This window comes from Azospirillum sp. INR13 (genome assembly GCF_015390205.1).
Lineage (GTDB): Bacteria > Pseudomonadota > Alphaproteobacteria > Azospirillales > Azospirillaceae > Azospirillum.
In genome coordinates this window covers 116,569-172,896 of the sequence record NZ_VUOI01000006.1, presented here as the reverse complement: position 1 = coordinate 172,896, position 56,328 = coordinate 116,569, and the positions used below count along the sequence as shown (strand labels likewise).

Sequence of the window (56,328 nt, the reverse complement as noted above, 5' to 3'; positions counted from 1 at the left end):
GCAATGAAGCGCCCGCCTCTGGCGAAGCGGGTTCGCCGCTCGACTGGGCTGTCGCAGGAAGCGTTTGCCGAACGCTTCGGCATTCCGCTGCGCACCCTTCAGGAATGGGAACAGGGCCGCCGGGAACCGGATGCCGCCGTGGAGTCCTACCTGCGCGTGATCGAGAAGGAACCTGATCTGGTCGCCCATGCCCTTGCGGCCGAATGATCGTAGGCGTGACCCGGAGTGGTTGCCGTCGCAGTGGTGCGGCGAATCGCGGGTTGGAGGGCGAACAAGCGTCGAAACCAAACCCATCGAGCGTAAGAAAAGTTCCGAATACGGGTTAGTTGCAAGGAATTGGTAATCATTTTGGGCAAACAGTCCTAAAGCCCCGGTGGATGTCTGCCGTCGGGTCGCCGACGGAGGTTGCCCCATGCCCGCCACCGCTTCCACGCTGATGCCCGTTTTCCTGGCCTACGAAGCACTGGGCCACAGCGATGCCGACCACGTCGAGGCGCTGCGCGGGAACCTGGAGGAGGTCCTTGCCAATTCCGAGATCCGGACGGCCCAAGACCTGTACGCAAAAGCGCGCTACCTCCAGCATACCGCCCGGATCGATCCCGGCCTGATTTCCATGGAGGCGGTGGATACCCTGGTGGTGGGCATCGCCATGCTGTTCGCCGGCGCGTTGCCCCCGATTCAGGCTGTGGCCTGACACGGAGACGCATCATGGCCATCGCCTTCGCCCGTTGCGACGCCTGCCGGCGCCTCGACCTCGAAACCCTGGTGACCTGGGCGCTGCGCGACCAGCAGGCCGACCGCGTCCAGTCCGGACTGTTCGACATCGAGGCCGCGGCGAACGATCATGGATGGGAACCGCAAGGGGTGAGCGGCGACGGCGTGGCCGAGCTGCTGCGCCGTCATGAGACCGGCGACCGGGTGGACGGCAGTGGGCCGGTGCGCGGCATCGCTGTGAAGGTCCATCCGGATGCCGAGGCAGTGGCCAACGCAGTGGGATGGCTGGAGCCATGGCAGCGGCGTCTCGTCCGCTTCCATGGCCGGTCCGGCACGCGGCCGGACTGGCTGCCGCTGGTGCCGCCCATGGTGGCGGTGAAGCGGCCGAGCGAAGCGCGCGGCCGCTACCGGCATGTCACGGCCGAGCGGTGGGAGTTCGTGCCGACCCGGTCCGAGTTGGCCAAGCGCTACCTGCTGCGTGGCCAGTCGCTGTTCGACGCCCGCGGGCAGCGCCGGATCGTCCAGGAAGAGCGGGGCTTTCACTTCCGCACCTTCGGCGATGGGCGCCGGCAGGTGCAGGTGAAATGGTGCCCGCTGGAGCCCGCCCACAGCGACGCCGAGATCGTCGAGGCCAACACCGATTATGCCGGCTGGCATGCCGGCATGACGGCGCTGCTGGAGCGGATCGGTGGCTGGGGCCTGCGCGATCATGTGCTGACCGGCTTCACCGCGCCGGCTGCGCCATGGGAATATAATCCTTGACGAAAGGTCAATTCCTTGACAGGGTGAGCGGGACGAATTGCGTGTGAACGAAGGCCCGCCCGGCAGCTGCCGCGGCGGGCCTTCTGCTGTCCGGGGGCTGGCCATGCGGACCGAATGGGACGGCGTGCTGTGCCTTCAGCTCGGCCCGGTGGATCGTCACTTCGCCGTGCGCATCACCTACCAGGGCGGACCCTTCCGCGCCGACATCGAGGCGATCGAGATCCAGACCTCACAGGGCTGGCTCCGGGCGCCCTGCCGATCGGCAGGCCACCGGGCAGGACCGGCAGGCGACCGGTGCAGATCGGCAGGCGGTGGCACAGGATAAGACGGCGGTCCATCAGGATCGGTTGGCAGCCGATGCGGACGCCCAGGCAACCGCGGCTGATCGGCAGGCGGTTGCCACCGACCGGGATGCCGTCCACCAGGATCGTCTTGCTGCCGACGCAGCCGCCCAGGCAACCGCGCAGGACCGACAGGCCACCGCAGCCGACCGGCAGCAGACCGGGCTGGACCGGCAGGCTGCCCAGCAGGCAGCGGCCAACGCCCAGACCTGGGATCCGACGAACTACAGCCGCCGGTTCTCCCTTCCGATTCTGAACGTGGCGGATTGGGTCAAGCTGGGAACCTGGACTGCCCAGGTGGCAGATCGTCTGCTCATCGAGATGACGGGGGGGTATGCCTACTCGATTGACCAGCCGACCAGCACAGGCGGCGTGACCTTCATCACGGCCACCATGCTGGCGGACACAAACGCCGCATTTCCGAACGTTGCCGGGCAGTACTCCTACCTGGGCAATTCTGCCTGCAATGCCGTGAAGTTCGTTCAGAGCGGCAGCAATCGCTTCGTCTACGACGTGTTCGTCTCGCGCCCTGCTTACACCAACATGACCTACCGGGTGATGTGCGCAGGGACCTGGACCTCGGTAAATGCCCCTTCACAGCCGTACCCCGGAACGGCGGCCGGCAGTGCCACCATCGCCGATGGCAATCCGCTTGGCACCATCCTGACCGGCAGTTGGACTTCAACCAACGCCGTAGGAAACACACTCGCAATGCGGGACTCCGGCGGATCGTTGGCGGCTCTTGCCTACACCGCTGTGGGGGCTGGGCCTTCCTATTACTGGTGGGAAACTGACGCCGCCCTGAATAACCATCAATGGTACGCCAACGTCGATGGCGGCGTGCTGTCCTTCGGCGTTCTCAATGACACAGGGACCGCTGGCGCCAACTGGCTACAGGTTGTTCGCTCTGGCGTTACTGTCGCTTCGATCCAGTTCAGCGCCGCCGTCCAGCAGAACGTCGTAACTCTGGCAAATGTCAGTGGAGCTTTCACCCCGAACTGCCAGCTTGGCAACGAGTTCGATTGCGGCACGCTGGGTGCGGCGGCCACCATCGCCAGCCCGACGAATGTGCCGGCTGTGGGTAGGGTTCAGCCCCTGTCCATCAAGTGGACCCAGGACGGTGCCGGCGGGCGGACCATGAGCTTTGGCGTCAACTGCATCAATGTCGGCGGCACCAGTGCAAACACAGCGCCCGGCAAGGTGAACTTCGCTGTCGGGAAGGTTTACCCAGACGGTAAGTTCTATTATTCCATCGTCAAAGGAGCGTGACCATGCTTGGCATCGATGACCTGATGATGTGCAGCGGCGCCGATTTGTACCGATATTACCGCCTGTCGTTTCCACTTCAAACGACCATGGACGGTATCTATATCACTGAAATTGAATACATAGGGAACGGGATATCTTACCCACAGACTGCGGCACCTGCATCAAGCATCACGGCAAAAAATGAGTTGTTCAGTAGTAAGAACGTGGCTTTTGATAAGAGTACTAGTTCAGGTCAATGGCACGATGGCACACCGTCTTGGATCACTATTGACTTTGGCGCCACCACCCCCGTTGAGGCTACGGCGGTAGCTATTACAATCGGCCCGATGGGAGGTGATCCAAATATGTTTTCCGTAGAGTGCAGTCACGATAACGCGACATGGGTAACCAGACTTGCAAGGTCTGGCGTTACGTGGACTTCTTCCAATCAACGCCAAGTATTTAATTTTACGGCATAGCCCTGGACGAAGGAGAATGTGATGCAGTTCCCTGTTGCTGTAGTGTCCGAAGGGGCGGTAATCGCGGTTTATGCTGCTGCTGCGCCTTTTGTGTATGGGGAGGCTGAGGATGCGGTCAACCATCCGGCCGACGCTTGGTCACTCTGGTCCGCCGATGATTGGGCCGCCATGTGCCCTGGCTGGTCTCTGCTGCCGGTGGTTGACGATCCGCCGTTGGAGCCCGGCAAGCGCGCCGAGTGGCGGCCGGTGGAGGATTGGACGGTCGGCAGCGACGCCGTAACGGTGGTTTACCGCTTGGTTGACCTCTCGTCTGCCGAACTTGCCAACGAAGCGGGGGCCGCCCGCTTTGCCAAGGTGCGTGCCATCGATGCGGAGCGGGATCGGCGGCTGGGGCTTGGCGCCCTGCATGCAGGTAAGCGCTTTTCAACGTCCGACGCCAGCCGCACGGACCTGGGAGGCATGGCGACCACGGCCGGGCTGGTGCTGTCGGGCGCGCTGCCTGCATGGCCGGACAGCTATGCCCAAGGCTGGATCGCCATCGACAACACCCGCCTGCCGCTGCCGACCCCGGCCGATGGGATCGCCCTGGCCGCCGCGGTGGCGCTCTCCTATTCCGCCACGGTTCAGCATGCCCGTGACCTGAAGGATGCAGCTCTGACCGCCGCCGATCCAGCCGCCGTGGACGAGTTGGCCGGCTGGCCCGAATAGTCCGCGACAACACTCCAACCCTGACCGATCCGGCGCCTGCGAGGCGCCTTTTTCATGTCCGGAGGACTCGATGGTCTCCACCCTCTGGCCGGTGCTCACCGGCTGGCTGGCGGTGCATTGGCGCGAGCTGGCACTGTCTGCCCTCTTCCTCGCCTGTGCCTTCCGGGAACGCGGGCAAGACCACGAGACGCTGGGCACCACCGGGGCCCGGGCGCTGTTCTGGGCGCTGCCGGTGACGGCCGACGTCTATCTGCTGCTGGCCGGCCTTACCCTGGACCGCGCCGCGGCCACCACCGCAGCGCAATGCGGCGCGCTTGCCTTCGTCGGAATGGCCTGGCTGCCGCACTCGGCCGGGCAGAACCTGACGGAGACGCCGGCGGACTACCCGGCCAGCTGGACCGCCCGCATCAGCCTCCCGAACAAGCTGGGCTATCTGGCAGCCGTTGGCATTGCCCGGCTGTACCTGATTGCCCTGCCGCTGGCGCAGGATCATCCGGCGGCCATGTGGCTGCCGCTGGGCGGCCTGTCCATGGTGCTGGCCTATCTCGCCGGCACCCAGCTGCCGGCGCTGCCCTGGCGCCTCACCAGGCCGACCGAGTGGGGCGAGTTCCTGACCGGCGCCGGCGCCGGCGTCGCGATCGGCGCGGTCCTGGTGGCCGGGCAAGTCGATTTTCTCACCCTCATGTGAGGCGCCGAAACTTAACACGCCACCCGCTGCTGACCTCCACCAAGCCGCCCGGCATGCGCCCGGCGGCCTTTTTCATGCGCGAAGGAGTTTCCGCCATGCGTGCTATCCCGCAAGCCGCCGTCGACCTGGTGAAGGAGGCCGAAGGCCTGCGCCTCACCGCCTATCCGGACCCCGCCACCGGCGGCGCTCCCTGGACGATCGGTTACGGCCACACCGGCCCGAACGTCCAGCCCGGAATGCGCATTACCAAGGCGCAGGCCGAGCAGCTGCTGCAGGCCGACCTCGACACCGCGGCGGCGGTGGTCGATCGCGCCGTCACCGTCGAGCTGACCGACGCCCAGCGCGGGGCACTGGTGTCCTTCGTCTTCAATGTCGGCGCCGGCCGGAAGGGGCAAGGGCAAGGACGCCGGCAAGGACGGGTTCGTCACCCTGAAGAGCGGCCAGCCCTCCACCATGCTGCGAAAGCTGAACGTTGGTGACGCCGCCGGCGCGGCGGTCGAGTTCGCCAAATGGACGCGGGGCGCCGGCAAGGTGATGCCCGGCTTGGTGAAGCGCCGGGCGGCCGAAACGGCGCTATTTCTGTCGGACGAGGCCCACCCGGTCAGTCGGGTGGCCGAGCTGGTGCCGGCGATGAAGCCGATGGCCAAGTCGGTCAGCGCCGTCAGCGGCGGCGGTGCGTTGGGTCTCGCCGGCGTCGCCGTCCTTCTGGACCAGGCGCGCGACGTATCCACCGCCATGAAGGAGCTGCTGCAGGCGCTGCCGTCGGGGGCGATGGCTGGGCGGTCGCCTCCCTGCTGGGGGCGGCGGTGGCCGTGATGCTCTACCGGCGCTGGGATGACCAGCGCAAGGCGGCCTGATGCTGGCCTTCCTCGCCACGGGCTGGGGCCGAGCGGCAGCCGGCCTGATCCTCGCCGGCGCGGTGCTGGCGGGGATCACCACCTTCGGCGCGCTTCAGCGCCGGGCAGGGCGGCAGGATGCCGTCCTCGAGGCGACGACGCAAACACTCCGGAACGCAGAGGTGCGACATGGGATTGAGGATGATCTGCGCCGGCATTCTGCTGGCGCTGCTGAGCGGCTGCGCGACCAATGGAGCCGGGACTGAGGGGGGCTGCGCCGCCTTCCGCCCGATCTACACCAGCCGGGCCGACGCGCTCACGGATGGAACTGCGAGCAGCTGCTGGCGCATAATTTGACAGGGGCTCGGCTGTGCGGGTGGATGCCGGCCCGCTGATGCGGGGAGCCAAAATGTTCACGTGTGAACATTTTGGCTGTCGCAATAGTAGGAGACTAGCATCGGTTTGGACGAAGCACTGGTCTGCATTTCAGAAATTACAAGCTGTGCTGTCATTCAATGATCTGCCATCCCGTCAAATCGCTGGACGCAAGCTGATAGACCGTGCGCTTGATCCTCCAGTTGTTCGCGTCCTTCTCTGATTTCCCGATCTGGTCCCGCTGGCGACTGACGCCTTGCGGTGATGGACTTCGACGAAGTGATCGCGGATACCAGATACGACCGCGAGCCCAATCATCGCTTCTGCCGCGAGACATTGGGCGTCCACTCCCTCATCCCGGCGAAGAGGCGGCGCTCCATCAAGGGCATCGCAACCATCCCATACCGACAAGAGATGCACTGCCTGCTCAATGACTCGGGGGATGCCGCCAGCAAGCGCGCTTACGACAGCGCCGGAAGGTCGAAACCGTCAAAAATATGATTATCGACGTGGAAGCGGTGGAAGTTTCCGACTCGGGCGGGACATGATGCACGAAAATTTGCTGAGCACGGCCAGTCTAGTGGGGCTGATCGTCATTGCCGCCGAGGTCTGGTAGTGATCACCCATCTGCCCGCCTCATCCAGCACCAAGCGGGCTATGCGCGTTGCTCCCGTCGAGTCGATCGGCCTGCTACCATTAGCCATGTGGCTGGGTTTTTTCTCCCCACGGTACTCAAAAGCATAGCAGCCGTTCGGCCTCTACCTGAGCGAGAATTGCCAAACTACTCTCGCTTTCAAACTACTAGTTTTAGGGTGGGGAATAATGGCAAGATCTGACGAATTGGAGGAGAACGATGACAAAAGCACCGCAGGCGACGGAACACAAAACGGGGAAAAGAGATACACAGACATGCCTGTCACGTTGGCAACAACTTCAGAGACAAGCAAATCGCGCGAGAACGATGCCACGCCATTTCTAGATAGCAATGAGCGTCGTCAAAATCAGAAATCAGAGAGATCTGGAGACGATAATCAGAACTTCGGGGCAAAGTTGTGGTCTAATGTAAAGGGAATTGGCAAAGCGGCTGCCTTGGTTATAGGGCTTTTGATTACAACAATTTATATAACGGGATCTCTAAATAGAGAAAGTTCTCTGGAAAAGAAGCAGAGGGATACCATTGATTTTAAATCTGCAGGTCCAGCAGTCATGGTCACTCCACTTGACGAAAAGCCTGAGAAGACATTACCTCCCCCTGAACCTCAGACGGCCATCCGCCTTCCAACGAAGGACGGCAAAGAGCAAGTAATCTTTGTTCCTAAAAGGCTGGCGGAGCAGTTTACTATAGAAGCCATTACCGAGATCGAGAAAAATCGGCAAGCCCTTCTGGCAGAAGCAGACAAGCGAATTGGCGAAAGTATAATGCCGACATTTGATCGGATGTCGCAGAGAGCAAGAATGTTTGTTGATTGGTATTATTCATCTGAAGGAGAGTTTTCTTTCGATGCTGCACTATTGTCTTCTGCTCAAGAAAATTTGATGAGCGCCACACGGAGCCTCTCATTGAGAGCCCGTCCGAGAAGAAGTTGAATCGGATGAATCAGTTGTGATTCAAAGGAGCCTCCAAGACGGAGGTGAGGATGTGGAGGCCGGAGAAGCGGGAGCGCCATAATCGTAGCATGCTGCGTTACCCGAGCGACCTGAGCGATGAGGAATGGCGGATCGTCGAGCCGCTGATCCCGCCGGCACGACGCGGTGGCCGGCACCGCAGCGTCGACGTCCGGGCGGTGCTGAACGGTGTGCTGTACGTCTTGGAGACGGGTTGCCAGTGGCGCCACCTTCCCAAGGACCTGCCGCCGCGCAGCACGGTACACGGCTATCTGCACCTGTGGGCCTGGGATGGCACGCTGGAGCGCATCCATCATGACCTCTACCAACAGGTCCGCGAACGGGAAGGCCGCGAGGCCAGCCCGACCGCCGCCGTCGTGGACAGCCAGAGCGTCCGCACGGCGGAAAAAGGGGGCCTGCGGCGGACCCGGTCGGCTATGACGCGGGCAAGAAGATCAAAGGCGTCAAGTACCACATCCTCGTCGATACGCTAGGCCTGCTCCTGAACGTCGCCGTCCACCCTGCCGACATCCAGGACCGCGACGGCACAGCCCTGGTCCTCGACAAGGCAACCCGCGCGCTGTTCCCCTTCATCCAGGTGATCTTCGCCGATGGCGGCTACCAAGGAGAGGTCGCGGCCACCAAGGTGAAGGAGGCCGGTAACTGGCAGTTGGAGATCGTCAAACGCTCCGATCAGGCCAAAGGCTTTGTCGTGCTCCCAAAGCGATGGCTGGTTGAGCGAACGCTGTCATGGCTCACCCGCTGCCGACGCCTCGTCCGACATTACGAGCAGTACCTCCGCACCTCCGTTGCTTTCATACGCATCGCTATGATCCGCCTGATGCTCCGGAGGCTTGCTCGGAAATAATCTTTCAGGACAGACTCTGAGAGATGCAATATCTGCGGATATGGAGGTCTACACCCAGCAACAATTTGCAAAAATAGTACTAAGACCGCAGATGACTGAGGAAGAAATCGCGCTTTCCATCGATGAAACGGCGCAAGCTCTCAACAATATGCACAAGCTTATGCTTGCACAACTTCAATCTCGCTTCCAAGAAATAATAATTAAGAGTCGCGAAGTAAATCCATCGAATTTTGCCGATGTTAGTATCAACTGGGAGAGCCTTTCCCAACGGTTTAATGGAACAGGGTTCAATAACAGCGTTGTTTTCGATGGAGCGCAGATGGCGAAAGGTGCAATTGCGGGCTTCACGATTGGAAAAATAACCAGTGTTGTTGTTGGAAATCTGACGAAGTCCCTTGGAATAACCATGACGTCACGGCTTTCAAGAGCACTACCATACATCGGAATGCTAATACCCGTCGTCATTGAGGCATACAACGCGTATGATAAAGAGGAAGAAAAGAAAGCTCTTCTTTCTGATTTGAATGGAGTCATAGAGTCAATAAGACGTGATATCCATAAAAATGTAGTGAAAAGCGTCTACCAGCCCATGATCGACAAGCTAATCAGCCAGGAAATGGTCTTGAAAGAGGCCATGAGCGGGAGCTAGCCTCGCAGCAAATTTGCACCTTGCCCAATCACTTGGACGCGCTTTCGTAATCAGTTGTCGGCCGGATCGGCACGTGTGGAACTCCGTGTGGAAGTCGGAGGTGAATCCGGTACCTTTTCGTCCTCCGTTCTTTCCTCGTGATCCAGAATTTTCAATAACTTAGCCGGCAAGCCCCTTCCTGGCGGACGGAGGCTATACATGCGAAACGGGCGGTCGCTGCAGTGCGACCGCCCATCAAAGAAAATGACGCGCCTCTTCTTTACTTAACCCATTGACAATACTGGTTTTCTGCAGATTGTTTCAGCTTGTCATAGCCGCGCCGGCCATGGCGTGGTCCTGCACCGGACGGCGGAAATAGCCGCTTCGGTCGGGATCGGCCCAAGGCGGGCATGCGTGTGGAGAGGGTGGGTGCCGGCCGGTCCCGCACCACCCTGCCGATGCGCCAAACGCTCCGTGAAGGCTGCGGACAGTCCGTTCACCCCGGCGACCGCCGGTGCAACGGAACGATGCATACGCTGATACTATCCTTTTGGACAGCTGCGGTATCCCTCAGGATCCGCCCGCGGGCGCGGCAAAGCCCCTACAGTATTAGGGTCGATCCGGGAGGGCGCCCCATGATGCAGGACGATGCCGTGACGGCCGGTTCTCTGGCCATCTGCACCACGCTCCTGCTGCTGATGCTGTCCGCTTCCGGCAGGCAAGACAAGCAATCAAGAACCTGCCGGGTGCGGGCCGGGCGGCGGCACGTCGTGCCGCAGTCGACGCCGCGCTACGGCGGTCCCCAATGGGAAGGAACTCCACCATGGTCTCTCGCATGGCTCGGATCGTTCATATGGGAAAACTGGGCGGCTATGCGGCGCTCCTGGAAGGCGCGCTGCTGGAATTGGACGGCCGCCTTCTCTGGCCGTCAGCGGGGGCGTTGAGCGAAGCTATGCGGCGCGCCGGCATTCAGCCGTCGGACCTGATCCTCGACACCCGCTCGCCCGCCGGGATCACGCCCGCGGCAACGGTCAACGGATCGGCGCCTGTGCGGCCCCGGTCCGGCGGTCTGCCGCTGGCGGCGTGACGCTCGTCAGGTGGACGACCACGCTGCCGAAATCGCTGTCCGTCTCCAGCCGCACCGGCAGGGGCGGATAGCCGGCGGCCACCGGGGCCAGCCACAGATCCACCGGCGGCCGGTCCGCCGGGCTGCTCCGCTGCCAGAAGCGGCCGGTGGGGCCGGACCTGCCGTATCCCGCCACTGGTTTGTAGCTGACCCGGCATTGCCGGGCGACGCCGGCGAAGACCGAATAGCGAGACGGATCGACGATCCTCCGCCCAACCTCGGTGAACATCATGTCATAGCGGCGGCGCCCGTCGAAGACCGGCAGCGACCGGTCGCAGCGTTCGCTCGCTCCCACCGCGAAGAGCAGGTCCAGCACGGCGGACAGCGGGTCCAGCGTGCCGCGCTGCAGGGCGGGCGGCACCGGCTCGCGGTCGTCGGTCTCCGGCGGGGGAGTGACGGTGGCGGACACGTCGCCCTGCGGCCCGTAGGTCAGGGTGACGTTGCGCGGCTCCCCCCGGAACCGGCTGGACTGCCGGTGGCTGGCCGGCCTCAGGTCGTCGCCCTGGCGGCGGCCGTCGCTCTCCGATTCCGTTTTCCAGGTGAACAGGCGGCCGACGGTGCCGCCCGTCACCGCCGACACCGCGATCCGGTAGCGGTCGCCCGTCACGTCCAGCGTCGCATCCACGTCCAGCGCGGTGACGCCGCCGACGAACACGCGGTAGGTCGCCTTCAGCGGCTCCGCCATGACCGCCGGTGCTGCGAGCGGCAACAGGGGGAGCGACAGGCCGGCGGCCAGCAGGACCGTTCCGAAACGGTTGGGGAGGCGGAGAGGGCTGGGATGGGGCACGGTCCGGGGCTCCTGCTGGCGGCGAGATCTTTTTTTAAGATGGTGATGAATCTGGTGCTTGACACCCGGCAGGGAAGGCCGTAGAAACCCGCCCACCGCAGCGGCGGGGCCGACGAAAGACGGTCGCGACGCTCCCGGGAAAGCCAGCCGGAACGGCCGGACGGAACGGGGCAAAGAGTTTCAGGGTTCGGGCGCGTAGCTCAGCGGGAGAGCATTCGCTTCACACGCGAAGGGTCACAGGTTCAATCCCTGTCGCGCCCACCATCGAAAAGGCTTCGGACGAGAGTCCGGAGCCTTTTTTCTTTTCCCGGCTATCCTGCCAGGGGCCAAGCCGCTGTCGGCCCCGGGACGCAGCGGAACCACACCAGAACGTAAATTATATATTGCTTATATAGTCGGCGAATCCGCGGTCGATTGACGCAGATCAGCCCCGTTTGCGTTGCAATACGGTAGGTTGGGTCATTCCCTGTCACCCGCTTCGGAAAGCTTCACCTCATGGACGATACCCGCATCGCTCTGCTCTCTCTCGGCCTGCTCGTCGTGGTCCTCGCCATCATCATCGGTTCGGTGATTTTCGTCCCGTCCTTCACCGCCCTGCTCGCCACGCTGCTGGCCTGGGCGAACTTGGCCTATCTGGTCGGCATCACCATCAAGCGCTGATTTTCCACGGTCGACGCGGCGGGGAAGGAAATGCCTTCGCCGCCACGTCGGCAACAGTCTGTCTTACGGAAAGCTTTTCTGGACAGGAACGGTCCGACGCGTTATCCAGCGCGCGAATTCGACGCGCAAGGACCGCCGCCATGACGTTGACCGCCGCCCAGACCTCCAGTGACCTGCCGATCCTGAGGACGGTCGAGGATCTGCGAGCACAGGTCGCGACCTGGCGCGGGGAGGGGCAGACCGTCGCCCTCGTGCCGACGATGGGGGCGCTGCATGACGGGCATCTGGGCCTGGTGCGGCGCGGGCGGGAATTGGCCGACCGGGTGGTCGCCAGCGTCTTCGTCAACCCGACCCAGTTCGCCCCGCATGAGGATTTCGACCGTTACCCGCGTGACGAGGCCGGCGATTCCGCCAAGCTCGCGTCGGCGGGCTGTCACGCGCTCTATGCCCCGTCGGTGCGCGCCATGTATCCGGAAGGCTTCGCCACCGCCATTTCCGTCGGCGGCCCGGCGGAGGGGTTGTGCGGTGCCTTCCGGCCGCAGATGTTCGGCGGTGTCGCCCTGGTGGTGACCAAGCTGTTCCTGCAGGCCCTGCCCGACGTCGCGGTGTTCGGCGAGAAGGACTATCAGCAGCTGATGGTGATCCGCCGCTTCACCCGCGATCTCGACATCCCCGTCCGCGTCGAAGGGCTGCCGACTGTGCGCGAGGTCGACGGGCTCGCCATGTCCTCCCGCAACGCCTATCTCGGCGCCGACGAGCGCGCCCGCGCTCCGGAGCTGCACCGTGCGCTGACCGCGGCGGCCGAGGCACTGGCCCGCGGGGCCGAGGCCGACGGTGCCCTGACCGGCATCCGCGGCCGGATCGCCGAGGCCGGATTCGGCACCATCGACTATGTCGAACTCCGCGACGCCGAAACGCTGGAGCCGGTGACCGCCGTCACCCGTCCCGCCCGGCTCCTCGCCGCCGCTTGGATGGGCAAGGCCCGCCTGATCGACAATGTCCCGGTTATCCCGGCCGGCTGAGCGGACGGATTGTCCGTCAGGCCGATCGATCGGTATTTGACCTGCCTTTGGTGCAGGCCTAGCATCATCGGCGATGGGACTTTTGACCCTCGTGATTGGGGGCGGAAAGGCGATCTTGCGGCTCGTCCGTCGCAACCGGCATGGGGAAACGGTGTCCCTGATGCCGCTGGTTCTGACCGGCCTGCTGCTGGCGCTGGCGGCGCTCGGCACCACGGGTGCCGTGGTTGCCAGCAAGAACCGTGCGCCTGCGCCGCAGGCACAGCCGGGGGCCGACAAGAAATACGCTGCCCTGCCGATGATGACCTTCGGATTGGGCGGTGGCGGCGCGCGGATGGTCGACGTCAAGGTCCTGCTGGAGATCGATCCCTCGGTGGACGGCAAGGTCGCCGACCCCTACGTCCCCCGCATCTCCGACCAACTGTCCGACCGCATGCGCCAGATCGACCCGCAACAGTTGACGGGGGCAGATGGCGCGATGCTGATGAAAAGCACAATCGCGGGCGTGCTCGACCGCGAACTGCGTGGCGTGCGGGTGAAGGATATCCTGCTGGACCGGATGGTGGTGCGGTAGGCTACGGCATCCGCACATCGCGGCTTCCGGTACTAAAACGGGGTCGAGCAAATTTTGGGCGTCATTCCCGCGAAGGCGGGAATCCAGCCGTTTCAGCCGCTTGATTGCGGAGTCTCCTGGATCCCCGCCTTTGCGGGGATGACGCAAAGTGCATCCACTTCCCCGGCTTTACCGAGCCATCGGGAGCCAAGGAACCCGCAGGTGCGACAGGAACGGGCGGGGTAGGCGCGGCGAGAGCGCCCACCCCACTCCGATCATTCGCCCCCTATCACTCGGCCGCGACGGCGGCGCGGCGCTGGGCGTCGCGCGACTGGCGGCCTTCCTTCAGCTTTTCGGCCAGCAGGAAGGCCAGTTCCAGCGACTGGCTGGCGTTCAGGCGCGGGTCGCAGGCGGTGTGGTAGCGGAGCGCCAGATTGTGGTCGGTGATCGCCTGGGCGCCGCCGGTGCACTCCGTCACGTCCTGCCCGGTCAGCTCGAAATGCACGCCGCCGGCATGGGTGCCTTCGGCCTGATGCACCTCGAAGAAACCGCGCGCCTCGGCCAGCACCCGCTCGACCGGACGGGTCTTGTAGCCGGTGGTCGACTTCACCGTGTTGCCGTGCATCGGGTCGCAGGACCACACCACCGTGCGGCCTTCACGCTGGACCTTGCGCAGCAGCGGCGGGAACTTCTCCGCCACCTTGTCGGAGCCCATGCGCACGATCAGCGTCAGGCGCCCGGCCTCGTTGGTCGGGTTCAGGATGTCGATCAGGCGGATCAGCTCGTCCGGGTCGGTGGTCGGGCCGCATTTCAGGCCGATCGGGTTCTTCACCCCGCGCAGGAACTCGACATGGGCGCCATCGGGCTGGCGGGTACGGTCGCCGATCCACAGCATGTGGGCCGACACGTCGTACCAGTCGCCGGTGGTGCTGTCGATGCGGGTCAGCGCCTGCTCGAACGGCAGCAGCAGAGCCTCATGGCTGGTGAAGAAGTCGGTCTCGCGCAGCTGCGGCGTCGTCTCCGCGGTGATGCCGCAGGCGGCCATGAAGGCCAGCGTCTCGTCCAGGCGGTTGGCCAGCTCCTGGAAATGCTCGCCGGCCGGCGACTTCTCGACGAAGCTCAGCGTCCACTGATGGACCTTGTGCAGGTCGGCGTAACCGCCCTGGGCGAAGGCGCGCAGCAGGTTCAGCGTCGCGGCGGCCTGGGTGTAGGCCTGCATCATGCGTTCCGGATCGGGAACGCGGGCGTCGCTGGTGAAGTCGAAGCCGTTGATGATGTCGCCGCGGTAGGACGGCAGCTCGACCCCGTCGATGGCCTCCATGTCGGCCGAACGCGGCTTGGCGAACTGGCCGGCCATGCGGCCGACCTTGATGACCGGGATCGAGGCGCCGAAGGTCAGCACCACGGCCATCTGCAGCAGGACGCGGAAGGTGTCGCGGATGTTGTTGGGGTGGAATTCGGCGAAGCTCTCGGCGCAGTCGCCGCCCTGCAGCAGGAAGGCCTGGCCGGCGGCGGCCTCGGCCAGCTTGGCCTTCAGCCGGCGGGCTTCGCCGGCGAAGACAAGCGGCGGATAGGAGGACAGGCGCTGTTCGACCGCCTCGACCTTGGACTGGTCGGGATAAGTCGGCAACTGCTTCGCCGGTTTCGTCTTCCAACTGGCGGGTGTCCAACGCTCGACCATGACGCGCCTGCTCTTCCTTGACGATTGCGGAACGGGGGCCGGGCGGGCGGCGAACGACCGGCGGCGAATCCCGTTGGGGGGTACTCTATAGCGCGACTCGCGGTAACTTTTCCACAGTTTCGGCCCGCCTGCCGGCAATGCTGTGCCGCGGCTCCCCATGCTCCGCCACCGGGAGTGATTTCAGATGAAAGGAAGTTCGCGTCGGCGCCGCTGGCGGCGGGGCCTTGCGCCCTTTATACATCGGGGCAGCCGACCACCCCCCGACCAATGCCCCGATCATTGCCCGAGAGGAGCCTTTTTGGTGAAAGCGACATCCTGGCGGGCAAGTCGCCTGTCCTCCTGGGGGCAGGCCCTGGCGGTCTACCGCGACCCGCGCGTGCTGGCGATCCTGTTCCTGGGCTTCGCCGAAGGGCTGCCGTTGGCGCTGACCGGGGCCACGCTGAATGTCTGGCTGACCGAGGAAGGCGTCAGCCGGACCAACATCGGCCTGTTCGCGCTGGTCACCATGCCCTATGCGCTGAAGTTCCTGTGGGCGCCGCTGATCGACCGCATGAGGCTGCCGGTGGTGACGCGGCTGTTCGGCCGGCGGCGCGGCTGGGCGCTGACGGCGCAGGCGGCGCTGATCGCGGCATTGCTGGGGCTGGGCACCACCGATCCCGGACAGGATCTGTGGTGGACCGCGCTGTGCGCGGTGCTGGTCGCCTTCTGCTCCGCCAGCCAGGACATCGTCGTCGATGCCTACCGCGTCGAGGTTCTGGAGGAGCATCAGCAGGCGGCCGGTGCCGCGGTGCTCGTGCTGGGCTATCGCTTCGGCCTGATGGCGGCGGGGGCGGGCGCCCTCTTCATCGCGGAGGCCTATGGCTGGCGAACCGCCTACGAAGCGATGGCGGCGCTGGTGCTGGTGGGGATGGCGACCATCCTGCTGTGCCGCGAACCGAAGGAACCGCCGCCCAACGCCCGTCAAAAGCTGATCGCCGAGTGGCTGGCGCGCCGGCCGCATCTGTCGGGCCGCAGCGCGGTGATGCTCGCCTGGCTCTATGGCGCGGTGGTGGCGCCGTTCCTGCAGTTCATGGAGCGCCGGGCCTGGGTGCTGATCCTGGCCTTCATCGCCAGCTACAAGCTGGGGGAGGTGCTGGCCGGCCAGATGTCGTCGACCTTCTACATCAGCCTGGGATTCACGAAGTCGGAGATCGCCACGGTCAGCAAGCTGTTCGGCCTGTGGGCGACCATCGCCGGGGGGCTGATGGGCGGGCTTCTGGTCGGCAAGGTCGGGGTGCTGCGCGGCCTGCTGATCGGCGGCATCCTGCAGATGGTGTCGAACCTGGGCTATGTCCTGCTGGCCTGGACCGGACACGACGTATCGATTCTGGCGGTGACGGTGGTGATCGACAATATCTGCGGCGGCATCGCCACCGCGGCCTTCGTCGCCTACTTGTCGGGGCTGTGCAACGTCGCCTACACCGCAACCCAGTATGCGCTGCTGTCGAGCTTCTACAAGCTGGGCGGCGACCTGTTCGGCGCCTCGTCCGGCTGGCTGGCGGAGCGTATGGACTGGATCAGCTTCTTCCTGTTGTCGATGGCGGGCGCCATTCCGGCGCTGTGCCTGCTGGTCTGGCTGATGGGGCTGCACCGCCGGAGCAGCAGGAGAGCGCCGTCCCCGCGCAGTGACGGGGACGGCATCGCCGGAGCGGCCGGGAGAGTAGGCGGTCAGCCCCCGGTGGTGGTCTTGGTCTTGCCGGCGCCCGGCCCGGCGCCCAGGTCGGCGCCGGTCATCGGATCGGCGTCGGGCTTGGACATGGTGCGGGCGGCCACCGCGTTGACCGCGGCCATCTCCGACGCGGCCAGCTTGACCGTCGGGTTGCCGTCGCCACCGTTGACCGGGGCGTCGCCCATCTTGACGTCCACGAACTCCCACTGGGCGCCCTGGTTCCAGGGGCCGCGCATGTCGCCTTCGCCCTGGCTCATGTTGTAGTACTTGTCGGTGTATTCCGGCTTGCCCGGCAGCTTGCCCGGCGGGAAGTTGTTGTCGATGGCGTAGAGCGCCTTCTCGAAGCTCTTCTGGTGGGCGATCTCGCGGGTCATCAGGAAGCCCAGCGCATCCTTCACGCCCGGATCGTTGGTGACGTTGATCAGGCGCTCGTAAATGATCTTGGCGCGCGATTCAGCCGCGATGTTGGAGCGCAGGTCGGCCATCGGGTCGCCGATGCTATCGATGTAGCCGCCGGTCCACAGCTGCCCGGCGGAGTTCACCAGAGCCGGGCCACCGCCATACAGAAGCGACAGGGTGTGGCTGCCGTTGCCCTGGGTGATGTTGGCGTAGAGGTCGGCGGTCTCTTCCGCACCCTCGGCCAGCTTGCCCTTGGCGCCCTTGGTCAGCATGGCGACGATGGAGCCGATCACCTCGAGGTGGCTCAGTTCCTCGGTCGCGATGTCGATCAGCATGTCCTTGCGGCCCGGATCCTCGTCGGCCAGACCCTGGGTGAAGTAGCGCATGGCCGCGGCGAGTTCACCCTGCGGGCCGCCGAACTGCTCCAGCATCAGGCTGGCGAGCACCGGGTTGGGCTCCGACACGCGCACCGTGTACATGAGCTTTTTGTTGTGCATGAACATGCGAGGGACTCCTCCTGAGTCTGATGGCCCGCCTGGCGGGGGCCGAGGATCGGAGAAATCCGGACCGGCCCATCGCCGGGGATGCAGGGGGACCAGCAGGACGTGCCGTTCCGGATCGCTCACCTGTCCTCAACCCACGATCTTTAGAAGTGTTCCAGGAAAAATGCCCTGTCTTGGCGTGCTATAACTCCCGGTGCATGGAAGAAGACGCGATTCCACGAAAAAGGCGGCGCGAAGGGGTGGTGTCCCTCGCGCCGCCCGTTCCGGCAGTCCCGCTTTTCAGGCGGTCAGATTTTCTTTTCCGGCTCCGCCTTCTCGCGCATCAGCACGAATTCCTCCGAGGTGGAGGGGTGGAGCGCGATGGTGCGGTCGAAGTCGCGCTTGGTGGCGCCGCAGTTCAACGCGATGGCCAGCGGCTGCATCATCTCCGGCGCGTCCATGCCCATCATGTGGCAACCCAGCACGCGCTGGCTCTCGCCATCGACCACCAGCTTCATCAGCACCCGCTCGTCCCGGCCGGACAGGGTATGCTTCATCGGGCGGAAACCGGCCTTGTAGATGTCGACCTGCGGGTATCGGGCGCGGGCCTGCATCTCCGTCAGCCCGACGGTGCCGAGCGGTGGCAGCGAGAACACCGCGGTCGGTACGTTGTCGTAGCCGATGTGCATGGGGTTGTCGTTGAACAGCGTCTCGGCCAGGGCGCGGCCTTCGGCGATGGCGATGGGGGTCAGCGCCATGCGGTCGGTGACGTCGCCAATGGCGTAGATGTTGTCCACGCCGGTGCGTGACCATTCGTCGACCGGGATCGCGCCGGCCTCGTTCAGGGTGATGCCGACCTCTTCCAGGCCGAGATTCTTGGTGTTCGGGCGCCGGCCGGTGGCGGCCATCACGAGGCCCGCCGAATGCTCGCGGCCCATATGGTCGGTCAGGGTATAGCCGCCCGCACCCTTTTCCAGCTTCACCGGCTTGCAGCGCGAGATGATGCTGATGCCGCGCTTGCGCATCTCCTGCGCCAGAGCCACGCGAATGTCGTCGTCGAACCCGTTCAGCAAATCGTCGCCGCGGATCATCAGCGTCACTTCGGAGCCCAGCCCGCGGAAGATGCTGGCGAATTCCACGGCGATGTAGCCGCCGCCGATGATCAGCACGGAATGGGGGAGCTTTTCGAGATGAAGCGCCTCGTTTGAGGTTGCGGCATGCTCGATCCCCTCGATCGGCGGCAGCGACGGCCAGCCGCCGGTGGCGACCAGGATGTTGCGGGCGGTGTAGCGCTTGCCGTCGACCTCCACCGTATGGCGGTCGACGATCCGGCCGAATCCCTCATACAGGGTCACGCCGGAGTTCTTCAGCATGGTGATGTAGATGCCGTTCAGCCGGTCGATCTCGCGGTCCTTGCGCGCGATCAGCGTTTCCCAGTCGAAGGACGGCGTGTGGGAGTTCCAGCCATAGCCGCAGGAATCCTCGAAGCCGTCGCGGAACTGGGCGGCGTAGACCAGCAGCTTCTTCGGGACGCAGCCGCGGATCACGCAGGTGCCGCCGACGCGGCTGCCCTCGCAGATCGCGACCTTCGCGCCGTAGGACGCGGCGCGCCGGCTTGCGGCGACGCCCCCGGACCCCGCCCCGATGGTGAAGAGGTCGAAATCGAACTCGGCCACGGCCGTCTCCTTCCGCAACTTGACCCTTGAACGCCACGAACGGAGCCCGCGAACGGTCACGAGGCTGCCGGATGTGGTCCGGCAGGATATGGGGAGGCAAGGGGCGTTGGGAAGCGCGCCGTCAGCGCAGCAGCATATCCTGGATCAGCACTTGTCGAAGCTTCAACGGCCGCATGGTCTTGTTGGCGACGTGGCGCAGTGCGTCCTTGACATAGGCCGGCCCGTCGGCCCCCCGCAGTTCGGCCGGATCGACCTCCAGCAGGCGCCGGCTGATGGCGTCGGCGATGCGCGGCAGGTGGGGGGTCACCGTTTCCAACGGCGTCGCCGGGTCGAACTCCAACACTGCGCGCAGCCGCAATTCCTGCAGGCGGCGGCCGTCGTTCAGGGTCAGGGTCAGGGTGGGCAAGGCGGCGTAGACCGCGGGGGCTGGTGCCATGCCGATTCGGGGAGCGGCGAAGGCGCCCTGTGCGGGGACCGGGCGGAGCAGCAGGGCGCCGCCGACCCCGGCGCCGGCGAAGGCGAGCATCAGCCCGATCAGCGCCAGAACGATCCGGTTCCCCGTCCCTTCGAAGGAGGGCAGGGCGGGCGGAGCCGATTCGGCGGTCGCGGTCATCTTCGCCATTCCGTTCAGCCGCCCTGTTGCGATCGAAGCCTGTGCGACGACTTTAAAAGCGCGGAAGTGGTAGGTCAAATAACGGTATTTGATCTGGTTTTTCTCTGAATGCGACAGGTGAAGCAGGACAACGGCTGCAGCATCTGCGCGGCGACATCACCGGCATTTGATCTGTTCACCGTAGATGTCGGCACCGGAAATCTCATCGGAAAATGCAATGCTGCCATCCGTTCCGGGTTGGCAGGATGGGAAGCCTCTTCCCCCGCCCGCCCGGGGCGTATAATGCTGGGATTCCAACACAACCGGCCGGCTGCCCTGTCCGGCGGCCGGGCGATCCAGAACGAAGCATCGCAAAGCCATGCGCGGACACAGGCGCGGACAGGGGCGGAAGGCGAGGGTTACCGGTATGAGCAGCACCGACAACCGATCAGTTGGCGGCCGGGCAGCGGGAAGCGGAATGGCCGGCAAAGGGCCGACCGCCCTCAACCCGTCCTCCGCCCAGGTTCCCGACTGGACGGACACCTATTTCCGCCGCACCAGGGAAGCGGTGGGCAAATTCGGCGACAAGACCGTCACCTACGCCATCTTCATGCGGCGCCCGGTGGTCTGCGCCCCGCGTCTGGCGGTGGACTGGCTGGAGGCGGTGGCGCGCGAGCGCAACACCAGTTTCCAGATCGAGCTGAACTACCCCGAGGGCAAATGGGTCGGCGCCGGCGAGCCGATCATGTACGTCACCGGCTCCTTCTATCATCTGGTCGATTGCGAGACGATCATCCTGCAGAAGCTGGGACCCGCCAGCGTCGCCGCCTACAACGCCTTCACCATGTGCGCCGACCTGCCGAAGGTCGCCTTCCTCGCCATGGACGCCCGCCACTGCGCCGGGACGGAGATGGCGGAGATGATGGCCTATGCCGCCTCCGTCGGGTCGGACCGGGCCAAGCGCAAGGTCGGGGCCAAGGGCTTCATCGGCAACGCCACCGACGCCACCGCCCCCTATTTCGGGCAGGAGAAGGGCATGGGCACCATGCCGCATGCCCTGATCGGCTATGCCGGTTCGACCGTGCGCGCGGCGGAGATGTTCCACGAGACCTTCCCCGACCTGTCCCTGACCGTGCTGGTCGATTATTTCGGCCGCGAGATCACCGACGGGCTGGAGGTCTGCCGCCGCTTTCCGCAGCTGGCCGCCCAGGGCAAGCTGGCGCTGCGGCTCGACACCTCCGGCGGGCGTTTCGTCGAGGGGCTGGATCCCCCCGGCTCCTATGCCGTGCTGGAGCGCCATGCGCCGCACGCCATCCGCGGCTATCGCGACGAGACCCAGCTGCGCTACCTGATCGGCACCGGCGTGTCTGCCGCGGCGATCCATTACGTGCGCGAAAGGCTGGACGAGGCCGGCTTCCCGGCGGTGAAGATCGTCGCCAGCAGCGGATTCGGCCCGGCCAAGTGCCGCCTGATGGCGGAGGCCAATGCGCCGGTGGACGTGATCGGCACCGGCAGCTACCTGCCCGAACGCTGGACCGAGACCTATGCGACCGCCGACATCATCGAGTATGACGGCGAACGCCGGGTAAAGGTCGGCCGCGAGTTCCTGTTCCGGCGGTAGGTCACGGCCGCGACGTGTGCGCCCGCATGCCGCCACGCCCCCCGGTTTCCGCTGCCCGGAGCCCGCCTAAAGGGCTCTTGCCCGGCTATGCCAAGAGCCAGGACAGGACTGCCATCCTGTCCTGGCCCAAAAACGACCGCACCCACCCATAGTCCGGGCCTAATGCAAAGCCCTCGCAAGGGGAGAGGGTTGCGGTGACGGGACGCCTGGCGAGGATCGCTCAGCCACGGCGCCGCACCGCTTCGCCGAACAGGCCTTGCGGCCGCAACACCAGGATCGCCAGCAGCGTCAGGTACAGCGATCCCAGCGCCACCGGGTAAGACAGCACCGACGACACCCCCACCTCGAACAGAGCGATCAGCAGCGCCCCCACCACAGCCCCCGGCACCGACCCCCAGCCCCCGATGGTTACCGCGATGTAGGCCTTCAAAATCAGGTCGCCGCCCGCGGTCGGCGTGACGAAATAGCGGTTGGCAAGCAGCAGCCCCGCCGCCCCGGCACAGGCGGACCCGATGGCGAAGGTCACCAGGATCATCGCGGTGACCGGCACGCCGCAGGCCCGCGCCATCTCCGGGTCCTGTGCCGTTGCGCGCAGCCGGCATCCCAGCTGCGTGCGGGCGAACACCCATTGCTGCGCGCCGATCAGCAGCGCCGCCACCGCGACGATGGCGAGCGACTGCTCGGGAACCGCCAGCCCGCCTATGTAAAGCGTGTCGTCGCCGAACAGCGGCGGTGCGGCGCGCGGCTCCGGCCCGAACAGGATCGCGGCGCCGTTCTGCAGTATGATGCCGATGGCGATGGTGCTGATGAAGACCGACACCGGCGGCCGGCGACGCAGGGGCAGATAGGCCATCAGGGCCAGCAGCAGGCCCAACCCCGCCATCAGCGCCAGCACCACCGGCAGCAGGGCGATGCCCGGCAGCGGGATCAGCGGTGCCAGCGCCACCGCCAGCAGCCCGCCGGCCATGACCAGATCGCCCTGGGCGAAATTCACCGCCGAGGTGGCGTTCAGGACCAGCACGAATCCCAGCGCCACCAGCGCATAGGCCGCCCCAAGCGCCACCCCGTTGACCAGCAGTTGAAGCGCCGCCATCCGCTCACTTCGCCGCGAGCGCGGGGTCGTCGTACCGCTTCGCCAGCACCGGCACGCGGCTGGTCCCGTCATAGCAGACGATGACGGCGGAATGGGCCATGTTGCCCTTGCCATCGGATTTGTAGGTCATGGCGAGGCCCTTGAAGGTCTCCGACGAAAGAGCCTTGGCGATGGCATCCGGCGTCCGGGCGCCGGCCTTCACCGCTTCCAGCACCATGGTCATGCCGTCATACTGGCCGAGTGCGAAGGCATCCGGCTCCTTGCCGAAGGCGGCGCGGTAGGCGTCGGTGAAGGCCTTGACCTCCGGCGTACCGCCCGAGATGGGCGAGGCCGCGGTCTCGGCACAGACGCCCTTCAGCTCCGCCGGCTCCAGCAGGGCCGCGGTGCTCGGTTGATGCATGGCGGAGCCGGCGACGATGGGCACCGCCACCCCGCTGGACGCCGCCTGCCGCAGCAGCAGCGCGGTCGGGCCGGAGTGCAGATGCAGCATCAGCACGTCGGGCTTGGCGGCCAGTGCCTTGGTCAACACCGGCAGCAGATCCTTGGCGGCGGGGTCCACCCCCTCCTCGAAGACGGGCGTGACGCCCAGTGCCTTGAAGGCGGCGTCGAGATGCGTCTTGCCGCTCTGCCCGTAGGCGGTGGTCTGGTAGATGACGGCCGGCTGCCGCTTGCCCAGCTCCTCCACCACATAGCGGGCGTGGGCGGCCTTGGTCACGGCATCGCCGGGGAAGAAGCGGAAGACCCAGGGGTTGCTCTGCTCGGTGATCGACGCGGTGCCCGACACGGTGACCAGCGGCAGCTTCAGTTCCTGCGCCAGCGGCAGCATCGCCAGCATCTGGGTGCCGAGCATGCTGGCGGCGACCGCCCCGACCGTGCCGCTGCCGGCGGCGCGCTCCAGCGCCGTCACCGCCGCCTCGGGCGAGGTGCCGGTGTCGACGACCTCCGACGCGATGGCGATGCCGGCCGGCGTCTGCTTCAGCGCCAGGACCGCACCGTTGCGCTGGCTGGTTCCCTCCAGCGACAGGAAGCCGGTCAGCGGCACCAGCACCGGAAACGACAGCGTGTCGTCGGCCCGCGCGGCGGACGACAGACAGGACGATGCGGCCAGCAGGCCGATCAGGAGGGAAAGCGCGCGCCGCATGACCAAACTCCTTCCACACGCGCCGGCAAGCGGAGCGACGCGGAGGGGACGGAGCATTTGCAGGCGATCCGTCGGGTTCCGGTCGGCTCCCTTCGCCGGCATGACCCGGATCAGGTTCGATGGGTGTTGTCTCAGCCCGCGCATCCGCCGATCCGGCATCCGCACGGGCACCCCAGCCGTGAACAGGCGGCGAGAGTGTCGCCGCCGGGCCTGTCCTGTCAAGAACCCAGCCGGCGGCGCGCCACCGCGGTTTCACGATGCAGGATGTAGAGCCCGCTGCCGATGATGACCATGGCGCCAAGCAATACCGGCGCGGTCGGCAGGTCGCCGAACACCATCCAGCCGAACAGACTGGCCCAGACCATGCCGGTATATTCGAAGGGCGCCACCACGGCCGGTGGCGCACGGCGGAAGGCCTGGGTGAGCAGCACCTGCGCCCCGGCGCCGATTGCGCCGACCAGCGCCATCAGCCCCAACGCGTAGGCGGTCGGCGCGGTCCAGACGGGAATGGTCAGCGCGCCGCTGACCACCGTCGTCGTCAGCAGCAGATAGAGCACGATGGACGCGCTGGTCTCCGTCCGCGACAACCCGCGCACGGCGAGAGCGGCCAGCGCATAGAACAGGGCGGCGCACAGCCCGACCAGCACAGGCACCAGCGGCGCCCCGGCCGACGGCTGCGCCATCACCACCACGCCGCCGAACCCGACCACCACCGCGGCCCAGCGCCGCCAGCCCACCGGCTCCCCCAGCAGCGGAGCGGACAGAGCGGTGATGAACAGCGGCCCGGCGAAGCTCAGCACATAGACGTCGGCCAGCGGCAATTCCCGGAACGCATAGAAGAAGCACCCCATGGAGATCAGCCCGGCGAAGGCCCGCCAGACATGCCCCCAGGGCCGCCGCGTCCGCATCGCCGCGATCCCGCCGCCCCGCCACAGCGTGTAGCCGCCCACCAGCAGGAAGGCGACCAGGGAGCGCACGAACATCAGCTGCGGCACCGGGTAGTCGGCTGTCAGGAACTTGATCAGCGTGTCCATCGCCGCGAACAGCAGGATCGCGCCGAGGAAGCAGCCGACGGCATAGGGAACCGAATCGGCCTCGGCAGGCAGCAGGTCGGCGGTCTCGGCGTCGGTCATGGGGTCGGTTCGGGCGGGCAATGGCGGGGGCTGCCCACATTATGGGCAAATTCGCCCGCGTCCCAATGCCGCAACCGCAGGTCTGGTAGGCGTGGGGTTTTAGAAGTGTGGGCTTCGATTGCCTCCACCTATCCTCCCCCGCTGGGCGGGGGAGGGACTGCCGCCACCTTTCAAAACAAGCACTGCCCCCTCCCCCGCCCTGCGGGGGAGGGTTGGGGTGGGGGCACCGTCAGCCCACCCCTCACCGCGTCAACACCATCACCAGCCGCTCCACCGGCACATCCTTCACCAAATGCGACTCGACGATCTCGTCGATGTCCTCCGGTGTTTCCGGCCGGTACCAAATGCCTTCAGGATACACCACCATCAGCGGCCCGGCGGAGCAGAAGCCGAGGCAGCCCGTCAGCGCCATGCCGACATCGGCGAGCCCCTTGCCCTGAATCTTCTGGTCCAGGCGCTGCCACAGCGGATGCGCACCCTTGGCGGCGCAGCTGCCGCGCGGATGGCCGGGCGGGCGCTGCTGGGCGCAGCAGAAGACGTGATGGCGGAAGGTCTGCGGCAGGTCGAGCGGCATCGGGCATGCTCCATAACCATAATTTTCATATGGGTAAAAAGCATGCCAGAATGCTGCGCTGCGGCAAGACTTTTGTGACGCTTCCAAGTCTCAGGACCTCTTGGTTTTTTCCGCGTGACGAAATCCTTGGTCAGCGGCGGGGTTGCCGGTTAAGAATCCCCGGCAAGGGGCAATCCAGGAGACGCCGGTGCTGCTGAGCGGGTCGGGGAAGGGTCAGCCGGGCGTCGTGCCGGGCTGGGTCGGGTATGCGCTGCTGCCGGTACTCAACCTCGTCGCGGCTTTCGTGCTGTCGGGGCTGGTGATCCTGGTGATCGGCGAGAACCCGGTGGACGTGCTGTCGCTGCTGGTGACGGAGGCTCTGGGATATCCGGAGGCCATCGGCTACACCCTCTACTACACCACCAGCTACATCTTCACCGGGCTGGCGGTGGCCATCGCCTTCCATTGCGGGCTGTTCAACATCGGGGGCGAGGGGCAGGCCTATCTGGGCGGGCTCGGCGCCGGGCTGGTGGCGCTGGCGCTGACCGGCTGGCCCTGGCCGGTGGTGGCGCTGCTGGCGATCCTGGCGTCGGCCCTGTTCGGCGCCGCCTGGGCCTTCATCCCGGCCTGGCTGCAGGCCAAGCGCGGCAGCCACATCGTCATCACGACGATCATGTTCAACTTCATCGCCGCGTCGATCATGACCTGGCTGCTGGTGGACGTGCTGATCCGCCCCGGCAGCCAGTCGCCGGAAACCCGCGAGTTCGATCCCGGCGTCTGGCTGCCGTCGATGGACCGGGCGCTGGGCTGGCTCGGTATCGCGATTCCGGCCTCGCCGCTGAACCTGTCCTTCCTGTGGGCGCTGGCCTGCTGCGTCCTGTACCACCTGTTCCTGCGCCGGACCCGCTGGGGCTACGAGCTGCGCACGGTGGGCCGGAACGAGCGGGCGGCGGTCTATGCCGGTATCTCCCCTGCGCGGAACATCATCGTCGCCATGCTGATCTCCGGCGCCCTGGCCGGCTTCGTGGGCGTGAACGAGATCCTGGGCGTGCAGCACCGGGTGATCCTGAACTTCACCGGCGGGGTCGGCTTCGTCGGCATCGCCGTGGCGCTGATGGGACGCAACCATCCGGTCGGGATCATTCTGGCGGCCTTGCTGTTCGGGGTTCTGGCGCAGGGCGGCGGCCAGCTGTCCTTCGAATACCCCACGATCAACCGCGAGCTGGTGATGGTCATCCAGGGTCTGGTCATCCTGTTCGCCGGTGCCATGGAAAACCTGTTCAAGCCGCAGGTGGAGGCACTGTTCCGCCGCCGCGGTGTCGCCACCGCTGGCACGGGGAGGAGCTGAGCGATGGAGGACGCGCTTCTTCTGGCGCTGCAACTGCTGGGCGCCACGATCCGCGTGGCGACGCCGCTGGTGCTGGCCGCCTTCGCCGGCATGTATTGCGAGCGGGCCGGCGTGGTCGACATCGGACTGGAAGGCAAGATGCTGGCCGGCGCCTTCTTCTCCGCCGCGGTCGCCTCGGCCACCCTCAATCCATGGATCGGGCTGCTGGCCGGCATCGCCGCCGGGGTGGCGCTCGCGATGGTCCATGGCTTCGCCTGCATCACCCACAACGGCAATCAGGTGGTGTCGGGCATGGCGATCAACATCCTGGTCGCCGGGCTGGCGCCGACGCTTGCCTATGCCTGGTTCCAGCAGGGCGGCCAGACCCCGCTGCTGCCCGGTCAGGCGCGCATCCCGGCGGTGGAGCTGCCGGGGGCCGACGCGCTGGCCGGCGTGCCCGTTCTGGGGTCGATCTACCGCGAACTGTTCAACGGCAACAACATCCTGATCTGGGTGACGCTGGTCCTGGTGATCGCCACCCATTGGGTGCTCTACCGCTCCCGCTTCGGGCTGCGGCTGCGGGCGGTGGGCGAGAATCCGGCGGCGGTCGACACCGCCGGCCTGTCGGTGGCCAAGCTGCGCTATCAGGCGCTGATCGTCACCGGCGTGCTGACGGGGATGGCGGGGGCCTATCTCTCCACCGGCCATGGCGCCGGTTTCGTCCGCGACATGACCGCCGGCAAGGGCTATCTGGCGCTGGCGGCGCTGATCTTCGGCAAATGGCGGCCGGGGCCGACGCTGTTCGCCTGCCTGCTGTTCGCCTTCACCGACGCGGTGCAGGTGCGCCTCCAGGGCGTCGAATTGCCGGTGATCGGGGTCGTTCCGGTGCAGTTCATCCAGATGCTTCCCTATGTGCTGACCGTGCTGCTGCTGGCCGGCTTCGTCGGCAAGGCCATCGCCCCGAAGGCGAGCGGCATCCCCTATGTCAAGGAGCGCTGAGGCCATGACCGACACGCCCGAGCTGGCACACCTGATCGAAGCGGCCCGCGCCGCGCGCGAGAACGCCCACGCCCCTTATTCCAAGTTCAAGGTGGGTGCGGCGATTCTCGGCGAATCGGGCCGCATCTTCGCCGGGTGCAATGTGGAGAACGCGGCCTATCCGCAGGGCCAATGCGCGGAATCGAGTGCCATCGGCGCCATGGTCACCGCCGGCGACCGCCGCATCCTCGCCATCCTGGTGATGGGCGGCGAGACCGGAGCGGAGGACATCTGCACCCCCTGCGGCGGCTGCCGCCAGCGCATCCGCGAATTCGCGACCCCGGAGACGCCGATCCACATCTGCGACCCGGCCGGCCTGCGGCGGAGCTTTCCGCTGGAGACCCTGTTGCCGGAATCCTTCGGCCCAACCAATTTAGCCTTCTAAGCGGAGTTTCCCGACATGACCGCAGCCCGCGCCGCCGCGGACATCCTTCACCGTGCCTCCGGCCATCGGCCGCGGGTCGGCATCGTGCTGGGCTCCGGCCTGGGCGGCATTGCCGACCGCATCGCCGATGGGGTCGCCATCCCCTACACCGACATCGCCGGCTTTCCCGTGCCCAGCGTGTCCGGCCATGCCGGGCGGCTGGTGGTCGGGCGGCTGGGCGGGGTGGAGGTCGCCTGCATGCAGGGCCGTGTCCACGCCTATGAAGGCAACGGCTTCGACGCGCTGAAGACCGCGGTGCGGGCGCTGAAGCTGGCCGGATGCGACACGCTGGTTCTGACCGCCGCCGTCGGCTCGCTGCGGCTGGAGGTCGGGCCGGGCCGGCTGATGGCGATCAGCGACCATCTGAACCTGCTGGGCGCCAACCCGCTGACCGGTCCGAACGACGAGGCCTTCGGCGACCGCTTCCCCAGCATGACCGACGCCTGGGACCCGGAGCTTCGCGGCCTGCTGAAGGACGTGGCGGCCGGCCTGTCCATCGATCTGGCCGAGGGCGTCTATGCCGCCTATCCCGGCCCGTCCTTCGAGACGCCGGCAGAGGTGCGGATGATGAAGCTGTTGGGCGCCGATGCGGTCGGCATGTCCACCGTCCCGGAATGCATCGTCGCGCGCCATTGCGGCCTGCGGGTCGTCGGCTGCGCCGTCGTCACCAATCTGGGCGTCGGGCTCGGCGACGGGCCGGTCGACCATCACCAGACCCTGACCGCCGCATCGGCGGCAGCTGCCGACCTGGAACGCCTGCTGGTCGGTTTCCTCGAACGCCTGCATGAAAAGGACGGGTCCCGGTCATGAAACTGTCTGCCGACCTGCAAAGCGCGCTCGACGCCAGCGCCAACGCCCCGTCCGACGCCGATCTGGCGCGCCGTGCCGTGGGCATGCTCGACCTCACCAGCCTGAACGGCGACGACACCGACCGCGTGGTGGAGGCTCTCTGCGCACGCGCCGTCACGCCCGTGGGGCCGGTCGCCGCGGTCTGCGTCTGGGCGCGCTTCGTGCCCACCGCCCGCAAGGCGCTGGAGGGCACGCCGGTGAAGGTCGCCACCGTGGTGAATTTCCCCACCGGCGAGGCCGACGCCTCCTCGGTGGCGGCGGAGACCCGGCGCGCCATCGCCGACGGGGCGGACGAGATCGACGTGGTGCTGCCCTACAAGGCCTTCATCGACGGCGCCCGCACCCAGCCGATGAACGTCGTGAAAGCCTGCCGCGAGGCCTGCGCCGACAAGGCGTTGATGAAGGTCATCCTGGAATCGGGGGCTTTCCCCGATGCCGACCTGCTGGCCTGGGCGGCGCGCGACGCCATCGCCGCCGGTGCCGATTTCCTCAAGACCTCCACCGGCAAGACCCAGCCGGCCGCCACCCTGCCGGCGGCGGCGGTGATGCTCGACAGCATCTATGAATCGGGCAAGACCGTCGGCTTCAAGGCCTCCGGCGGCATACGCGACGCGGCGGAGGCGGCGCGCTATCTGGCGCTGGCCGACCACATCCTGGGCGATGGCTGGGCGACGCCGCAGACCTTCCGGTTCGGCGCCTCCAGCCTGCTCGACGCGCTGCTGGAGGCTGCCGGGCATAGCGGACGGGAAGGCGAGCGGGAAGGCGAGCGCGAACCGGCCCCGGCGGGAGGATACTGAGGCATGCTTCCGCAGGAGATCGTCCGCGCCAAGCGCGACGGCCAGCCGCTCGACGCCGCCACCATCCAGGACTTCGTCCGCGGCATCACCGATGGCCGCGTCTCGGAATCGCAGGCCGCGGCCTTCGCCATGGCCGTCTTCTTCCGCGGCATGAGCCTGGACGAACGGGTGGCGCTGACCCGCGCCATGCGCGATTCGGGCACGGTGATGGAATGGCGGTCGCTGGGCCTGCCGGGTCCGGTGATCGACAAGCATTCCACGGGGGGTGTCGGCGACAAGGTCAGCCTGATCCTGGCGCCGATGCTGGCCGCCTGCGGCGGTTTCGTGCCGATGGTGTCGGGGCGGGGTCTCGGCCACACCGGCGGCACGCTCGACAAGTTCGAGAGCATCCCCGGCTATCGCGCCAAGCCCGACAACGAGTTGCTGCGCCGGGTGGTGAAGGAGGTCGGCTGTGCGGTGATCGGCGCCACCGACGACATCGCCCCGGCCGACAAGCGGCTCTACGCCATCCGCGACGTGACGGCGACGGTCGAATCGCTCGACCTGATCACCGCGTCGGTCCTGTCGAAGAAGCTCGCCGCCGGGCTCGACGCGCTGGTGATGGACGTGAAGTTCGGCACCGGCGCCTTCATGCAGCGGTTCGAAGATGCCGAGGCGCTGGCGGACAGCATCGTCACCGTCTCCAAGGGGGCCGGACTGCCGGCGGTCGCCCTGCTGACCGACATGAACGAGGTGCTGGGCCGCAGCGCCGGCAATGCGCTGGAGATGCGCGAATGCCTCGCCATCCTGCGCGGCGAGCCAGCAGACCCGCGGCTCTACGAGGTGACGGCGGCGCTGGCGGCCGAACTGCTGGCGCTTGCCGGGCTGGCGCCGGACGCCACGGCCGGACGCGCCATGGCCGACCGCTCCATCGCCAGCGGCGAGGCGGCGGAAAGGTTCGCCCGTATGGTGACGGCGCTGGGTGGGCCGGCCGACCTGCTGGAGCAGCCGGACCGCCATCTGGAAAGCGCGCCCATCGTGCGCCCGGTCTTCGCCGAGCGCAGCGGCTTCGTCGGAGCCATCGACACCCGCGGCGTCGGCATGGCGGTGGTGGCGCTGGGCGGCGGCCGGACCAAGACCACCGACGCCATCGACTTCGCCGTCGGCTTCGACGAGGTGGCCGGGCTGGGCGACACGGTGGGTCCGGGTGAGCGGCCGCTGGTTATCCTGCACGCCCGCACGGAGGCGCAGGCCGACGAAGCCGAACGCCGCCTGCGCGCGTCGGTCACGGTGACGGATACGGCGCCGACGCGCGGTCCGCTGATTGCGAAGCGTCTGGGGTGAGGGATAACGTCTTTTCCCGAGGCGAGGGCTATATCGGGGTGGAAAATCTGGCGCTGCTCGCAGGCGCCCTCGCCCTGCCGGTCTACGCGCTCGCCTTCGCCTCTCCCTATGGCCTGCGCGTGCTGACCGTTGCCGGTGTCTATGCGCTGGCGACCTTCGGATTCCAGATCGTCTTCGGGCTCGGCGGCGCGCTGTCCCTCGCCCAGGGCGCCTTCTTCGGTGTCGGCGCCTATGTGACCGGCATCCTCGGCAGCCGCTATGGGTTGGGCTTCGAGGCGACCTTTCCGCTGTCGATGCTGGTTCCGCTCCTGCTGGCGCTGCCGGTCGGGCTGGCGGTGCTGCGGCTGGAGTCGCACTATTTCGCCCTGGCCACGCTGGGCATCGCGCAGGTGCTGCATTTGCTGGCGGTCAACCTGCCGGAGCTGACCGGAGGCTCCAACGGGCTGGCCGGCGTGCCGGCGGTGGTGCTGTTCGGGTGGACGGTGCCGCGTGGGCTGCCGATGGCGGGGCTGGTCTGGGGGCTGGTGGCGCTCGGCGGTCTGGCGGGGTGGCGGTTGGCGCGCGGGAGGCTCGGGCGGTCGCTGACCATGCTGCGCGACGATCCGCTGGCGGCGGGAACGCTGGGGCTCGACGTCGGGCGGCTGCGGCTGACCGCCTTCGGCATCAGCGCCCTGTTCGCCGGAGCGGCCGGAGCGCTGGCGGTCCACACCCAGCGCGTCGTCTCGCCGGAGGTGCTGGAGTTCCCGGTCATGGTCTCCATCCTCACCATCGCCATCGTCGGCGGGCGGGGGCGGATGGCCGGGGCGGTGCTGGGCGCGGTGCTGCTGCTGCATCTGCCGGAATGGTTCCGCTTCATGGAGCGCGGCTATCTGGTCGTCTACGGAATGGCCCTGCTGCTGACCGTTCTGCTGGCGCCCGACGGTCTGACCGGGCTGCTCGACCGCGCAGCCGGACGCCTGTTCGGCCGCACCGCCCGTGCCCTGCCGGAGGCGCGCGAACCGCCGCAGCCACCCGCACCGGCGGACGGGCTGACAGTGGTGGGGCTTGCCAAGTCCTTCGGCGGCGTGCGCGCGGTGTACGGCGTGTCTCTGGAGTTGCGGCCGGGCAGCATCACCGGGCTGATCGGTCCCAACGGGTCGGGCAAGACCACGCTCATCAACCTGCTGTCGGGGCTGGAGCGGCCCGATGCCGGACGGGTGCGGCTCGGCAGCCGGGACGTCACCGGTGCCCGCGCCGACCGTCTGGCCCATGCCGGGCTGGCCCGCAGCTTCCAGGCGGCGATCCTGCCGGAGGGGACCAGCGTGCTGGAGGCGGTGGCCGCCGCCCGTCTGGCCTTCGATCCCGACGCGGCGACGGCGGAGGCGCATGCCCGCTGGGCGCTCGACCGGCTGGGGGTGGGCGACCTTGCGGGACAGAGCTGCGACGGCTTGCCGGCGGCGCTGCGGCGGCGGGTGGAACTGGCCCGCGCCCTGGTCCGCCGGCCGGCGGTCCTGCTGCTGGACGAGCCGGCCGCCGGGCTGACCGACGGCGAGAAGGCGGAACTGGCCGCCCTGCTGCGCCAACTGGCGGGGGAGGGGATGGCGGTCCTGCTGGTGGAGCATGACATGGGCTTCCTGCTGCCGCTGGCAGGCCGGGTGCTGTGCCTCGACCGCGGGCGGGTGATCTATGACGGGCCGGCCGATGGAGTGCGCCGGGATGCGACGGTGGCGGCGGCCTATCTGGGCCGCGCGGGGGCGGCATGAGTGCTTTGCTGTCCATCCGCGACCTGACTGCCGGCTATGGCGGGGTGACGGCGCTCGACGGGGTTTCGCTGACCGTCGCGGCGGGCGAGACGGTGGCGCTGCTCGGCGCCAACGGGGCGGGGAAGTCGACGCTGCTGAAGGCGCTGCTCGGCCTCGTGCCGGCGCAGGGAGACCTGCGCTTCGACGGCGGCGACCTCTCCCCGCTGGCGACGGAGGCGCGGGTCCGGCGCGGCATCGGCTATGTGCCGGAGGGGAGGCGGGTCTTCCCCGGAATGAGCGTGCGCGACAATCTGGAGGTTGCCGGCCTGCCGGCCGCCCGCGAGCGCGCGCTGGATGTCGAGCGTGTCTTTGCCCTGTTTCCCGACCTCGCGGGCAAGAGCCGGGAAAGCGCCTGGCGCCTGTCCGGCGGCCAGCAGCAGATGCTGAGCCTCGGCCGCGCGCTGATGGGCCGGCCGCGCCTGCTGCTGCTGGACGAACCGTCGCTCGGCCTGTCACCCAAGCTGGCCGACGAGGTCTTCGCCGCGGTCGGCCGCATCGCCGCCACCGGCACCGCCGTGTTGCTGGCCGAACAGAGTGCGGCGCGCGCCCTGACGGTCGCCCCGCGCGCAGTCCTGCTGCGGCTGGGCCGCCTGGTAGGGGACGGGCCGGTGGCGTCGCTGTCGGAAAAGGTGCTGCGCGAGGCCTTCTTCGGCGTTTAGCCCAAATCCCCTGCGTGTCCTGTGCAACAGGTGTCTGCCTCCTGCAACAGGATGGGCGGTTGGGCTTGCGGATGGGGGCGGGCGCGGATAGCTTCGCCGCCACGACCATCTATGGATTACCTCGTCATGACCGCCCGTTCCGCCGCTTCGCTGTCCGCGCTTCTCCTGCTGGGTGTGGCGTCGGCGCCGGCGATGGCCGAACTGGTGCCGGTCGAGCCGAGCATTCCCCCCGCAGTCTATTACGGCCTGCCGGTGCCCGAGGCCGAAATCGTGACCCCGGGCGCTCCGGCGCAGGACGTCAAGCCGGGTGAAAAGCCCGGTGAAAAACAGGGTACCGCGACGCCGGCCAAGCCCGATGGGCCGGGCGAACTGATCGAGAGTTGGGACGGCGGCGCTGCCAAGAAGAAAGACGGCAGCTTCGCCTATTGCGTGGCGGAGGGGGAATTCACCTCCGGCCATGTGCTGATGTTCGCCCGCAGCCCCAAGGGCGAGACCAACATCGGCATCGGCATCCCTGGCGCCGACCTGCCCAAGGGCGGCGAATGGCCGGTCACCATCGAGGTGGATAGGAAGCTGAAGCGCGAACGGGTGGCCATCGCTTCGCAGCCGGACATGCTGGTGGTTTCCAACGGCAAGGACGAGGAACTGGTCAACGCCCTGATGGGCGGCAGCGAACTGGTGGTGTCGTCGGCCACCGACCGCATCGCCTTCAAGCTGTCCGGCACCAAGAAGGTGCTGGGCGACCTGAAGACCTGCGTCGACAAGGGAGGCAACGTTCCGCCGATCAAGGTCGCTGCCGGCCGCCCGGCTGAGAAGAAGAACCGCCTGCCGGAAGGGCTGGACAGCCTGCTGACCGCAGCCGGCGTGCATGACGCCGAACTGGTCCCGATGGACAAGATCCCGCAGGAGCGCCGTCCGGCCGACGTCGCCTGGCGCTTCGGTCCGATCGTCGGCGGCATCCGCGAGCGCGCGGTGGGTGAGGACGCCAAAATCGACGAATTGTCGGACGGCTTCGCCGACGCGATGAAGCAGCGGTGCGAAGGCACCCCGACCGTCAGCCTGAACCCGTCCGAACAGGCCGGTTCGGTCTGGCTGCGCACTGGCTCGGTCGATTGCGCCATGCCTCAGGGCAAGCTGCACGTCACGCTGAACTTCCTGCTGTCGCAACGCCGCCTGTTCACCGTGATCTTCCACGAGGCGGCCGAACCGGACGAGCCGCTGGCCGAGAAGGTGCGCGACAACCTCACCCATGTTCTGCGCCGTGCCGGCACCGCTCCGGCCGCCGCTACGGCCACAGCGCCGGCCACAGCGCCGGCCACAGCGCCGAGTGATACCGCGCCCGCCAATCCGCCGGCTGCAACGTCTGCAGCCCCTCCGGCAGGCGAGGCTGCTCCCTCCGCTGCTGCGCCCGCCGCATCGCAGGCGGGGTCCGCTCCGCCGACGGTGAAGCCGCAGGCGAAACCGCAGCCGGGCAAGTCCTGACGGAACACACGCCCGTCCGGCCCATTGTCCAAGGACGGATGGGCCATCAGTCAGCGTGATCATGCCGGACAATTCCACTTCCATCGACGGCGTGGGCGACAACGCCCGCGCCGGCAGCGACCCTTATGCAGTGCTCGACGCGTCGGCTGCGACCACGTTGTCCGACCGTTGGAGCGTGCGCGACAGTGCGCTGGCCGTGGTGGTGCTTGCCGGCCTTGTCGGCGGCGCGGTCGGGCTGGCGGTGGGATCGCTGCACGAGGCGGTCCTGCTTCTGCAGGCGCTGGCCTTCGATCTGCCGGAGGGGGAGAAGCTGGGGCAGGGCGTGCCCGACCTGCTGCGGACGCTGGGCGTGCCGGTTGCGGGCGGGCTGCTGCTGGGAATCCTGTCGATGCTGTTCCGGCGCTGGCGCCCCAACGACATCGTCGACGCGGTGGAGGCGAACGCGCTGTATGGCGGCAAGATGTCGCTGATCGACAGCCTGCGCCTGACGGTGACGACCGCGCTGTCCAACGGATCCGGCGCGTCGGTGGGCATGGAGGCGGCCTATACCCAGGCGGGCGCCGGTCTCGCCTCCTCCCTCGGGCAGCGGCTGCGGCTGCGCCGCGCCGATCTGCGCACGATGGTCGGCTGCGGGGCTGCAGCAGCAATTGCCGCCGCTTACCACGCGCCGCTCGCCGGGGCCTTCTATGCCTTCGAACTGGTGCTGGGCGGCTATACGCTGGCGGTGCTGGCCCCGGTCGGCGCGGCGGCGGCGCTGGGGGTGGCGGCATCGGCCTTGCTGACCGGCGGCGAGGCGCCGCTGGCGCTCGGCCGGCCGGTGGAGATCGCCGGCTGGGATTATGCCGCCTGCGGCGTGGTCGGCTTCCTGGCCGGCTGGCTCAGCATCCTCGCCATGCAGGCGGTGACGGTGGCGGAGCGCGGGTTCAAGCGCCTGCCGGTCCCCCGCTGGATGCGCCCGGCGGTGGGCGGGCTGATGGTCGGCGGGCTGGCGCTGGCAGTGCCGGCGGTGATGGGCAGCGGTCCCGGCGCAGTGCCGCCGGAACTGGCGGGCGGCGCGCTGGCGCTGGCGCTGACGCTGGTGGCGAAGATCCTGGCGTCGGCCGTGTCGCTGGGATCGGGCTTCCGCGGCGGCCTGTTCAGCGCCTCCCTGTTCATCGGCGGGCTGTTCGGCGGCCTGCTGAGCATCGCCACGGCAAGCTTCCTGCCGGAACTGGGGATCGACGGCGGTCTTCTGCTGCTGGTCGGGATGGGGTCGGTCGCCGCGGGCGTCGTCGGCGCGCCGGTCACCATGGTGCTGCTGGTGCTGGAGACGACGCAGGATTTATGGGCAGCCTCGGGCGTGCTGATCGGGGTGGTGCTGTCCACCACCGTGGTGCGGCAGGCCTTCGGCTACTCCTTCGCCACATGGCGCTTTCACCTGCGCGGCGTGCCGATCCGCGGCGCCTACGACATCGGCTGGCTGTCGGAACTCACGGCATTCCGGCTGATGCGGCGCGACGCCAAGACGGTGCCCGCCACCCTGACGGTGGAGGCGCTACGCCGCCTCTACCCGCTGGGCTCCACCAAGACGGTGTTCGCGGTCGACGAATCCGGCAGATATGCCGGATTGATCGACATGTCGCAGATCCATGACCCCGACCAGGATGCGGAGGCCACCGAAGCCCGCGTCGGCACGCTCGCCAGCAAGGCGGATGCCGTTCTGATGCCCGGCGACGACGCCCGCACCGTGCTGAACCGCTTCGGCACGGCGGAGGTGGAGGCGCTGCCGGTCCTGTCCTCCCCCACCGACCGGCGCATCATCGGCTATGTGACGGAGTCCTTCGCGTTGCGCCGCTATTCCCAGGCTTTGGAGCGCCAGCGCGGCGAGGATCTGGGCGAACGCGGGCTGTGGGGGCGCGATTAGTGCGGACGGCGGGAGGGTTCCGCGGCACGCGAAAGGATCCAAGCAACATCCGGCATATGTCGCTTGGATCCTTTCGCGTGCCGGGGCAGCTGTTATCGTGTCCGACGATGTCGAATGAGCGGTAGGGAGCGTCCTGTGAACGAACTGGTTGCCTTCCTCAGTTGCAACGGTCCATGACGCCTGAGGAGCAACTCAGGGCCCGCGTCGTGGAATTGGAGGAGGCCGTGCGTGCGCGCGATGCCTTTCTGGCCATTGCCGCCCACGAACTTCGCAACCCGATGTATGCGCTGAGCCTGCTGTTGGATTCGGCGCACCGGATGGCGAAGCCCACCGGCAACGAAGAACTGGTGCGGGCGCTGAAGCGCGCCACGCTTGCACTGCAGCGCTATGTGGAGCGTGCGACCACGCTGCTCGACGTATCGCGTCTCAACGCCGGGCAGGTCGATCTCCACATCGAGCCGGTCGATCTGAGCGAGGTGGTCAGGCAGGCGGCCGAAGGCTACGCCGCGGAAGCCGCCCATACCAAGGCGATGATCCGCCTTGCCCTGCCGGACCGCCTGCAGGGATGGTGGGACCGGCTGGCGATGGAGCAGATCGTCGGCAACCTGCTGTCCAACGGGATCAAGTACGGGGCGGGCAATCCAGTCGACGTGACCCTTGCGCAGGAGAACGATGAGGTATGCCTGAGCGTGCGTGACCACGGCCCCGGCATTCCGGTCGAAGCGCAGGAGCGCATCTTCGGGCAGTTCGAACAGGTCGTCTCCGGGCAGACGCGGGCCGGCTTCGGGGTCGGGCTGTGGCTGGTTCGATCGTTGCTGCAGGCGCATGGCGGTAGTATCGACGTGGACAGCAGGCCGGGTGAGGGGTCCACCTTCACGGTCCGGCTGCCATTGGACGCAACACCGAAAGAACCTCGGACCTCATGATGGACGATCGGCAAGGCATGGAACTCGAACGGGTGCCGAGCGGAATCGCAGGGCTGGACACCGTGTTGCGGGGCGGCTTTCTCAAAGGTGGCGTCTACATCATCCAGGGTGTCCCCGGCGCCGGGAAAACCATCCTGGCCAACCAGATGTGCTTCAACCATGTCGCCGCCGGCGGCCGGGCGGCCTATGTCACGCTTCTGGCGGAATCGCACAGCCGGATGCTGCAGCATCTGCGCCCGATGCGCTTCTTCGACGAGACGGTCATTCCCGACCGCCTCTACTACATCAGTGGCTTCGGCACGCTGGAGGATGACGGGCTGAAGGGGCTGCGCGATCTGCTGCAGCGGGAGATCCGCAAGCACCGCGCAAGCCTGCTGATCCTCGACGGTCTCGTCGCGGCGCAGGAGACCGCCGCGTCCGACCGCGAGTTCAAGAAGTTCATTCACGAAGTCCAGATGTATGCGGCGATGAACGACTGCACGGTGCTGCTGCTGACGAGCGGCAATCCCGGGCCGGTTCGCGCCGAGCACACCATGGTCGACGGGCTGGTCGATCTGGACGACCGGGTCTACGAGGTGCGGACCGAGCGCAGCCTTCAGGTCCGCAAGTTCCGCGGCAGCGGTTCCCTGCGTGGCCGCCATCCCTTCCGCATCACCGGCGACGGGCTGGTGATCTACCCGCGAATCGAGGCGCAATTCGCCGTCCCCTCACATCTCGAACAGCCGGTGGGCGCACAGGTCGCCACCGGCGTGGAGGGGTTGGACCGGATCGTCGGCGGCGGCACCTTCGCGGGCACCACCACCGTCCTGATGGGGCCGACGGGGATCGGCAAGACCAACATCGGCATCCATTTTCTGTCCCGATCCAGCGCGGCGGAACCCGGTCTGCATTTCGGCTTCTACGAAACCCCGGCCCGGCTGCGGATGAAGGCGGCGGCGCTCGGCATGGATCTGGAAGGGCTGGAGGCGCAGGGCGCCCTGGAAATCCTCTGGCAGGCACAGGGTGAGAACGTCCTGGACGAGTTGGCGCACACCATGCTGGACGCCATCCGGCGCCGGGGTGTCCGGCGCCTGTTCGTCGACGGGCTGGACGGCTTCATGGAATCCTCCGTTCATCCGGAGCGGATGAGCCGCTTCTTCTCGACCCTGTCGAACGAACTGCGCGGCCTGGGGGTCACCGCCTTCTTCACCTGGGAAACACGGGATCTGATCGGCGCGCCGTTGCAGGCGCCGATCTACGGCGTCTCCGCGCTGGTCGAGAACATGATCGTCCTGCGCTATGTCGAGGTGGAGGCCCGCACGCGGCGTCTGCTGGCCGTCGCCAAGCTGCGCGACAGCGGGTTCGATCCTGCATTGCAGGAATTCCGGATCACGGACAAGGGCGTTGAGATCATTGGCCCCTTCAACGGTTATGAAGGGATGCTCAAGGGGTACGCGCGCTCTTCGGACAATCCCGGACTGCCGGGGTCGTTCTCGTCAAAACGCCCGTCGCGGTAGGGGGGGGCGTGAAAACCATCCTGCTGGTCGAAGATGAATTTGGCATCGCCACGGTGCTGGGCTCCATCCTCGAAGAGGAGGGATATCACGTGTTGGTGGCGGCCAACGGCCAGCAGGCGCTGAGCCGGCTGGCCGAGGCCCCGGCCGTTCCGGATCTCGTCGTCACGGACTACATGATGCCGCTGCTGGACGGCGTCGGCCTTGCCCGCGCCTTGCGGGACGAGGCCGCCTGGCAGAACATCCCCATCGTCATGATGAGCGCCCTGCCGGAGGCGGCGGTGAGGCAGGAGTTCGACGACTACAGGGCCTTCCTGCGCAAGCCCTTCTCGATCCCTGCGTTCCTCCATCGCGTCACCACCATCCTGGAGGAGGAGCAGACGGACGCCCCGGCCGCTCCGTCCGCCCCGGAAACCTGAGCCTTCCTTCGGCAGCGGCTCACCCGCCGTGGAAGCCCTTCAGCCGCTCCTCGCCGCGGCCGATGTCGGATTTGAAGTGTCCCTTTCTGGCGGCTTCCAGGACGTCGTCGATGAAGCTGCGGTATTCGTCGGCGGCCTCCCCCGAACTGTTCCCCACCGGCGCGACCGAACCGGCATAGGTGTTGCCGTCGGCGGCGGTGGAGTCGTGAAGGCTGAAGGCGGGGACGAAGATGGTGTCCCCTTCGGGGTTCCCTTCCGCCACATGGTGTGAAGCGCGGGAGATTTCGACTTGCCCGGCGGCATCGGGGGCGGAGAGGATCTTCACGCCGTGGACGACAGTCGCCTTGCTGCGCGCGTTCGACGCCGCGTCCTGTTCGAAGGTATGGCGGTCATAAATCCGTTCGATGGTCGACCGGTCATTGATGTTGGCTTTGGCCATGTCTGTCTCCCTGTGGTCGGACTGGGTAACAGCCATGGTCGCATCGGGTCCCCTGCAATGCCGCATGCCCGAGCGAAAAGTTCGTGGTGCGGAATTTTTGGTATTTCAAACTCAGCCCACCGCCCGAACGGAACGCCGTCTGCGCTGTTGACTGACCATCGACGGAATTCGAGTGGGAGAGCGAAATGGCCGATCTGCAACGTATCCTCGGCACCATGCTGGCGACCGGGATGGGAGGGCGCAGCCACGGCGGCATGAACGCCATGGGGTCCGTGCTCGGCAACAGTGGCTTCGGGGCCGGTGTGCCGGGTGGCGCCTTCGGTGCCGCATCCGGGAACCGCGGCATGGGCGTCGGGTCGGTCGCCGGTCTGGGGGCGCTGGGCTACCTCGCCTTCAAGGCCTTCCAGGAGCGCCAGCGGAACCAGACCGGTGCTGCGGGCCAGGGCGCCCAACCGGCCAGCCGGCAAGCAGGCAGCCCGTGGGGCGATACCGGCGGTATCCTGGGCAGCCTGTTCGGCGGCGGTGCAGCCGGTTCCACGGGTTCTTCCGGAAGCACTCAGGCGGGCGGCCAGGGGAGCGGCCAGGGGAGCGGCCAGGGGGGTGGGTCGCTGTCCGACCGCCTGTCGCAGGTCTTCGAGTCCCGCAGCACGCCGCAGGCCGAAGACCGTGACGACGGCGCCTATCCTGCCGTCGCCATGGAGGACCAACAGGCGCTGCTGCTGATCCGCGCGATGATTGCCGCGGCCAATGCCGATGGGGAAATCACGCCGGACGAGCGCCGGCACATCCTGGGCACCCTGGACGAAGCCGGAGCCGGAGCGGAGGAACGGCGCATCGTCGAACAGGAACTCGACCGGCCCCAGCCGCTGGACTCGCTGCTCCAGTCCGTGAAGGATCAGCAGACGGCGGAGCAGGTCTATCTGGCGTCGCGGATGGCGGTGAACGAGCAGTCGGAAGCGGAGCGCTCCTACCTGCAATATCTCGCTTCCCGGCTGAAGCTCGACCCGCAGCGCGTTCAGCAGATGAATCAGGCGGCCTGAAGGGAGGCGGCCTGAAGCACGCTTTCCGTCCCTTCCCTCACATGCGTGGGGGAGGGGGCGGTGCTCCGGCCAGTGCTCCCGCCAGCGTCACGGTCGCATCGTCCATCCGGCCGTCGCACCAGCGGACCAGCGCCTCGTGGTACGCCGAGTCCGCCTGTCCGGCGGCCAGCGCGAAGAGGGTCATGGAAGAGCGGAACTTCATGTCGTCGGGCGAACCGAATATCTCGTGCAGCGTCCCTCCCTGCACCCCAAGCACAGCGCGCGTCGCCTGCTCCAGGCGGGCCCCGAGTGTGGGATGGGCCAGATATGCCTTTGCCTCGTCGAGGGAGGCGATGCCGTAGAACCCGGCGGTGGCGGAGCGGCCGAGCCCGCGCAACTGCGGGAAGACGAACCACATCCAATGACTGCGCTTGTGTCCGTTCCGCAACTCGTCGAGCACGGTTGCGAAGACAGGCTCCTGCGCGCTCAGAAAGCGCTGGAGGTCGAATGGGTCGTCGGTCCGCATGTCGCCGCTCCTTCTTCCAGTGGGCAGTGCGGCGCCGCTCAGGCCTGCTCTGCCGCGGGCATGATATGGCCGGTCAGCAGGGCGCCCAACTCGCCGACATAGCCGTCCGACCGCGCCGGCCGGGCGGGATCGGAGGTGACGACGACGGTCAGTCCGAGCGACGGCACCAGATACAGCATCTGCCCGCCATAGCCGCGGGCATAGGCGATGCGATGACCGTTCGACTCCGCCAGGAACCAGCCATAGCCGTAGGCGTCGCCGGAATAAGGAGAGCGGGTCCGCGGCACCCAGGATGCCTGCGCCCAGGCCTCGCTGACCACGCGGCGGCCATCCCAGACGCCGCCGCGGCTCCACATCTCGCCGAAGCGGAACAGGTCCAGCGGCGATAGCACCATGTTGTTGCCGCCCAGATAGAAGCCCTGCGGATCGCGCGTCCAGCCCGCCAGTTCGATGCCGAGCGGCCGGCCCAGCCACTCCCGCGCCAGGACAAGCAGGCTGCGTCCGGAGACCCGGGCCAGCACCGCGCCCAATATGTGATAGCTGCCGGTCGAATAGATCATCCGCTCGCCCGGCTCGGTGACGAAGGGACGGCCGAGCGCATCGGCGACCCAGCTGCGGCTTTCGATCCAGCGGCCGTAACCCGGCCCGGAGGTCGGTTCCAGCCCGGCCTGCATGGTGAGAAGCTGCGCAATGGTGATTCGGCCCACCCGCGGATCCGCGTCCTTGGGAATCAGCCCCGGCGCCACCTCGCGGAGCGTCGCATCGACATCGCCCAACAGGCCGTGGTCGAGCGCGATGCCGGCCAGCGAGGCGACGATGGTCTTGGACACCGATTTGACGTTCACCGCGCGTTTGACGGGCGGTCCCCGGAAGGCCTCCGCAGCCACCACGGTGCCGTGCCGTCCGATCACCAGCGCATGAAGCTGATCCAGAGTCGCGGCCCGGTCGAGCGCGCGGGTCAGCAGTGCCTGATTCAGTGACGTGCCGGCGGCTGGCATCCCGGCAGCCGCGGCGTGGACGGGGCGTGGCAGCAGAAAGCCGACGGGGGCGGCAGCCGCGGCGGCGAGGATGGTGCGCCGGTCCGGCGCGGGTCGGGGTGTCGGCTCCATGCCCAGCCATATGGTTGTGGCGTTTCACAATCCAAGCCTGTGCGGAGCGGCTTTCCAAATACGCGCAAAGCTTTGTCCGCCTTCCGGCAGCCGCAACGCTTCGGTGGAATCGTTTAAAGCGGGTAAATATATTTCCAGAGTGAAATAAACTTTATCCTTCATGAAATCCAATTCATGCTTGCCATGCCTCAAGAGTGGTAAGTAATAAAACTTCTGATGGGAGTTCTTTGATTAGGGCACCCTGATGCCGTGCCGGGTGTGGGGACGACGGCCCGGAAGGCTCATGTTCGGATCTCCCGCCCTGGGGGATGGGTAAAGGCAATATTCGGGTGTCGATGTGGACATGAATTACCGGGAGACGGCGGTGCCGCCGCGTACATCGGCGACGGCAGGCTTCGATCCGTCTCCGCTTCTGGAAATGGCCCAGAGGATTCGGGAGCCGCTTTACATCGTCAGGAACCAGGACGGCCGTCTGGGAGCCTCGACCCGGCCGCCGGATTTCACGGCGGAGCGGCTGGAGCCCGTCGCCACCCTGCCGCCGCTCTATCCGGAATGGCTGGGGGATCGCAGTTTCCAGGAAGCCCACGGCTGCCGCTTCGCCTATGTGGCGGGCGAGATGGCGCGGGGGATCGCCACGCCGGCGATGGCCGCCGCCGCCGCCCGCGCCGGTCTGCTCGGCTTCTACGGCAGCGCCGGCCTGTCGCCGCAGCGGGTGCAGGAAGGCATCGCCGAAACCCGCGCGGCGCTTGGGCCGCAGGCGTCGGGCTGGGGCGCCAACCTGATCCACAGTCCCAACGATCCCGCCCTGGAAACCGCGGTCAGCCGCCTGTTCCAGCAGCAGGGGGTGCGGCGCGTTTCGGCCTCCGCCTTCATGGCGCTGACCCCATCGGTGGTGGAACTGGCCGCCAAGGGGTTGAGCCGCGATCCGGCCACCGGCGCGGTCCGCCGCCTGACCCACATCTTCGCCAAGGTCTCGCGGGCCGAGGTTGCCCGCCAGTTCATGGCCCCGGCGCCGCAACGCATGCTGGCCGATCTGGTGGCGCAAGGCATCCTCACCGCTGGAGAGGCCGAACTTGCCGCCGCCATTCCGGTGGCCGAGGACATCACGGTGGAGGCGGATTCCGGCGGCCACACCGACAATCGCCCGCTCACCGTCCTGTTCCCGATCATCCAGCGCCTGCGCGACGAGATGGTCGCCGGCCACGGTTACGACCGCAACATCCGCGTCGGTGCCGCCGGTGGACTGGGCACCCCGGCTGCCTTGGCCGGCGCCTTCGCCATGGGGGCCGCCTATGTCGTCATCGGTTCGGTGAACCAGTCGGCGGCGGAGGCGGGGCAGCCGCTGTCGGTCCGCCGAATGCTGGCCGACATTTCCAGCACAGACGTCACCATGGCGCCCGCCGCCGACATGTTCGAGATGGGCGTGAAGGTCCAGGTGATGAAGCGGGGCACCATGTTCCCCTTCCGCGCCCAGCGGCTGTACGAGCTGTACCGCCGCCATTCCGGCCTGGACGACCTTCCCGCGGCAGAGCGCGCGACTCTGGAGCGGGATGTCTTCCAGGCTCCGCTGGAGGAGATCTGGCGCCAGACCCGCGAGCATTTCGCCATGCGCGACCCGGCGGAGCTGGCGCGCGCCGAGGCCGATCCCCGTCACCGCATGGCGCTGGTCTTCCGCTGGTACCTGTTCAACGCAGCCCGCTGGCCGATGCTGGACGACGGCGCCCGGCGCCATGACTTCCAGGTCTGGTGCGGCCCGGCCATGGGCGCCTTCAATGACTGGGTGAAGGGCAGCTTCCTGGAGGCGGCGGACAAACGCACGGTCGAACAGATCGCCCGCAACTTGCTGGAGGGGCCGCCGTGGTGACCCGCGCCCAGCAGATGCGCAGCGTGGGCCTGCCGGTTCCTGCCGCGGCCTTCACCTGGGTGCCGCGCCGGCTCGCCTGATTTGCCTTTAAGCCCGCTTCCGCCCCAATCCCCATCCGAACATCCGAGACCGCCTTGAAGAACCGTCACCCCATCGCGATCGTCGGCATCGGCGCCATGTTTCCGGGTTCCGGCACCACGCACGGCTTCTGGCGCGACATCCTCGCCGGCCGGGACTGCATCGGCGACGTGCCCGCCACGCATTGGCTGGTGGAGGATTTCTACGACCCGGACCCCGCGGCGCGGACAAGACCTATTGCCGCCGCGGCGCCTTCCTGCCGCCGGCCACGCTGGATCCACTGGAGTTCGGCATCCCGCCCCAGGCGCTGAGCGCCACCGACACCGCCCAGCTGCTGGCGCTGATCGTCGCCAAGGAGACGTTGGACGAGGCCTGCCGCACCCAGTTCCGCGACATCGACCGCAGTCGGACCAGCATCGTGCTGGGCGTGGCGTCCGCCACCGAACTGGTGGGCACCATGGGGGCGCGGCTGCAGCGGCCGGTCTGGGTCAAGGCCCTGCGCGAGGCCGGCCTGCCGGAGGAGGAGGTGACGGCCATCTGCGACCGCATCTCGTCGCACTATGTGGAGTGGCAGGAAAGCAGCTTCCCCGGCGTGCTCGGCAATGTGGTGGCGGGGCGCATCGCCAACCGGCTCGACCTCGGCGGCACCAACTGCGTGGTGGATGCCGCCTGCGCCAGTTCGCTCTCGGCGCTGCTGATGGCGATGAACGAGCTGGAGCTTGGCCATTCCGACATGGTCATCAGCGGCGGCGTCGACGCGCTGAACGACATCTTCATGTACATGTGCTTCAGCAAGACGCCGGCCCTGTCCAAGAGCGGCGATTGCCGGCCCTTCTCCGACGCGTCGGACGGCACCATCGTCGGCGAAGGGCTGGGCCTGTTCGCCCTGCGCCGGCTGGAGGATGCCGAGCGCGACGGAAACCGCATCTATGCCGTCATCCGTGGGATCGGGTCGTCGTCCGATGGCCGCGCCACCAGCGTCTATGCCCCGCGGCCGGAAGGGCAGGCGGTCGCATTGCGCCGGGCCTACGCCGATGCCGGCCATGACCCGCGCAGCGTCGAACTGGTCGAGGCCCACGGCACCGGTACCCGCGCAGGCGACCTCGCCGAATTCACCGCGCTGACCCAGGTGTTCCGGGAAGCCGACGCGGAAGCCGGAGCGTGGTGCGCCATCGGCTCGATCAAGTCGCAAATCGGCCACACCAAGGCCGCCGCCGGTTCCGCCGGGCTGCTGAAGGCGGCGCTGGCCCTGCATCAGAAGGTGCTGCCGCCCACCATCAAGGTCGAGCGACCGGACAGCCGTCTGAATCTCGAGAGCGGCCCCTTCTACCTGAACACCCGTGCCCGGCCGTGGGTGAAGGCGGATGGTCCCCGCCGCGCCTCCGTCAGCTCCTTCGGCTTCGGCGGCAGCAACTATCACGTGGCGCTGGAGGAATATACCGGACCGCGAGCCGCGTCCCGCCTGTGGGCGGGCGGCGCGCTGCTGCTGGTGGGGGGCGCCGATGCGCGGTCCCTGGCCGATGCGGCGCGCACCCTCGGTGCACGCGTGGAGAAGGAAGGTCTGGAGGCGGTCGCCCGCGACAGCCAGATCGCCTTCGATCCGCGGTCGCGCCACCGCCTCGCCATCGTCGCCGCCGATGCCCGTCAGTTCGAGGCGCGTCTGGCGACCGCGCTGACGCAGACGGGTAATTTCAACGCTCCCGGCATCCATCTGGCGGTGGGCGAGGGCGGAGACAAGGGTGGAGGCGGCAAGGTCGCCTTCCTGTTCCCCGGCCAGGGCAGCCAGTATGTGAGCATGGGTGCCGATCTGGCCGTGGCCTTCGACGAGGCCCGTGCCGTCTGGGACGGGCAGGCCGCCCTGCCGGCCATGCCGGGCCAGCCGCCGCTCCATCGCGTGGTCTTCCCGCCGCCCGCCTTCACCCGCGAGGAGGTGGAGGCGCAGGAGGCATCCCTCACCCGGATGATCCACGCCCAGCCCGCCATCGGAACGGCGAGCCTCGCCCTGCTGGCTGTGCTGGAGCGGGCCGGAATCCGCGCCGACGCCGTGGCCGGCCATTCCTTCGGCGAGATCACGGCACTGTGCGCCGCCGGTGTCCTCGACCGCAACACCGCGTTGTCTCTGGCCGCAGAGCGTGCCCGCTGCATGGAAGAGGCCGCAGCCGGCAGCGACGGAGCCATGATCGCGGTTGCCGCCGGTCGCGAGCGTGTCGAGCCGCTTCTGCAGGGACTGGACGTGGTGCTGGCCAACGACAACGGTCCGGAACAGGTGGTCCTGTCCGGTGCGCGGGCGGCAATCGACGGTGCCGCAACCCGGCTGGAGGCCGAGGGGCTGCGGGTGGTCCGGCTGAAGGTCGCCAGCGCCTTCCACTCGCCGGTGGTCGCGCAGGCCGCAGAGACCTTCCGCACCGTCCTTGACGGCACGGCGTTCGGGTCTTTTGCGATCCCCGTCTATGCCAACCTCACCGCCGCCACCCTATGGCGCCGCCGAGGTCCGCGACCTGCTGGCCGGGCAGATCGCCGGCACGGTCCGCTTCCGCGAGACGGTCGAGACGCTCTATGCCGACGGTGTCCGCACCTTCGTGGAGGTCGGGGCCGGGTGCGGTGTTGAGCGGTCTGGTGGCGCAGTGCCTGGGCGATCGTCCGCATCTGGCGGTGGCCCTGGACCGGCGCGGCTCCAACGGCGTCGCCTGCCTGCTGGAGGGGTTGGGCGCGCTGGCGGTGCATGGCCTGCCCGTCGACTTCCAGGCGCTGTGGACCGGCTTCACCGAAGAGCGCAAGCCCAAGCCCGCATCGCCCGCCGCCGTCCGGATCAGCGGCGCCAATTTCGGCAAGATCTACCCGCCGCCGAGCGGGGCCGCGGCATTGCCGAAGCCCAACCCGCCGCGCCCCGCCGTTGCGTCGCCCGCGCCGATTCCCCTGGTACCGGCTAAATCCACCCCGGTCCACTCCCCGTCCATCGAAGAAGCTCCGACCATGGTCACGAACTCTCCCGCTCCGCAGCCGGCGCCCATCCCCGTCGCGACCGCACCGGTTGAGACGATCTATCACCATGTCGCCGACGCCCATGCCGCCTTCCAGCGCGCCATCGCCGAAAGCCATCAGGCTTTCCTGGCGGTCGCCGGTCAGGCGATCCAGAGCCTCAGCGGGGTGCCGGTCCAGCAGGTGGTGGTGACCGCACCGGCGGCACCGTTCGTGCCGGCCGCGCCCGCCATCGCTGCCCCGGCCATGCAGACGCCGACGCCGGCACCGCTGCCGCCGGCCGCGCCGGTTATGCCGGTGCAGAGGCAAGCGCCCGCTCCGGTGGCCCCGCAGCCCGTCGCCGCAGCCAAGCCGCAGCCGGTGGTGGCGCACGCCGCGCCTGTGCCCACGCCCGTTGCTGTTGCCGTTCCCACTCCGCCCGTGGTCAATGCCAGAGACATCGTGCTGGCGGTGATCGCCGACAAAACCGGCTACCCGGTGGACATGCTGACGGCGGAGATGGAGCTTGAGGCCGGTCTGGGCATCGATTCCATCAAGCAGGTAGAGATATTCTCGACCCTGCAGGAACGCATCCTGGCGCTGGGCGACGCCGACATGCGCGAATTGAACGCGCTGAAGACAATCGGCCAGATTCTCGCCATGGCCGACAGCCGCAGCGGAGGCGCCCCCGCACCGGCACCCGCGCCAGCACCAGTTCAGGCGCCCGTGGTGGCGGCCGCGGCTCCATCGGTCGATGTCGGCGCGCTGTTCATGGGGCTGGTGGCCGAGAAGACCGGCTATCCCATCGAGATGCTGAGCCCTGAAATGGAACTGGAGGCCGGCCTCGGCATCGATTCCATCAAGCAGGTCGAGATCTTCTCGGCCCTGGTCGATCGCCTGCCGGAACTGGCCTCGGTCGAGATGCGCGAATTGACCGCGCTCAAGACGGTGGGCGCAGTGATCGCCCGCATCAAGGGCGACGCCCCGGCCGCCCAGCAAGCGCCGGTCCCGCAGACGCAGGCCCTGCCCGCGTTATCGGCCGGCACCCTCCGCACCTGCTCGGTCCTGGAAGAGCGGAAAGCGGGCGGTGCCGACATGCTGCGCGGCCTGACCAGCGTCGCCGTCGTGCCGGATTCGTCCGGTGTCGCCGCCGAGCTGGTGGCGCTGCTGTCGGCCAAGGGCATTGCCGCCCGGATTGCCGACCTGCCGGGCGGGCAGGATGACGCGGTGCTGTTTCTGGCCGGGCTCGACGGCGCCGATGCCGCTTCGGCCGCCGACCTGCATTGGCGGGCGCTCGCCGTGGCGAAGGCCGCCGACGCCCGTTTGGGCAAGATCGGCGGGGCCTTCGTCACCGTCGAGAAGGGCGGCGAGGCATGGCTGGGGCTTGGCGGCCTCGTCCTGACGGCGGCCCATGAATGGCCGGCGGCGCGGGTGAAGGCCATCGAGTTGGAGCCGGGAAGCCGCTCCGCCGCCGAACTCGCCCGTGCGCTCGCCGCCGAGATCGCCATCGGGGACGGCGATGCGGAGGTCCGCCTCGCCGCAGACGGCAAGCGTCTCGTGCGCACTCTGCGCCAACATGAGGCGGCAGACGGTCCGCTGCCGCTGCAGGAGGGCGCGGTGATCGTCGTTTCCGGCGGGGCGCGCGGCGTGACCGCCGTGGCGCTGGAGCAGCTGTCCCGCCGCGTCCGTCCGACCCTGGTCATTCTGGGCCGCAGCGATCCCAACGCGGCACCGGTTCTGCCGGGCATGGCCGAGGATGCGGACGAGTCCACCATCCGCCGGGCGGTGATCGCCGGTCCCGGTGCCGGCCGGCAGCCGCGCGAGATCGAGGCTATGGTCAAGGCCATCCTGTCCGCCAACGAGGCGCGCGCCACCATCCGCCGGCTGGAAGCGGCGGGTGCGCGCGTCCGCTATTGCCGTGCCGACGTGCGCGACGCCGCGTCGGTCGCGCAAGCGCTGGTGGCTGTCCGTGCCGAGGCCGGGCCGATCTCCGGCATCGTCCATGGCGCCGGCGTGCTGGCCGACAAACGCATCGCCGACAAGACACGCGACCAGTTCGACGCCGTCTTCGGCACCAAGGTGGGGGGCATTGCCAATCTGCTGGCCGCCACCCGCGAGGATCCGTTGCGGGTCATCTGCCTGTTCTCCTCCATCGCGTCGCTGCACGGCAATGCCGGGCAATGCGACTACGCCATGGCCAACGGCGTTCTGAACGCTGTCGCGCGGGCGGAGGCGGCCCGCCGGCCGGATTGCACGGTCAAGGCCATAGCCTGGGGGCCGTGGGACGGCGGCATGGTCGGACCGGCGCTGAAACAGCATTTCCGCCGCATGTCGGTCGAGCTGATCGCACCGGCTGACGGCGCCGACTTCATGCTGTGCGAACTGGCCCAGCCGCCGGCCGGCGAGGCCGTCGTCTCCTGCATCGGGCGTTCGGCCGCCGCGGGTGCTGCCGTCGGACGGGCGGCATGAACCGGTTCCCGCCATCGCCATCATCGGCCATGGCTGCGTGCTGCCCGGCGCCCTTGGTCCGGCGGAGCTATGGCAGGCCGTCGTCGAGGGGCGGGATTTGTTGCGTCCGGTGCCGCCGGGCGTCTGGCGTGTCGATACCGCAAAGGCGCTGTCGCCCCAGGCGCCCGAGCGCTCGGCGACCGACCGGGGCGGCTATGTGCAGGGCTTCGACGCCATCTTCGACCCCAACGGTTTCGCCTGCCCGGCGGAGGAGTTGGGCGGGCTCGATCCGTTGGTGCTCTGGCTGGTCCACAGCGGGCGCGAGGCGCTGCGCGAGGCCGGGCTGGACATCGCCCAGCGCGGGCGCTGCGGCCTGATCGCCGGCAACCTGTCCTACCCGACCGCCAGCCTCAGCGCCTATGCCGAATCGGTCTGGCTGGACCGGGAGGGACCGAAGCCGGCCAACCGCTTCTCGTCGGGGCCTGCCGGCGCAGCTGGCCGCCCGTGCCCTTGGCCTTCAGGGGCCGGCCTTCTGCCTGGATGCCGCCTGCGCGTCCTCGCTCTATGCCGTCAAGCTGGCCTGCGACCAGTTGCATGACGGTCACGCCGACCTGATGATGGCGGCGGGCGTCAACCGTGGCGACGACCTGTTCCTGCATATGGGCTTCACCGCGCTGAACGCGCTCAGCCCCACCGGCCGCAGCCGGCCCTTCCACCGCGAGGCCGACGGACTGATCCCCGCCGAGGGGGCGGCCTGCGTGGTGCTGAAGCGGCTGGACGATGCGGTGCGCGACGGCAACCGCATCCTCGGCGTCATCCGCGGCATCGGCCTGTCCAACGACGGGCGCAGCCGCGGCTTCCTCGTTCCCGACGCCGGTGGGCAGGAGCGCGCCTTGGCCGCGGCCTACACTCAGGCGGGTTTCGGGCCGGAGACGGTGTCGCTGCTGGAATGCCACGCCACCGGCACGGCGCTGGGCGACGCCACCGAGATCGCCAGCATGGGCCGGGTCTTCGCCGAGCTGAGGGATGTGCCGATCGGGTCGCTGAAGTCCAACCTGGGCCACCTGATCGCCGCCGCCGGTCTGGCCGGCATGGTCAAGGTGATCCAGGCGATGGCGGCCGGCATCCGCCCGTCGACTCTCCATGCCGATGCGGCACCGCTGGACGTCATCGGCGCCTCGCCCTTCCGTCTGCTGGACCGCGCGGAGCCGTGGGAAGCGGAAGGGCCGCGTCGGGCCGGCATCAGCGCCTTCGGCTTCGGCGGCAACAACGCGCATCTGGTGCTGGAGGAATGGCGGCCCGCCACCGTCTCCGTCCCGGTCGCCGTTCCCCCGCCGCCCTTTCGCGTGGCCGTCGTCGGGCTCGCCGTCGTCACTGCCGCCGATGACTTCGCCGCGGCGCTGGCCGCTCCACCGGCGGAAGACTCTCCGCGCGCCTTGGACAGCATTACGCTGGATCTCGCCGCCACCCGCGTCCCTCCCGCCGACCTGCAGCATGCCCTGCCGCAGCAGCTTCTGGCGATGAAGGCGGTGGCCCGCGCCGTCGCCGATGCGCCGGCCCTGCCGGCGGCTACCACCGGCGTGCTGATGGGCATGGGCTGCGACGCCGAGGTGGCGCGGCGCGGCCTGGGCGTGCGGCTTGCCGACCTGTGTGCTCCGACGCCAACGTGGATCTCGGTCCCCCGCTGAACGCGGCCGGCGTCATCGGCACCATGCCCAACATCGTCGCCAACCGCTTCAACGCCCAGTTCGACTGGCGCGGTCCCAGCCATTCGGTGTCGGCGGAGGAGCTGTCGGGCATCGCCTCGTTGCGCATCGCCGCCCGCGCCCTGGTGACGGGAGAGCTGACGCGGCGGTGGTCGGCGCGGTCGACCTGTCTTGCGAGCCGGTGCACCGCAGGGCGCTGGCCGCTCTGCGTCCCGATCTCGACACGCCCGGTGACGCCGCCGTCGTCCTGGTGCTGCGCCGTGCGGAGTGCGCCGAGGCCGCCGGCGAGCCGATCCACGCCATCCTCGACCTGTCCTCCGCCACCGGAGCCGAGTTCACCATCGCCGGGCCGCAAGGGGCGAGCCCCGTCACCCGCCGCTTCGGCCATGCCCATGCGGCGTCGGGTCTGCTGCATGTGGCCGCCGCCGTCGTCGCCTGCCGCGGACGCATGAAGCCCGGGGAGGGCGCCGCCCAGCCCTGGCTGGATTCCGGACGCCTGCGCGCACGCGTGCGCGTCGAGGCGCTGGGCGGAGCGACCGACGGGCTATTGGTGGAAAGCGGCGATGTCTACGAACCGGTCATATTGCCGCCGGCCACGCGCCTGCGCTGGTTCGCCGCCGCCGACCGGGCGGAGCTGTGCGTGCGAATTCGGCGCGGCGAGGATGGCGGGCAGGGTCCGGTGCGGCTGGCCTTCGCCTGTCCGGCCGGCAAGGAGGCCGAGACCCTGTCCCGCGCGGTGAGCGTTGCCGAGGGACGGGAGGTCGCCGCCGGCGGCATCCATTTCGGCGAGCGGCCGCTCGGTGGCGGTCTGGCGCTGGTCTTCACCGGGGCTGCGGCGGCTTACGAGGGGATGGGACGCGAGCTTTTCTTGTCGATGCCCGATGTCGGCCGGGGCGTGACCGCGCGCTTCCCCATCCTCGCCCATGCGGCGGAGCGGCTGTACGGATCGACCGAGCCGCTCGACGCCATGGCGCAGCTGCAGACCTGCGCCCTGATCTGCCAGACCCATGCGGAGGTGAGCCGCGGTGTCCTCGGCCTGCGGCCCGATGCGGTGATGGGGCTGTCCTCCGGCGAGACCAACGCGCTGTTCGCTGGCGGGGGTGTGGTGGGACATGGGCGCCATGTTCGCGGAGATCGACGCGTCGGGCATCTATGGCCGCCATCTGACCGGCGACTGCCTTGCGGCCGCGCAATCCTGGGGGCAGGCGGGTGCCGCAGACTGGCGCAACTGGCGCCTGCTGGCCCCGATCGAGGAGGTGGAGGCGGCACTGGCCGGTCTGCGACGGGTTGTCGATCACCATCGTCAATGCTCCGCAGGATTGCGTGATCGGTGGCGACGCCGACGCCTGCCGTCAGGTGATCGCCCGCATCGGGGCGCACCGCGCCTTGCCGCTCGGCCAGGACATGGTGGTGCATTGCGCGGAGATGGAGCCCTGCGCGTCGGTCTGGCGCCGGATTCACAGCCGGGAGACCACGCCGCCCGAGGGGATCGCCGTCTATGCCAACGCCTTCGGCGAAGCCTACCGGCCATCGGTCGAGCTGTGCGCCGAGGCGCTGACCCGTCAGGCGCTGGAACGGGTGGACTTCCCCCGCACGATCCGCCGCGCCCATGACGACGGGCTGCGGATCTTCGTCGAGCATGGTCCGCGCAACGCCCTGACCCGCTCCATCGCCGCCACGCTGGCCGGCCGCGAGCATCTGGCGGTCAGCCTGGACCATCCCGGCCGTGCGCCGCTGGAACAGCTGGCCCATGTGGCGGCCGAACTGTTCGCCGCCGGGCAGGAGCCCGCCATGGCCGAAGTCGCCCGCCGCCTGGAGCGCCGGACCGCCGCGCCGCCGGTCCAACCCCTGACCTTCGCCGCCCATGCCGCGCCCGTCGCGGTCGTTCTCGGACAGCCGATGCCCCCCGCACCGCCCCTGCCGCCGGTCGCCGACCTTCCGCCGCCCGATCTGGCGGCCCGCCGCCCCCTGGATGAGGCGTCTGAGCCGGAACCGATTTTTGCAGTCCCCACGTCCGACAGTCCAATCGCCCGCATCCTCGCCCGTACGGCGGAGCTTCACACCGGCTACCTGAAGACCGCGTCGGATCTGCACCGGACCTACCTGCAGGGTTTCGGGGTGCCGACGCTGTCCGCGCTCCCTCCCGCTCTCCCTCTCCCCGGGGGGGAGAGGGGATCGTCCCAGCTGGACCGTCCGCTCTGGGACCGCGCCCAGTTGGAAATCCTGGCGTCGGACAAGGTGTCCGACATCTTCGGCCCGCTGTTCGCGCAGCAGGACGGCTACGCGCGTCAGGTCCGCATGCCGGAGCCGCCGCTGCTGCTGGTGGACCGAGTCATGTCCATCACCGGCGAGCCGGGCAGCATGGAGCTTGGCTCCATCGTCACCGAGACGGACGTCACGCCCGACAGCTGGTATCTGCACAACGACCGCATGCCGGTGGGGCTCGCCATCGAATCCGGGCAGGCCGACCTGCTGCTGATCTCCTGGCTGGGTGCCGATTTCCGCAACAGGGGCGAGCGCGTCTACCGCCTGCTGGGCTGCGAGATGACCTATCACGAGGGTGGCCTGCCGCGGGTGGGCGATACCCTGCGCTACGACATCCACATCGACGGCCATGCCCGGATGGGCGAGGTCGGGCTGTTCTTCTTCCATTACGACTGCCGCATCGGCGACCGGCTGGTGCTGTCGGTGCGCAACGGGCAGGCCGGTTTCTTCACCGATCACGAGCTTGCCGACTCCGGCGGCGTGCTGTGGAGCGCCGAGGAGGACCGGCCCAAGGACGGCGCGCGCCTGGACCCGCTGTCCTGTCCGTCGCGCCACCGCTCCTTCACCGCCGAACAGCTGGATCTCTGGACCGCCGGCCGGGCCTTCGCCTGTTTCGGCGAGGGGTTCGAACTGGCCGGCAGCCACCAGCGGACCCCGGCGATCCCGCAGGGGCGCATGCGCCTGATCGACAGCGTGAGCGCCTTCGAACCGCAGGGCGGCCCCTGGGGTCGTGGATATCTGCGGGCGGAAAGCCATGTCCCGGCCGATGCCTGGTTCTATGCCGGCCACTTCAAGAACGATCCCTGCATGCCCGGCACGCTTATGGCCGAGGGGGCGGTGCAGGCGGTGGCGACCTTCATGGCGGCCGGCGGCTTCACCATCGGGCGCGATGCCTGGCGGTTCGAGCCGGTGCCGGACGAGCCCGCCCGCTTCGTCTGCCGCGGGCAGGTGATCCCCGACGCCGCCCATCATCTGGTCTATGAGGTCTTCGTCGAGGAGATCGAGGACGGCCCGACGCCCATCGTCCGGGCCGCGCTTCTGTGCAGCGCCGACGGCTTCAAGGTCTTCCACTGCCGTGCCTTCGCCGTCCGCATGGTTCCCGACTGGCCGCTGGGCCACGGGCGTCATGTCCTGCCGGCGCTGGCGGAGGCGCCGCGGATCGTCGGCATCCGCGGCGACGTGCGCGGCGATTACGAGGCGCTGCTGGCCTGTGCCTGGGGGGCGCCGTCGCTGGCATTCGGCAGCATGTATGCCCGCTTCGACGCCGGGCGGGTGCCGCGCCTGCCGGGGCTGCCCTATCACTTCATGACCAGCGTGGTGTCGGTGGACTGTCCGGCCGGGGAGCCGACCGTCGGCGGCACGCTCCTCGTCGATTACGCGGTGGAGCCGGAGGCGTGGTACTTCGCCCGCAACGCCGCGCCGGTCATGCCGTTCTGCGTGCTGATGGAGGTGCTGCTGCAGCCCTGCGGCTGGCTGGCCTCCTATATGGGTTTCGCGCTCGCCTCCACCGAGGATCTGGCGATCCGCAACCTGGACGGCGACGCCGCCCGCGTGATGGCCGAGGTGACGCCCGCCGACACCCGCATCCGCACCGAGGCGACGCTGACCCGCTTCTCCCGCGCCGGAGGCATCACCCTGATCGCCTTCAAGGTCAGTGCCTGGGTCGACGACCGGCCGCTGATGGAGCTGGAGACCTCCTTCGGCTTCTTCGCGTCCGCCGCGCTGGCGAAGCAGAACGGCCTTCCTCCCTTGCCGGACGACGATGCGCGGGGGATCGCGCCCGCCATGGCCGTCGTGGAGCCGCGCCGCACGAGGCTGGCGGAGGGAATGCTGAGCATGGTGGACGAGGTCACCGGCTGGTGGCCTGAGGGTGGCGCCAATGGCCTGGGGCTGGTCCGCGGCCGGCAGGTGGTCGATCCGGAATCCTGGTACTTCAAGGCCCATTTCTTCCAGGACCCGGTTCAGCCCGGCTCGCTGGGGGTCGAGGCGCTGCTGCAATTGCTGGAGCGCGCCATGGTC

The 56,328-nt window shown here is 68.0% G+C and carries 52 protein-coding genes, 1 tRNA gene, 6 pseudogenes and 1 riboswitch (2 of these 60 cut by a window edge); of the genes and pseudogenes, 46 read left to right on the top strand and 13 right to left on the bottom strand.

Annotated features, from left to right (window positions below):
• From F1643_RS07635 to F1643_RS07560, 16 genes and pseudogenes are all read left to right on the top strand, one after another.
• Positions 1-207, top strand: partial view of a DNA-binding transcriptional regulator gene (locus F1643_RS07635; RefSeq protein WP_194912362.1) — the 3' portion only. 39 nt of this gene lie to the left of the window's left edge; only the last 207 of its 246 coding nucleotides appear in the window; the start codon falls outside the window, past its left edge; it ends in the stop codon at positions 205-207.
• A gap of 205 nt (positions 208-412) precedes the next feature.
• Positions 413-694 (top strand): hypothetical protein, encoded by a 282-nt coding sequence (locus tag F1643_RS07630; protein WP_149224543.1) that lies wholly within the window; start codon positions 413-415, stop codon positions 692-694.
• 14 nt (positions 695-708) lie between these two features.
• Complete coding sequence (locus F1643_RS07625; RefSeq protein WP_194912361.1) at positions 709-1,476, top strand: hypothetical protein; 768 nt, start codon at positions 709-711, stop codon at positions 1,474-1,476.
• A 103-nt stretch (positions 1,477-1,579) separates the two neighbouring features.
• On the top strand, positions 1,580-1,801 hold the full coding sequence (locus tag F1643_RS07620; protein WP_194912359.1) for a hypothetical protein: 222 nt from the start codon (positions 1,580-1,582) through the stop codon (positions 1,799-1,801).
• Positions 1,788-3,086 carry a hypothetical protein gene (locus F1643_RS07615; protein ID WP_194912356.1) on the top strand — a complete coding sequence of 433 codons (1,299 nt, stop codon included), beginning with the start codon at positions 1,788-1,790 and terminating at the stop codon, positions 3,084-3,086. Before F1643_RS07620 ends, F1643_RS07615 begins: the two co-directional genes overlap by 14 nt.
• Positions 3,087-3,088: 2 nt before the next feature.
• Positions 3,089-3,544, top strand: coding sequence for a discoidin domain-containing protein (locus F1643_RS07610; RefSeq protein WP_194912354.1), 456 nt, complete (start codon positions 3,089-3,091; stop codon positions 3,542-3,544).
• A 21-nt stretch (positions 3,545-3,565) separates the two neighbouring features.
• Positions 3,566-4,252 (top strand): DUF4376 domain-containing protein, encoded by a 687-nt coding sequence (locus tag F1643_RS07605; protein WP_194912352.1) that lies wholly within the window; start codon positions 3,566-3,568, stop codon positions 4,250-4,252.
• A 70-nt stretch (positions 4,253-4,322) separates the two neighbouring features.
• Complete coding sequence (locus F1643_RS07600) at positions 4,323-4,940, top strand: hypothetical protein (RefSeq protein WP_194912350.1); 618 nt, start codon at positions 4,323-4,325, stop codon at positions 4,938-4,940.
• Positions 4,941-5,035: 95 nt separating this feature from the next.
• Entirely contained in the window at positions 5,036-5,419 is a 384-nt protein-coding gene (locus F1643_RS21665) for a lysozyme (protein ID WP_194912349.1), read from the top strand.
• A complete protein-coding gene (locus tag F1643_RS24565) occupies positions 5,394-5,756 on the top strand; it encodes a hypothetical protein (protein WP_194912348.1) in 363 nt (120 codons plus the stop codon). Before F1643_RS21665 ends, F1643_RS24565 begins: the two co-directional genes overlap by 26 nt.
• A 40-nt stretch (positions 5,757-5,796) precedes the next feature.
• Positions 5,797-6,042 (top strand): hypothetical protein, encoded by a 246-nt coding sequence (locus F1643_RS07585; RefSeq protein ID WP_194912347.1) that lies wholly within the window; start codon positions 5,797-5,799, stop codon positions 6,040-6,042.
• 370 nt (positions 6,043-6,412) lie between these two features.
• Positions 6,413-6,652, top strand: coding sequence for a hypothetical protein (locus F1643_RS07580; RefSeq protein ID WP_194912346.1), 240 nt, complete (start codon positions 6,413-6,415; stop codon positions 6,650-6,652).
• Positions 6,653-6,973: 321 nt separating this feature from the next.
• The gene (locus tag F1643_RS07575; protein WP_194912344.1) at positions 6,974-7,738 is read left to right on the top strand and encodes a hypothetical protein; all 765 of its coding nucleotides are present in this window, start codon (positions 6,974-6,976) and stop codon (positions 7,736-7,738) included.
• A 50-nt stretch (positions 7,739-7,788) separates the two neighbouring features.
• Positions 7,789-8,624 (top strand): annotated as a pseudogene (locus F1643_RS07570) (IS5 family transposase).
• Positions 8,625-8,664: 40 nt separating this feature from the next.
• Complete coding sequence (locus tag F1643_RS07565; RefSeq protein ID WP_194912343.1) at positions 8,665-9,273, top strand: hypothetical protein; 609 nt, start codon at positions 8,665-8,667, stop codon at positions 9,271-9,273.
• An 814-nt stretch (positions 9,274-10,087) separates the two neighbouring features.
• On the top strand, positions 10,088-10,339 hold the full coding sequence (locus F1643_RS07560; protein WP_255542512.1) for a hypothetical protein: 252 nt from the start codon (positions 10,088-10,090) through the stop codon (positions 10,337-10,339).
• Here the strand turns inward: F1643_RS07560 and F1643_RS07555 are convergent.
• Complete coding sequence (locus F1643_RS07555) at positions 10,284-11,165, bottom strand: DUF3108 domain-containing protein (RefSeq protein WP_370540509.1); 882 nt, start codon at positions 11,163-11,165, stop codon at positions 10,284-10,286. The two genes, F1643_RS07560 and F1643_RS07555, sit on opposite strands and share 56 nt — an antisense overlap.
• Before the next feature lie 189 nt (positions 11,166-11,354).
• On the opposite strand from F1643_RS07555, the gene F1643_RS07550 reads away from it, so the two are divergent.
• The 4 genes from F1643_RS07550 (at position 11,355) to F1643_RS07535 (ending at position 13,418) form a co-directional block, all read left to right on the top strand.
• Positions 11,355-11,429, top strand: a tRNA-Val gene (locus tag F1643_RS07550).
• Positions 11,430-11,660: 231 nt separating this feature from the next.
• A complete protein-coding gene (locus F1643_RS07545; protein ID WP_149224507.1) occupies positions 11,661-11,825 on the top strand; it encodes a sugar tyrosine-protein kinase in 165 nt (54 codons plus the stop codon).
• Between the two features lie 140 nt (positions 11,826-11,965).
• On the top strand, positions 11,966-12,847 hold the full coding sequence (gene panC, locus F1643_RS07540) for a pantoate--beta-alanine ligase (protein WP_194912340.1): 882 nt from the start codon (positions 11,966-11,968) through the stop codon (positions 12,845-12,847).
• 115 nt (positions 12,848-12,962) lie between these two features.
• Complete coding sequence (locus F1643_RS07535; RefSeq protein ID WP_255542511.1) at positions 12,963-13,418, top strand: flagellar basal body-associated FliL family protein; 456 nt, start codon at positions 12,963-12,965, stop codon at positions 13,416-13,418.
• 268 nt (positions 13,419-13,686) lie between these two features.
• On the opposite strand, the gene F1643_RS07530 is transcribed toward F1643_RS07535, so the two are convergent.
• Entirely contained in the window at positions 13,687-15,078 is a 1,392-nt protein-coding gene (locus F1643_RS07530) for a class II 3-deoxy-7-phosphoheptulonate synthase (protein WP_194912338.1), read from the bottom strand.
• A 184-nt stretch (positions 15,079-15,262) separates the two neighbouring features.
• Here F1643_RS07530 and F1643_RS07525 point away from each other — a divergent pair.
• A pseudogene (locus F1643_RS07525) lies at positions 15,263-16,177 on the top strand (MFS transporter); the annotation flags it as partial.
• Between the two features lie 608 nt (positions 16,178-16,785).
• Here the strand turns inward: F1643_RS07525 and F1643_RS07520 are convergent.
• The 3 genes from F1643_RS07520 to fliL all read right to left on the bottom strand — a co-directional run bounded on the left by F1643_RS07520 (position 16,786) and on the right by fliL (position 19,956).
• Entirely contained in the window at positions 16,786-17,688 is a 903-nt protein-coding gene (locus F1643_RS07520) for a manganese catalase family protein (RefSeq protein WP_194912337.1), read from the bottom strand.
• Positions 17,689-17,975: 287 nt separating this feature from the next.
• On the bottom strand, positions 17,976-19,343 hold the full coding sequence (gene gor / locus F1643_RS07515) for a glutathione-disulfide reductase (RefSeq protein WP_194912336.1): 1,368 nt from the start codon (positions 19,341-19,343) through the stop codon (positions 17,976-17,978).
• A gap of 121 nt (positions 19,344-19,464) precedes the next feature.
• Complete coding sequence (gene fliL / locus F1643_RS07510) at positions 19,465-19,956, bottom strand: flagellar basal body-associated protein FliL (RefSeq protein WP_255542510.1); 492 nt, start codon at positions 19,954-19,956, stop codon at positions 19,465-19,467.
• A gap of 457 nt (positions 19,957-20,413) precedes the next feature.
• Here fliL and F1643_RS07505 point away from each other — a divergent pair, with 457 nt between their 5' ends.
• Entirely contained in the window at positions 20,414-21,556 is a 1,143-nt protein-coding gene (locus F1643_RS07505; RefSeq protein WP_194912331.1) for a nicotinate phosphoribosyltransferase, read from the top strand.
• A 220-nt stretch (positions 21,557-21,776) separates the two neighbouring features.
• On the opposite strand, the gene F1643_RS07500 is transcribed toward F1643_RS07505, so the two are convergent.
• The 4 genes from F1643_RS07500 to F1643_RS07485 form a co-directional block, all read right to left on the bottom strand.
• Positions 21,777-22,649: a branched-chain amino acid ABC transporter permease gene (locus F1643_RS07500; RefSeq protein ID WP_194912329.1), complete on the bottom strand. Its 873-nt coding sequence runs from the start codon at positions 22,647-22,649 to the stop codon at positions 21,777-21,779.
• A gap of 4 nt (positions 22,650-22,653) precedes the next feature.
• Positions 22,654-23,790, bottom strand: coding sequence for an ABC transporter substrate-binding protein (locus tag F1643_RS07495; protein WP_194912326.1), 1,137 nt, complete (start codon positions 23,788-23,790; stop codon positions 22,654-22,656).
• A 70-nt stretch (positions 23,791-23,860) separates the two neighbouring features.
• Positions 23,861-23,975, bottom strand: a riboswitch (TPP riboswitch).
• Positions 23,976-24,008: 33 nt separating this feature from the next.
• On the bottom strand, positions 24,009-24,923 hold the full coding sequence (locus F1643_RS07490) for a DMT family transporter (protein ID WP_194912324.1): 915 nt from the start codon (positions 24,921-24,923) through the stop codon (positions 24,009-24,011).
• A gap of 241 nt (positions 24,924-25,164) precedes the next feature.
• Complete coding sequence (locus tag F1643_RS07485; RefSeq protein WP_194912323.1) at positions 25,165-25,497, bottom strand: ferredoxin; 333 nt, start codon at positions 25,495-25,497, stop codon at positions 25,165-25,167.
• A gap of 187 nt (positions 25,498-25,684) precedes the next feature.
• On the opposite strand from F1643_RS07485, the gene F1643_RS07480 reads away from it, so the two are divergent.
• From F1643_RS07480 to F1643_RS07420, 13 genes are all read left to right on the top strand, one after another.
• A complete protein-coding gene (locus tag F1643_RS07480) occupies positions 25,685-26,824 on the top strand; it encodes an ABC transporter permease (protein WP_194912322.1) in 1,140 nt (379 codons plus the stop codon).
• Positions 26,825-26,827: 3 nt separating this feature from the next.
• Positions 26,828-27,802 (top strand): ABC transporter permease, encoded by a 975-nt coding sequence (locus F1643_RS07475; protein ID WP_194912321.1) that lies wholly within the window; start codon positions 26,828-26,830, stop codon positions 27,800-27,802.
• A gap of 4 nt (positions 27,803-27,806) precedes the next feature.
• Positions 27,807-28,226, top strand: coding sequence for a cytidine deaminase (gene cdd / locus F1643_RS07470; RefSeq protein WP_194912319.1), 420 nt, complete (start codon positions 27,807-27,809; stop codon positions 28,224-28,226).
• A 15-nt stretch (positions 28,227-28,241) separates the two neighbouring features.
• Complete coding sequence (locus tag F1643_RS07465; RefSeq protein WP_194912318.1) at positions 28,242-29,075, top strand: purine-nucleoside phosphorylase; 834 nt, start codon at positions 28,242-28,244, stop codon at positions 29,073-29,075.
• Complete coding sequence (gene deoC, locus F1643_RS07460) at positions 29,072-29,911, top strand: deoxyribose-phosphate aldolase (RefSeq protein ID WP_194912317.1); 840 nt, start codon at positions 29,072-29,074, stop codon at positions 29,909-29,911. The genes F1643_RS07465 and deoC overlap by 4 nt, the downstream gene beginning before the upstream one ends.
• A gap of 3 nt (positions 29,912-29,914) precedes the next feature.
• Positions 29,915-31,234, top strand: a complete 1,320-nt coding sequence (deoA, locus tag F1643_RS07455; protein WP_194912316.1) for a thymidine phosphorylase — start codon at positions 29,915-29,917, stop codon at positions 31,232-31,234.
• Positions 31,231-32,976, top strand: coding sequence for an ATP-binding cassette domain-containing protein (locus tag F1643_RS07450; protein WP_370540508.1), 1,746 nt, complete (start codon positions 31,231-31,233; stop codon positions 32,974-32,976). The genes deoA and F1643_RS07450 overlap by 4 nt, the downstream gene beginning before the upstream one ends.
• Positions 32,973-33,674: an ABC transporter ATP-binding protein gene (locus F1643_RS07445; RefSeq protein ID WP_194912315.1), complete on the top strand. Its 702-nt coding sequence runs from the start codon at positions 32,973-32,975 to the stop codon at positions 33,672-33,674. The genes F1643_RS07450 and F1643_RS07445 overlap by 4 nt, the downstream gene beginning before the upstream one ends.
• Before the next feature lie 126 nt (positions 33,675-33,800).
• Entirely contained in the window at positions 33,801-35,156 is a 1,356-nt protein-coding gene (locus F1643_RS07440) for a hypothetical protein (RefSeq protein ID WP_194912314.1), read from the top strand.
• Between the two features lie 61 nt (positions 35,157-35,217).
• Positions 35,218-37,059 carry a chloride channel protein gene (locus F1643_RS07435; protein ID WP_194912313.1) on the top strand — a complete coding sequence of 614 codons (1,842 nt, stop codon included), beginning with the start codon at positions 35,218-35,220 and terminating at the stop codon, positions 37,057-37,059.
• A 173-nt stretch (positions 37,060-37,232) separates the two neighbouring features.
• Positions 37,233-37,985, top strand: coding sequence for a sensor histidine kinase KdpD (locus F1643_RS07430; protein WP_194912311.1), 753 nt, complete (start codon positions 37,233-37,235; stop codon positions 37,983-37,985).
• A gap of 17 nt (positions 37,986-38,002) precedes the next feature.
• Complete coding sequence (locus F1643_RS07425) at positions 38,003-39,481, top strand: ATPase domain-containing protein (protein ID WP_206692391.1); 1,479 nt, start codon at positions 38,003-38,005, stop codon at positions 39,479-39,481.
• Between the two features lie 8 nt (positions 39,482-39,489).
• The gene (locus tag F1643_RS07420) at positions 39,490-39,897 is read left to right on the top strand and encodes a response regulator (RefSeq protein ID WP_194912309.1); all 408 of its coding nucleotides are present in this window, start codon (positions 39,490-39,492) and stop codon (positions 39,895-39,897) included.
• 19 nt (positions 39,898-39,916) lie between these two features.
• On the opposite strand, the gene F1643_RS07415 is transcribed toward F1643_RS07420, so the two are convergent.
• Positions 39,917-40,336 carry a hypothetical protein gene (locus F1643_RS07415; protein ID WP_194912307.1) on the bottom strand — a complete coding sequence of 140 codons (420 nt, stop codon included), beginning with the start codon at positions 40,334-40,336 and terminating at the stop codon, positions 39,917-39,919.
• A gap of 185 nt (positions 40,337-40,521) precedes the next feature.
• Here F1643_RS07415 and F1643_RS07410 point away from each other — a divergent pair, with 185 nt between their 5' ends.
• Positions 40,522-41,376, top strand: a complete 855-nt coding sequence (locus F1643_RS07410; RefSeq protein ID WP_194912305.1) for a tellurite resistance TerB family protein — start codon at positions 40,522-40,524, stop codon at positions 41,374-41,376.
• Between the two features lie 37 nt (positions 41,377-41,413).
• On the opposite strand, the gene F1643_RS07405 is transcribed toward F1643_RS07410, so the two are convergent.
• Genes F1643_RS07405 through F1643_RS07395 form a run of 3 tightly spaced genes read right to left on the bottom strand, consistent with a single transcriptional unit; the run spans position 41,414 to position 43,152 of the window.
• Positions 41,414-41,881 carry a DUF1810 domain-containing protein gene (locus F1643_RS07405; RefSeq protein WP_194912303.1) on the bottom strand — a complete coding sequence of 156 codons (468 nt, stop codon included), beginning with the start codon at positions 41,879-41,881 and terminating at the stop codon, positions 41,414-41,416.
• Between the two features lie 38 nt (positions 41,882-41,919).
• Positions 41,920-42,990 (bottom strand): serine hydrolase, encoded by a 1,071-nt coding sequence (locus tag F1643_RS07400; protein ID WP_194912301.1) that lies wholly within the window; start codon positions 42,988-42,990, stop codon positions 41,920-41,922.
• Between the two features lie 24 nt (positions 42,991-43,014).
• Positions 43,015-43,152, bottom strand: a complete 138-nt coding sequence (locus F1643_RS07395) for a hypothetical protein (protein ID WP_194912298.1) — start codon at positions 43,150-43,152, stop codon at positions 43,015-43,017.
• Positions 43,153-43,333: 181 nt separating this feature from the next.
• Here F1643_RS07395 and F1643_RS07390 point away from each other — a divergent pair, with 181 nt between their 5' ends.
• The 10 genes and pseudogenes from F1643_RS07390 to F1643_RS24540 form a co-directional block, all read left to right on the top strand.
• Entirely contained in the window at positions 43,334-44,854 is a 1,521-nt protein-coding gene (locus tag F1643_RS07390) for a PfaD family polyunsaturated fatty acid/polyketide biosynthesis protein (RefSeq protein WP_255542525.1), read from the top strand.
• Between the two features lie 176 nt (positions 44,855-45,030).
• Positions 45,031-46,427: pseudogene (locus F1643_RS24560) on the top strand (beta-ketoacyl synthase N-terminal-like domain-containing protein); the annotation flags it as partial.
• A 300-nt stretch (positions 46,428-46,727) separates the two neighbouring features.
• Positions 46,728-47,540 carry an ACP S-malonyltransferase gene (locus tag F1643_RS24555; RefSeq protein ID WP_370540512.1) on the top strand — a complete coding sequence of 271 codons (813 nt, stop codon included), beginning with the start codon at positions 46,728-46,730 and terminating at the stop codon, positions 47,538-47,540.
• Entirely contained in the window at positions 47,489-50,359 is a 2,871-nt protein-coding gene (locus F1643_RS07380) for an SDR family oxidoreductase (RefSeq protein ID WP_194912294.1), read from the top strand. Before F1643_RS24555 ends, F1643_RS07380 begins: the two co-directional genes overlap by 52 nt.
• Entirely contained in the window at positions 50,334-50,936 is a 603-nt protein-coding gene (locus F1643_RS07375) for a beta-ketoacyl synthase N-terminal-like domain-containing protein (protein WP_194912293.1), read from the top strand. The genes F1643_RS07380 and F1643_RS07375 overlap by 26 nt, the downstream gene beginning before the upstream one ends.
• Complete coding sequence (locus F1643_RS07370) at positions 50,821-52,026, top strand: polyketide synthase (RefSeq protein ID WP_255542523.1); 1,206 nt, start codon at positions 50,821-50,823, stop codon at positions 52,024-52,026. The genes F1643_RS07375 and F1643_RS07370 overlap by 116 nt, the downstream gene beginning before the upstream one ends.
• Positions 52,027-52,049: 23 nt before the next feature.
• Positions 52,050-52,121, top strand: a pseudogene (locus tag F1643_RS24550) (hypothetical protein); the annotation flags it as partial.
• A gap of 71 nt (positions 52,122-52,192) precedes the next feature.
• Positions 52,193-53,371 carry a hypothetical protein gene (locus F1643_RS24545; RefSeq protein ID WP_370540513.1) on the top strand — a complete coding sequence of 393 codons (1,179 nt, stop codon included), beginning with the start codon at positions 52,193-52,195 and terminating at the stop codon, positions 53,369-53,371.
• Between the two features lie 77 nt (positions 53,372-53,448).
• Positions 53,449-56,289: pseudogene (locus F1643_RS22530) on the top strand (beta-ketoacyl synthase); the annotation flags it as partial.
• Positions 56,189-56,328: pseudogene (locus F1643_RS24540) on the top strand (hypothetical protein); its annotated part runs 154 nt beyond the window's last position; the annotation flags it as partial. The pseudogenes F1643_RS22530 and F1643_RS24540, both read left to right, overlap by 101 nt.

What these genes read in the sequence shown, in the direction of transcription:
- F1643_RS07630 (WP_149224543.1), top strand. Translation starts at nt 413, where the DNA reads ATGCCCGCCACCGCTTCCACGCTGATGCCCGTTTTCCTGGCCTACGAA.
- F1643_RS07625 (WP_194912361.1), top strand. Translation starts at nt 709, where the DNA reads ATGGCCATCGCCTTCGCCCGTTGCGACGCCTGCCGGCGCCTCGACCTC.
- F1643_RS07620 (WP_194912359.1), top strand. Translation starts at nt 1,580, where the DNA reads ATGCGGACCGAATGGGACGGCGTGCTGTGCCTTCAGCTCGGCCCGGTG.
- F1643_RS07610 (WP_194912354.1), top strand. Translation starts at nt 3,089, where the DNA reads ATGCTTGGCATCGATGACCTGATGATGTGCAGCGGCGCCGATTTGTAC.
- F1643_RS07605 (WP_194912352.1), top strand. Translation starts at nt 3,566, where the DNA reads ATGCAGTTCCCTGTTGCTGTAGTGTCCGAAGGGGCGGTAATCGCGGTT.
- F1643_RS07600 (WP_194912350.1), top strand. Translation starts at nt 4,323, where the DNA reads ATGGTCTCCACCCTCTGGCCGGTGCTCACCGGCTGGCTGGCGGTGCAT.
- F1643_RS21665 (WP_194912349.1), top strand. Translation starts at nt 5,036, where the DNA reads ATGCGTGCTATCCCGCAAGCCGCCGTCGACCTGGTGAAGGAGGCCGAA.
- F1643_RS24565 (WP_194912348.1), top strand. Translation starts at nt 5,394, where the DNA reads ATGCTGCGAAAGCTGAACGTTGGTGACGCCGCCGGCGCGGCGGTCGAG.
- F1643_RS07585 (WP_194912347.1), top strand. Translation starts at nt 5,797, where the DNA reads ATGCTGGCCTTCCTCGCCACGGGCTGGGGCCGAGCGGCAGCCGGCCTG.
- F1643_RS07575 (WP_194912344.1), top strand. Translation starts at nt 6,974, where the DNA reads ATGGCAAGATCTGACGAATTGGAGGAGAACGATGACAAAAGCACCGCA.
- F1643_RS07565 (WP_194912343.1), top strand. Translation starts at nt 8,665, where the DNA reads ATGGAGGTCTACACCCAGCAACAATTTGCAAAAATAGTACTAAGACCG.
- F1643_RS07560 (WP_255542512.1), top strand. Translation starts at nt 10,088, where the DNA reads ATGGCTCGGATCGTTCATATGGGAAAACTGGGCGGCTATGCGGCGCTC.
- F1643_RS07545 (WP_149224507.1), top strand. Translation starts at nt 11,661, where the DNA reads ATGGACGATACCCGCATCGCTCTGCTCTCTCTCGGCCTGCTCGTCGTG.
- panC (WP_194912340.1), top strand. Translation starts at nt 11,966, where the DNA reads ATGACGTTGACCGCCGCCCAGACCTCCAGTGACCTGCCGATCCTGAGG.
- F1643_RS07530 (WP_194912338.1), bottom strand. Translation starts at nt 15,078, where the DNA reads ATGGTCGAGCGTTGGACACCCGCCAGTTGGAAGACGAAACCGGCGAAG.
- F1643_RS07520 (WP_194912337.1), bottom strand. Translation starts at nt 17,688, where the DNA reads ATGTTCATGCACAACAAAAAGCTCATGTACACGGTGCGCGTGTCGGAG.
- fliL (WP_255542510.1), bottom strand. Translation starts at nt 19,956, where the DNA reads ATGACCGCGACCGCCGAATCGGCTCCGCCCGCCCTGCCCTCCTTCGAA.
- F1643_RS07505 (WP_194912331.1), top strand. Translation starts at nt 20,414, where the DNA reads ATGGCCGGCAAAGGGCCGACCGCCCTCAACCCGTCCTCCGCCCAGGTT.
- F1643_RS07500 (WP_194912329.1), bottom strand. Translation starts at nt 22,649, where the DNA reads ATGGCGGCGCTTCAACTGCTGGTCAACGGGGTGGCGCTTGGGGCGGCC.
- F1643_RS07495 (WP_194912326.1), bottom strand. Translation starts at nt 23,790, where the DNA reads ATGCGGCGCGCGCTTTCCCTCCTGATCGGCCTGCTGGCCGCATCGTCC.
- F1643_RS07490 (WP_194912324.1), bottom strand. Translation starts at nt 24,923, where the DNA reads ATGACCGACGCCGAGACCGCCGACCTGCTGCCTGCCGAGGCCGATTCG.
- F1643_RS07485 (WP_194912323.1), bottom strand. Translation starts at nt 25,497, where the DNA reads ATGCCGCTCGACCTGCCGCAGACCTTCCGCCATCACGTCTTCTGCTGC.
- F1643_RS07475 (WP_194912321.1), top strand. Translation starts at nt 26,828, where the DNA reads ATGGAGGACGCGCTTCTTCTGGCGCTGCAACTGCTGGGCGCCACGATC.
- cdd (WP_194912319.1), top strand. Translation starts at nt 27,807, where the DNA reads ATGACCGACACGCCCGAGCTGGCACACCTGATCGAAGCGGCCCGCGCC.
- F1643_RS07465 (WP_194912318.1), top strand. Translation starts at nt 28,242, where the DNA reads ATGACCGCAGCCCGCGCCGCCGCGGACATCCTTCACCGTGCCTCCGGC.
- deoC (WP_194912317.1), top strand. Translation starts at nt 29,072, where the DNA reads ATGAAACTGTCTGCCGACCTGCAAAGCGCGCTCGACGCCAGCGCCAAC.
- deoA (WP_194912316.1), top strand. Translation starts at nt 29,915, where the DNA reads ATGCTTCCGCAGGAGATCGTCCGCGCCAAGCGCGACGGCCAGCCGCTC.
- F1643_RS07445 (WP_194912315.1), top strand. Translation starts at nt 32,973, where the DNA reads ATGAGTGCTTTGCTGTCCATCCGCGACCTGACTGCCGGCTATGGCGGG.
- F1643_RS07440 (WP_194912314.1), top strand. Translation starts at nt 33,801, where the DNA reads ATGACCGCCCGTTCCGCCGCTTCGCTGTCCGCGCTTCTCCTGCTGGGT.
- F1643_RS07435 (WP_194912313.1), top strand. Translation starts at nt 35,218, where the DNA reads ATGCCGGACAATTCCACTTCCATCGACGGCGTGGGCGACAACGCCCGC.
- F1643_RS07430 (WP_194912311.1), top strand. Translation starts at nt 37,233, where the DNA reads ATGACGCCTGAGGAGCAACTCAGGGCCCGCGTCGTGGAATTGGAGGAG.
- F1643_RS07425 (WP_206692391.1), top strand. Translation starts at nt 38,003, where the DNA reads ATGGAACTCGAACGGGTGCCGAGCGGAATCGCAGGGCTGGACACCGTG.
- F1643_RS07415 (WP_194912307.1), bottom strand. Translation starts at nt 40,336, where the DNA reads ATGGCCAAAGCCAACATCAATGACCGGTCGACCATCGAACGGATTTAT.
- F1643_RS07410 (WP_194912305.1), top strand. Translation starts at nt 40,522, where the DNA reads ATGGCCGATCTGCAACGTATCCTCGGCACCATGCTGGCGACCGGGATG.
- F1643_RS07405 (WP_194912303.1), bottom strand. Translation starts at nt 41,881, where the DNA reads ATGCGGACCGACGACCCATTCGACCTCCAGCGCTTTCTGAGCGCGCAG.
- F1643_RS07400 (WP_194912301.1), bottom strand. Translation starts at nt 42,990, where the DNA reads ATGGAGCCGACACCCCGACCCGCGCCGGACCGGCGCACCATCCTCGCC.
- F1643_RS07395 (WP_194912298.1), bottom strand. Translation starts at nt 43,152, where the DNA reads ATGAAGGATAAAGTTTATTTCACTCTGGAAATATATTTACCCGCTTTA.
- F1643_RS07390 (WP_255542525.1), top strand. Translation starts at nt 43,334, where the DNA reads ATGAATTACCGGGAGACGGCGGTGCCGCCGCGTACATCGGCGACGGCA.
- F1643_RS24555 (WP_370540512.1), top strand. Translation starts at nt 46,728, where the DNA reads ATGGGTGCCGATCTGGCCGTGGCCTTCGACGAGGCCCGTGCCGTCTGG.
- F1643_RS07380 (WP_194912294.1), top strand. Translation starts at nt 47,489, where the DNA reads ATGCCGACGGTGTCCGCACCTTCGTGGAGGTCGGGGCCGGGTGCGGTG.